The following is a 54,566-nucleotide window of genomic DNA, read 5'->3' as shown; positions in this document are numbered from 1 at the left end:
ATCCAGCAAAATCAACCATCTTGCCACCCAACTCAACATGCAATGAATACAACGGTGTGCGATTAATCTCGGTCATGTCTTAAGCCTTTCAATCAGCGGGACTGGTCACGAACGACCATGACGGTACAATGCGCGTTGCGCACGACACGGGCCAGGTTCGGGCCAATCTCATAGTTCGGAAAGTCGCCTTTGGTCGAGGCCATGACGATTAGATCGAAGCCGTCCTTGTAGGCCAGTTTCAGGACTTCGCGGTAGACGCTTCCTTCTTCGACGTGAATCGCCACGTCCGAGGCATTGCCGTGATCCAGAATGGCCTGAACCGCGTTGCGCACGTGCTCTTTGGCGCCAGCACCATAGTTGGCGGGCAGGTTCGGCAGCTGGATGATCTCGGGGATGACGGCAACCGCGTGTAGCTCGGCCCCGTAGAATTTCGCCTGTTCCACCGCAAGCGGCAGGGCTTGTTTCCACGAGCGATCGTCGGTGTGATCAATGGGCAGCAGGATTTTCGTGGCCATCACGTCTCTCCTCGAGATTTGGAATTCTGTTTCAATGGCGAGGGGCCGGAGTGGCCCCCCGTTTCTTTGAGGTACCGGATTACTCGGCAGGTGAGCCGCCCGGTTCTTCGGACTGGCCGCCCGAGGCGAAGAACTCTTTCGTCAGTTTGAAGACGACCGGGCTAAGCAGCAACAGGGCAATCAGGTTGGGCAACGCCATCATCGCGTTCAGCGTGTCTGCCAGCAGCCAGATAAAGCCCAGATCCGCGGTTGCACCGAAGTAGATCATGATGATCCACAGGATGCGGTAGGGGATCAGGGATTTTACACCCAGTAGGAACTCGACGCATTTCTCGCCATAGAACGACCAGCCGAGAATGGTGGTGAAGGCAAAGATCGACAGTGCGATTGCGATCAAGTAGCCACCGATGCCGGGCAGGGTGGTTTCGAAGGCCAGCGAGGTCAGAGCCGCGCCGGAAACGCCCAGTTCCGGGTCCTGATTGAACAGCTCGACCGACGCGTCCAGCGCACCCGACGAGATTATCGCCAGACCGGTGATTGAGCAGACGATGATGGTGTCAATGAACGTACCCAGCATCGCGATCAGGCCCTGATTGACCGGACCTTTGGTTTCGGCTGCTGCGTGCGCGATCGGGGCGGAGCCCAGACCAGCCTCGTTCGAGAATACACCACGTGCCACCCCAAAGCGGATCGCCAGCCAAACTGCCGCACCAGCTGCGCCACCTTTTGCAGCCCATGGAGTGAAGGCAAACGCAAAGACGTCTGCAATTGCCGCACCGACCGAACCGATGTTGAGCAGCAGAACCAGTAGACCGGCGATGATGTAGGCAACCGCCATGAATGGAACCAGTTTACCAGCAACTGCACCGATGCGGGTGATGCCACCCAGGATCACGGCTGCGGTCAGGATCATCAGAACTACACCGGTGACCGAAGTATTAAGACCAAAGTTCGATTCCAGAACCTGAGCTACACCGTTTGCCTGAACACCGTTGCCGATGCCAAAGGCAGCGATCCCACCGAACAGAGCAAACGCTCCGCCAAGCCAGGCCCACTTCGCGCCAAGACCATTCTTGATGTAATACATCGGTCCGCCAACGTAGTTGCCCAACTCATCCTGCTCGCGGTACTTCACGGCCAGAACAGCTTCGGCATATTTGGTGGCCATGCCCACCAGGGCGGTCATCCACATCCAGAACAATGCGCCCGGACCGCCCAGGAAGACAGCAGTGGCCACACCGGCGATATTGCCGGTACCGATGGTTGCTGACAGTGAAGTCATCAACGCGTTGAACGGGCTGATCTGACCGTCGCCCTGACCTTCACGACCCGCAAACAACAGTTTGAAGCCGGTGCCGACACGCAGGATCGGCATGAATTTCAGTCCGACTTGCAGGAAAAAGCCGGCGCCGAGGATAAGCACCAGCATTGGCACCCCCCAGACGATGCCATTTATTTCCCCTACAAAGTTAGTTAACGCTTCCATGGTTTCCCTCCCATTTGCGTTTGGATTATGCCCCGTTGGCGATAGCCCGCTGGCGGGCCTGCTTAAGGGCGGCAAAATCTTCGTCGGCGTGGAACGAGGAACGCGTCAGCGGCGTTGCCGACACGTGCAAGAAGCCCTTGGACCTTGCGATCTGTTCCAGTTGATCGAACTCTTCCGGTGACCAGAACCGGTCAATCGGGTGGTGTTTCGGGGTCGGTTGCAGGTACTGACCGACAGTCAGGAAATCGACATTGGCGGCGCGCAGATCATCCATCACCTGCCGCACATCGTTCAGCGTTTCGCCCAAGCCCACCATCAGACCGGACTTGGTGAAAATCTCGGGGTTGGCGCGCTTGGCATCGTCCAGCAAGCGCAGCGAAGTATAGTATCGCGCACCTGGGCGTACACTCGGATACAGGTGCGGAACGGTTTCCAGATTGTGATTGAAAACATCCGGGGCAGCGTCGAACACAACACCTGCTGCGTTGCCTTTGCCAAGAAAATCGGGCGTCAGAACTTCGACCGTTGTGCCAGGGTTCTGGTGGCGCACGGCGCGGATGGTCTGGGCGATATGTTCGGCCCCGCCATCGGTCAGATCATCCCGGTCCACGGATGTGATCACCACGTGGCGCAGGCCGAGCTTTTTGACCGCGACCGCAACCCGGCCCGGCTCAAAAACGTCCAGCGCGTCAGGTCGCCCAGTCGCCACATTGCAGAAGGAACATCCCCGCGTGCAGACCTCGCCCATGATCATCATCGTGGCGTGGCGCTTGGACCAGCACTCGCCGATATTGGGGCAGGCGGCCTCTTCGCACACCGTCGCCAGATCATGGTCACGCATCAGGCGGCGGGTTTCGTAATACTCGGCGCTTTCGATCTTTTTGCGGCGAATCCACTTGGGCTTGCGCGGGATGACGCTGTCGGCTTTCTTGGCCTTTTCGGGGTGGCGGGGGCGAAGCTGGATGGTCATCTGGCGGTTCCCTTATGCGTGGATCGCGCGGCCTAGGGCGTCGAGGCAGGCTTCCTTGACTGCCTCGACCATGGCCGGGTGTGCATGGCAGGTCGACGCGACTTCGGACACGGTTGCGCCCTTGGTCATCGCCAGGACCAACTCGGCGATCAGATCGCCACCGTGAGCGCCGCAAATATGCGCGCCGAGGATTTTGCCACTTGGATCAGCCAGAACCTTGACCGCACCGTCGGTTTCGCCGGTTGAGCGGGCGCGCGAGTTGGCCATGAAGGCAAACTTGCCAACCGAGTATTCGGCGCCTGTTTCTTTCAACGCTTCTTCGGTCAGGCCGACCGAGGCGACCTCGGGGTCGGTGTAAACAACACCCGGAACGGTGTTGTAGTCCACGTGTCCGGCTTGGCCTGCCAGCATCTCGACACAGGCTACACCATCCTCTTCGGCCTTGTGCGCCAGCATCGGGCCGGGGATACAGTCACCGATCGCATAGAGGCCGGGCACCGAGGTGCAGAAGGTGGCATCCACCTGAACAAATCCGCGCGGGTCACGGGCCACCCCCAGTTCTTCCAGCCCAAGCCCGCGCGTGACGGGGCGGCGTCCGACGGCGATCAGAACCTTGTCGGCCTCGATCACCTCTTCCTTGTCTTTGCCGACCCGATCCAGAGTGAGCGTCAGCCCGGCGTCAGACTTATCGACGGATTTCAGCGCGCGACCCAGCTGGAACTTCAGTCCGCGCTTGCTAAGGGCGCGCTGCGCCAGTTTCGCGATCTCGCCATCAATGCCAGGCAGAACCCGGTCGAGATACTCCACAACGGTGACCTTGGCGCCCAGCCGCGCCCAGACCTGGCCAAGCTCCAGCCCGATCACTCCGGCACCCACGACGACCAGATGTTCGGGCACCGCCTCAAGCGCAATTGCTCCGGTCGAGCTGAGGATGTCCAGCTCGTCAATCTCGATGCCGTTCAGCGGGGTCGGTTCCGATCCGGTGGCAATCAGGATGTTTCGGGCGTCATGGATATCGTCGCCCACTTTGACCTGCCCGGCGGCGGGAATGCTGGCCCAGCCTTCAATCAGGTCCACGCCGTTTTTCTTGAACAGAAACGCGATGCCCTTGGTCAGGTCCCCGACGATCTTGTCTTTGCGACCCATCATTGCAGGCACATCAATGCTGGCCCCCTCAACCGCAATGCCATGGGTGGAGAGGTGTGCAAGCTCGGCATATTTGGCCGAGGAGGTCAGCAACGCTTTGGAGGGGATGCACCCCACATTCAAACAGGTCCCGCCCAGTGCTCCGCGTCCTTCGACGCACGCCACTTTCAGTCCCAGTTGAGCCGCGCGGATGGCAGCGACATAGCCGCCCGGGCCGCCCCCGATAACTATAAGGTCGTAGGTCATTTCTGCGTCTTTCAGTAGATCGGGTGGCTTGCGCACAGGGCGCGAACTTTTTCGTGGGTCGCTTTTTCGACGGCCTCATCGCCGTTCGGGTCCTGCGCCAGCGCATCCAATACATCGCCAATCAGATGGCCAATCTGCTGGAACTCTTCGGGGCCAAAGCCCCGGCTGCAGCCAGCCGCTGTGCCCAAACGAATGCCGCTGGTAACAGTGGGTTTCTCTGGGTCGCCCGGCACGCTGTTCTTGTTGCAGGTGAAGCCTGCTCGTTCCAGCGCCGCTTCGGCGTCCTTGCCGGTCACGCCAATCGGGCGCAGGTCGACCAGCATCAGGTGATTTTCCGTACCGCCCGAAACGATGTCACAACCGCGCGAAATCATTACGTTAGCCAAGGTCGAAGCGCTGTCGATCACGCGCTGCATGTATTCCTTGAACTCGGGTTTCTGTGCCTCGCCAAATGCCACCGCCTTGCCTGCGATCACATGCATCAGCGGGCCGCCCTGCAAACCGGGGAATACGGCCGAGTTGATCTTTTTCGCCAGCGCTTCGTCATTGGTCAGAATGATCCCGCCGCGCGGACCACGCAGGGTCTTGTGCGTGGTCGAAGTCACCACATGCGCGTGACCGATGGGCGAGGGGTGCAGACCGGTTGCGACCAGCCCGGCGATATGGGCCATATCGGCCAACAACCAGGCGCCAACCTCATCCGCGATGGCGCGGAAACGGGCAAAATCGATCTTTTGCGAATAGGCCGATGCGCCAGCAATGATCAGCTTAGGCTTTTCGGCCTTGGCCAGCGCCTCTACCTGATCATAGTCGATCAGCCCGGCTTCGGTCAGGCCATACTGAACCGGACGGAACCACTTGCCGGATTGCGCGGGCTTAGCGCCGTGGGTCAGGTGGCCGCCAGCATCCAGCGACATACCAAGGATCGTGTCGCCGGGGCTGAGCAGCGCCAGCTTCACCGCACCGTTTGCCTGCGCGCCCGAATGCGGCTGTACGTTGGCGTATTCACAGCCGAATAGTTGCTTCAGCCGTTCGATCGCTTCGACTTCCACCTCATCCACATATTCGCACCCGCCATAGTAGCGGCGGCCGGGATAGCCTTCGGCGTATTTGTTGGTCAGCACCGAACCCTGCGCCTCAATCACGGCCTGAGAGACAATGTTTTCGGATGCGATCAGCTCGATCTGTTCGGCCTGACGTGTACCTTCGCGCGCAATCGATGCAGCGATCTTCGGGTCGGCCTCGGCCAGCGACGTCTTGAACATAGTCTCCTCCTCTAAATCGAATCCCCGGTTCGAGATTTTGTTTCCTATAGTGGAAATTGTTCCCGTAAAGCAACATAAATCTCATATTCGTGAAGTTGCGTGCGAATAGGGGAGCGAGTAACCTGCAGCGGAATAGGGAGATTTTCATGGGCGAAGACCAAAGGAACGAAACCTCAGCACCGGAGGAAATGGACGAAGGCGTCGCTTTGGGGCGCTCGATCCGGGATGCACGGCGGGAAAAAGGCTGGACGCTGGAAGAGGCCGGACGCGCTGCGGGAATCGGTCGTTCCACCTTGTCGAAGATCGAAAACAACCAGACAAAACCCAGCTTCGAGATCGTGCGACGCCTGACACAGGCACTGGATCTGAACCCGCCTCAGTTGTTTCTTCAGTCGGGCCAGACGGGCATTACCGGTCGACGGGATTATACGCCAAAAGGGCAGGGCGAGTTTCGAGAAACTGCAACATATCTGCACGAGCTGCTGTGCTCGGACCTGACCAGCAAGCGGATGCTGCCCTATGTCGCGACGATCCGGGCGCGGGATATTTCCGAGTTCGACCCGTGGATCCGACACTCGGGCGAAGAGTTCATGTATGTACTGAGCGGTGAACTGATCTTTATCTCGGAACACTACCGCCCGTTGCCAATGAAGGCGGGGGATTCACTCTATTACGACAGCAGCATGGGGCATGGGTGCGTATCCACCAGCAAAGAAGATGCTCAGGTTCTTTGGGTGTCGTTGGAGTGATCTGGACAGGGCCGTGTAGGCCGGGGCATGCACTGCCCCGGTTCTCAGATCACAGCATCCATCCGGATGGGGCTTGCAAAGGGCCCGATTACACCTCCCAGGTCGCGATGGGGTCGCCCAAAAGGTCACGATTGACGGCGACGCCCAGACCGGGTGCATCGGGCGGCAATACACCGCCATCTTTGATCGGCGCATCAAAAGAGCCGGTTTGAACAGTCACCATGTCCCGCTGGTCGAGTACGCAGCGTAGCAGCCGCGCGGGCACCGTGGCCCCCATGTGAAAGATCGAAGCGGCAGAAAGAGTGGAGCCGACCGTGTCCTGTACACTGATCGTCAGACCGGCGGCCCGACAGATATCGCGATGGCGGCGCGCATGGGTCAGGCCACCTGCCTTCGATATCTTCAGTCCGATCCCATCTGCCACGTCCAGCGCCACCAGTTTGGAGATGTCACCATCTTCCTGAGCCAGTTCATCAAGGATGATTGGCACATCACATCGCTGGCGCAGTGAAATGGTCTCGCGCCAGGTGGCGCAGGGGGCCTCAAGTACGAAATCCAACCCGACCGGCAAGGCGCGCAGCATCCGCAAGGCGGTCTCGGGGATCAGCCCGCCATTGGCATCGACGATAAAATACTCGCCCGGTTGACGATCAGCCAGTGAGGCCGCAATGCGCTCAGCGTCCAACTGCGGACCGCCTTCGCTGTCCAGTGCGCCGATTTTCACGGAATGGCCCATATAGCCCATTTTGCGGTGTTCCGCGACGCGCGCTCGCATGTCTTCCGGTGCGCCTGCATAGATCGAGCTGATTGTCGGCAGTCGGATTCCTGTGCTACCGCCCAACAGTTTGTAGACCGGCAGTTCCACCGATTTTCCGAAAATGTCCCAACAGGCAAGATCGATGGCATTTTTGGCGTGGTTGTGCCCCAAAAGCGCCTCGTCCATCGCGTCGTTGATCCGATCCACATCGCGGGGATCACGGCCGATCAGGTGGGGTGCGATCTCTTCGATCCCGGCGCGTGCGCCACGGGCGTGGGCGGCGATGTAATTGGGGCCGAACGGTGTGCTTTCGCCCCAGCCCTCGATACCATTATCGGCGGTCAGGCAGACCATGACACCGTCGAATCCGGTATAGATCCGGCCACCGGACAGCTCATAGCTGCCGCCGGAATAGGGCAGGTGCAGCTCGAAAAGTTCAATTTTCCTGATCTTCATGGATCATTCCTGCGGCGGGATCAGCACAAGCTGACCAGTGTGCTTTTTAGCCAGAAAGTCTTCCTGAGCGATTGCGATGTAGGACAACGGATAGGTCTTGGCCACAACGGGGCGGATTTCACCGGCCTCGATGTATTTCACCAGGTTTTCGAACACGACATCTTCCTGAAAAGTGCAGCCATACAGCGTCAGGTCTTTCAGATAGAGCGTACGTACATCGATCTCGCAGATCGGCCCAGCGATGGCCCCCGCAGTGGCATAGCGGCCACCTCGGCGTAGCACGTCCAACAGGCTGGGCCATTGCGGACCGGCTACCAGATCGACCACCACGTCGATCGACCCTGCCCCCAGTTCAGCCACCAGATCGGCATCACGATCCAGAATACGGTCAGCACCCAGTGCCCGGACGGCCTCGACCTTGGAGGGAGAGCAAAGTGCGATCACCGTGGCACCGCGCCGCTTTGCCAGTTGCACAGCAGCCGAACCCACGCCGCCCGAGGCCCCGGTTACCAAAACCGTCTCGGCTCCGACACCTGCGCGGTGCAACATGCCTTCGGCGGTGGAATAGGCGCAGGGGATCGCTGCCAGTTCAGCGTCGGACCAGTCACAGTCGACGGTGTGGGTCTCTTGCGCGGGGGCTTTGCAATATTGCGCAAACCCACCGTCGCATTCGCTGCCGATGGTCCAGCATTCATAGGGACGGTAATCCACGTAGGTTCGCAGCATATTACGCACGATCACCCGATTGCCGATACGAGCCGGGTTCACGCCCTCGCCAACAGCGACGATAAAGCCGCAAACATCTGCGCCTTGGATGCGCGGGAAGGTTAGTGGCACGCCTGACCAACTGGCATCATCGTCATCGACCGTGTCGAATCCTTCTGCCCCGCCACTTTCAGTGTCAGCAGTCACAGCCTTGGAATACCACCCGATGCGCGTGTTGATATCGGTGTTGTTGACACCCGCCGCCGTGACGCGGATCAGCACCTCGCCTGATTCAGGTTGCGGTGTGGGCACGTCGGCGCGATAGTCCAGTTTGTCTAAGCCACCATGGCCTGTAAGCAGGACGGCCTTCATTGTTTCAGGGATCATCTCAGCCTCCGAAAGACGCAACGGGTGCGCCGAAAAGCACTTCATCCGGGGTGACACCCAAACCCGGCCCGGTTGGACGTTCGATGTGACCACCCACGATTTGAATTCCGTTTTCGGTGTCGTAGTTGCGTTCGATATAGGGCGCTGCCAGCCAGACCCCTTCGCACAGCTCGGGTTTGACGGTTGCGCCGATCTGGGTGCAGGCGGCGGCGATGATATCCCCACCCCAGCTGTCGTCGCAGGTATGTGGTAGGTTGCGCGCTTCGCAGATGTCGCGGAAGGCGCGCATATGAGTCAGACCGCCGATACGCGTGACCTTCATGCCAAACCCATCAACCAGGCCAGTGCCCGCGGCCGAAATGACCGTGTTCAGATCAACACTGTTTTCATCCATATAGATACCGTGGCTGACCTGCGGGCGGATCTTCTCCAGATCCTGCACGGTGTTGCAGGGCTGCTCCATGATGAACGGCACATGTGGTAATTCCCGGCTGACGCGCAGGGCGTCACGGGTTGTCCAGCCGCGATTGCCATCCACCGCCAGACGCATACCGGAGCCTTTGATCGTCTCCCAGACTTTTGTGATTGTCTCGATGTCAATCTCGACCGGGCGACCGCCAACCTTGACCTGCAGGCGCGGATAGCCTTCGTCCAGCTTCTCTTTGGCCAGTCTTGCAATGTCGTCCGGCGCGCCGACGCCGGTTGCGTAGTAGGACGGTACACGGTCAGTCACGGCACCGCCCAGCAAGTCGGCGACATTGATGCCCAGCGACTGGCCGAAAAGGTCATAAGCAGCGATATCCAGCGCGGCCTTGGCATAGTTATGACCGTTCAGCAGAGTATCCATCTTGCGGCGCAACGTGCCAGGCGTTGCCTCGGCGCCGATCAACCCCTCGGCCATCACCTTCAGCGCGGCGCGCGCGCCTTCCGCATGGGCCTCGGCATAGGTCGGGCCGACCGGGCAGGTCTCGCCCCAGCCGACATGACCAGTGCCGGACACCAGTTTGACGAGGGTGGTGTCCAGTGCCCAGACTGCGCCGCTGGCCATCGTATAGGGACCATTCCTGACCGGCAGGTCATGGGCGTAGATGTGGATTTCCTTCAGTTTCATGCTGGGGTTTTCCGTTGGTTAGAAAAAGCTATTTGATGCCTGCTGCACTCAGGATCAGGCCTGCGGCGCAGAGTGTCTGACGGCTGGCCCGTTCCGGCCCGATCATACGGGCGGCTTCGGTCAGGCCTTCGTGCAGTAAGAACAACTGATCGGCCAACGTGTCCGCATCACAGTGCGGGGCAACATCAAGAAGCCGTCGGTGAAACTGTGCTCGTACACCGGATTTATGTGCCTCGACCGCGGCGCGTATCGGGGCGCTGTCTGGGTAGGCGGACAGGGCATTGCGAAACAGGCAACCGCAATTCGAGATCCCGAACAACCAGTCGGACAACCGCTGAAGAATGTGGACGACATGGGCTGCGCCGTCCTCGGGGCCTTCACCGATCCAGTCCGTATAGGCGCGGTCTCGGTGTTGCAACGCGCCCACCACCATGGCCTCACGGCTGGGGAAATACTTGTAGAGGGTTCTCAGCGAAACATCTGCGCCCGCGCGCAAAGCTTCGACGCCGGGCCCGGCAAACCCCATTTCCTCGAACTGGCCATGCAGGCTGGCGGCAATCTGGTGTTTCATGTCAATCATGAGGAAGTGGTAGAGTGATCGCTCTACCTTTGGCTTGAATAAAACCGACATGAATCCAGGTGGTGACGACATGACACCCAACCGACGAAAAAAATGATCGTTGGACATAAACAGACGCTGCTATCCGGTGACAAGCCGGAGAGCTATACGGTGAAACTCTGTAAGTAATTAATAATGCGCAAAAAAAATCAGGTGGTCGCCGCCAGCCACCGATACACAAGTTTGGCGCGATCAGATGCCGTATTGTGAAGCGCGACGTAAAAATCCAGCGGTGAGGTAAGTGCCTGCGGTAGCAGGCTGACCAGTCTCCCGGATGCTACAAGCTCCGAGGTTAGCCCCTCCCACCCCAGTACGGCCCCCATGTCGTCCTGTGCGGCCTGAAGCGCAATGGTATAGTTGTTGACGCGATGGCCTGAGTTCAAAGGCCCGTCGTAACCCAATTGGTTGGTCCATTCGCGCCAATCCGTCCACCCCGTTCCCGGCGCATCAAGGTGAATCAAGGGGATGCGCGCAAAGTCCCGGATATCGGTGATGTTGTTCTGTTCCAAAAACCGCGGGCTGCCGAGTGCCATGATGCGGTCACGAAACAAAACGTGGTTGTTGCCTCTCTCTTCAGAGGCATCCCCATAACAAATGCTGAGATCGCATTTCGATGTGTCAAACCCCAGATCCGTGACTACTTGTGTCACCGATATATGCCCGTGACTTTTCCAGAATTGTGCAAGCCGGGGGGTTAGCCAAAGCGAACTTACTGCGGTGCTGGACCGAATCGTCACACCAGATCGGTGATATTGCGACCGCAACTGCTGTAGAGCTTCGCTGATGCCTTCGAGCCCTCGCTGCAGGGCGACCAACAGGTAAGCCCCGCTTTCAGTCAGCTCAACCCCGCGATGGTGGCGGCGGAACAACGAGCAATTCAGTTCGTGTTCCAGTGATTTGACCTGATGGCTGATGGCTGCAGGGGTCACATTCAACTCTGTCGCTGCGTTTTTGAAGCTCACATGTCGCGCGGCGGCCTCGAAGCTGATCAATGAGCTTACAGGGGGGAGTTCATAGGGGCCTCTGGGCAAGGTGGTTTGACCTTTTGATCGTATATTATCTGCTTTTCAGCGCAAAATGCAAAGCGTGAGTTACTTCAGCTAAATCAAAGTGAATTTTTTTGCAATTGCCTGCAAGGCGGCCGCCCGCGAAATTGGTGATCAGCATTCGGGGATGTGTCTGTCTCAGACGGCAGGGGGAGCGTTCATGGTGACGTAACCGCCTGTATTCCCGGACGAACCCGGCATCAGCGTTTACCAAAATGCCCGGGTTTTTGGCCGGTTTCGGCGCATGTTAGGGAGTCGATTGAATGAAGTCGCATGCAAAAGTTGTGGTTGTCGGGGGCGGATGTGTTGGGGCATCGATCCTTTATGGCCTGACCGAACATGGGTGTTCGGACGCGGTCATGCTTGAGCGCACGACGCTGACCTCGGGGTCTACGTGGCACGCAGCGGGGCTGCTGGTGACCTTTGTGCGGTCGCACAACGTGTCCAAGATGACGATGGAAACCATCCGCATCTATTCAGAAGTCGAAGAAAAGATGGGCGCCTCGGTGGGTCTGCGTAAAGTGGGTCAACTGCGTGTTGCCAATACCGAGAAACGCTGGGATGAATTCCAGTCCTACATTTCGATTGCTGAAGCCGCAGGTGTGCCTTGCAAGCTGGTGACGCCGGAAGAGATCGAGGAAATCCATCCCTTGCTGAACCAGAGCCCCGACATCCGCGGCGGCATCCTGCACACCGAAGACGGCTATGTGAACCCGGCCGATATCACCATGGCGCTGGCCAAGCTGGCGCGGGATGCGGGCGCAAAAGTCTATCAGAACACCGAAGCGCAATCCTACGAAAAGCTGGAGAACGGTCATTGGAAAGTGACCACCAATCAAGGCGAGATCACCTGCGAGCATCTGATTTTCGCCACTGGTAACTATGCCCGCGAGAACGCGCGTCGCGTGGGGCTGGATCTGCCTTGTATCCCGATTGTTCACCAATACTGGACCACGGAAACCGTGCCGCTGCTGAAAGAGCGCCGCGCGCAAGGGCTGACAGAATTCCCTATCCTGCGCGACGAAGATTACGGTGCCTATCTGCGCGAGGACGTGGGCGGCATCCAATTCGGCCCCTATGAGTTCACCAAGGACCTCAAGCTGTTTGCCGAAGACCGCGTGCCACCCGAATTCGGTGCTGACCTACTGCCCGAAGATTTCGACGCCGTTGAAACTCAGTGGGAGCGCGCCATCGAACGTGTCCCGACGCTGGGCGAGGTCGGTATCAAGGCCAACACCCGCGGTCCCTTCCAGATGACCCCGGACGAGCTGCCTCTGGCCGGTCCCGCACCGGGGCATGACAATCTGTGGCTGGCCGAGGGTATGCCGGGCGGCATCCTGTGGGGTGGCACCGTGGGCAATCGACTGGCCAAATGGATCGTCAATGGCGATCCGGGCATGGACATGTCGGAACTCGACCCGCGCCGGTTCTCGGACTACGCGTCCAAGCGCTGGACCATGGACAAGGTGCGCGAGACGTGGGGCACCCACATGAACGCGCATGTTCCGGGCGAGGACTTCCCCGATGCGCGTCCGATGAAAACCATGGGCTCTTATGACTTGCTGACTGCCCACGGAGCGGTCTGGACCAGCTTCAACGGTTACGAATTCCCCCGCTGGTTTGCCAAATCCCCGGAAGAGGCGATCCCCGAACACTCCTTCCGCCGCACCAATCACATGGAACTGGTGCAGGAAGAGGTCCGCCGCACGCGGGAAGAGGCTGGCTTCATCGAAATGTCGCCGATGACCAAGTTCACGGTGCGCGGGCCGGGCGCTGCCAAATGGCTGGACGGCCTGATGGCGAACAAATTGCCCAAAGTGGGCCGCATGACCCTGTCGCTGATGCTGAACGACCAGGGCGGCATGGATGCGGAATATACCATCGTGCGCTATGCCGAGGATGACTTCTATCTGATCTCGACCCCGAACTGGCGGGCTTATAACTGGGATCAGTTGCAGCGCCTGCTGCCCAAGGACGGTTCGGTTGTGCTCGAGGATATCTCGGAACAGCTGGGCGTGATCGCTTTGGCCGGGCCCAAGGCGCGGGATATCCTGCAGCCGCTGACCGATAACGACCTGTCGAACGAAGCCTTCCCGTGGCTCGCGGCCCAAATGGGTGAGGTGGGCTATGCCAAGGGCGTCCACCTGCTGCGCGTGTCCTATACTGGTGAGTTGGGATGGGAACTGCACCACCCGGTCGGATACAACCGCCACCTTGTTGATCTGCTACTGAAAGCTGGAGTGAAACCCTTTGGACTTGAAGCCTTGGAATCCATGCGTCTTGAGAAATCCTACCGCGCCATCAACCGCGAGATTTGCAAGGATCTGACCCCGTTCGAGGCCGATCTGGGCCGCTTCGTGGCGATGACCGAGAAGATCGGCGGACAGGTGGCCGAGCGTGATTTTATCGGCAAAGCCGCGCTGCAAAAGCAGCAGGATGAGGGCGGATACAACACTCTGGTCACGCTGAAACTGCCGTTCTGCGATACCTCGGTGATGTTTGACGAAGGCGTCTATGCCGACGGCAAGCTGATCGGCCGGGTGACCTCGGGTGGGTTCTCGTATTACTGCAACCACGACATCGCGATGGCACTGGTGCCGCAGGATATGACTGCACCTGGCACCAAAATGCAGGTGCTGGTGCACAATGAAATGCGCGATGCCGAAGTGATCGATGTCTGCGCCGTTGATCCAAACAGCGCCCGTGCGCGCGCCTGATCCGGAGGGGTTGTAATGACACAAGCAAGAGCACGCGCGGGCCGGAGCGGTCGCGCGGCGCGGGTGCAAGCCCGCACCAACCCGCCGCCGGTTTATCTGCCGACGTTGAACCGCAAAGTCGGGCCTATCGATCTGCTTGGTCCCGAGGGGGTCGAAAAGATCCACAACGCGGCCATGACGATCTTAGAGACCACCGGTATCGAATTCCGTGACCCGGTAGCCTTGGCCGACTGGAAGAAACATGGCGCAGATGTTCAGGGCGAACGGGTTCGCATCGGCCGGGACATGCTGATGGACCTGATCTCGGCTGTTCCGTCGGAATGGGGCTATGCGGCGCGCAACCCGGACCGTTCTTTGCGGGTCGGCAACCGGAACTCGGTGTTTGCGAACGCCTACGGCGCTCCCTTTGTCTATGGCATGGATGGAGTGCGTCGCCCGTCGCTGCTGGAAGACGCGCACAACTTCTTCAAGCTAAGTCAGATGAGCCAGTCGATGATGGTTCCGGGCGTCTTGCCGGTCGAGCCGCAAGACGTGCCCGTTCCGCAGCGCCACCTTGAGCTTGTTCACGCGGCGCTGACGCTGACCGACAAGCCGATCAAGGGGTCGGTCCTGTCGGAACAGGCCGCGCGCGACTCGGTTGAGATGACGCGCATCGTGTTCGGCGAAGAGTTTGTGGACAACAACGTGGTGATGGCTGCGCTGCTGAACTGTAATACGCCGCTGGTTTGGGACGAAACCATGCTGGAAAGCTTGCGGGTTTACGCAAGTGCCAACCAGCCCTGCCTATTGTCGCCATTCGTTCTGGCGGGGGCCTCAACCCCGGCCAGCCCACAAGGTGGCGTGGCGTTACTGATCGCCGAGTCGCTGGCGGGCATGGCATATAGCCAGATCATCCGGCGTGGAGCACCCATGGTGCTGGGCGTGGCGATCATGGGCGTCTCGATGAAAACGGGTGCGCCGATGATGGGCTCACCCGAGCCGGGCCTGATGAACCTGTTGGTTGGTCAGATGGCGCGTTTTTATGGCGTTCCGTGGCGGACCTGCACAATGTGGACCGGATCGAAATCCCCGGACATGCAGGCGGCTTTTGATACGGCCAACACCATGTGGCCGGTGCTGCTGGGCGGGGCCAATTACATCGTGCATTCGGCAGGTTTCCTGGAGGGTGCGCTCGGTGTCAGCTACTCGAAATGGGTACAAGACACCCGGCAGCTTGAGAACTTTCACCGGTTCTTCAGCGGTATTGTGGACGAAAACCTGGACGCGCTTTTGGATGATATCGCCGTGATCGGCCCCGGCGGTCACTTCTTGGGGACGGACCATACCCGGGAAAACCCGCTGCACATGAACCCGCTGCAGAACAACGACAGTTTTGAGCAGTGGGAAGCGGAAGGGTCGAAATCCGCGGAAACCATTGGCAACCAAGAAGCTCAGCGTATTCTGGACAATTACGTCAAGCCGCCAATGCCTGATGATCAGCGTGGTGCACTCGACGAATTTGTTGCCAAGAAGAAACTGGAATATCAAAACGCGTAACTAAAACACGGGCGCACAAGCGTCCGCCAGCCAGACACAAGGACAGGATGAGGCAAATGACCGAAGCCCCAACGAAAACGCTCTCACTCGAAGAGGTGAAGGCATTGGCCAAATCTGTCCTTGTGTCCGCCGGCATGGACAAGCGCGGAAGTGAAGTTCTGGCAGATCTGGTGATGCGCTCAGAACGTGACGGCCCGCGCAGCCATGGTTTGCGGATGTTGCCCGTTTATGCGCAGAGCTTTGCGTCGAACTATGCAAATCCCACGGCGAAACCCACCATCGAACGTATCGCACCGGGTGTTTTGCGCGGTGACGGAGATAACGGCTACTACCAGATTGCTGCGGCGGATGCGCGGGATGAGCTGGTTGCGATGGTCCGCGAAAACGGTATCGCGTCCTTTGCCTGCGCCAATTGCCACCATCTGGGCGCGCTGCGGTTCGATACGGAACCGTTGGCGCAGGCGGGGCTGGTTGCTCTGGCGGTTGTGAATTCCTTGTCGATGGTGGTGCCTCAAGGGGGGCTGCGTCCAGTCTTTGGAACCAACCCCATGTCCTTTGCCTGCCCGCGCGAGGGGGCGGAGCCTGTGGTCTGGGATCAGGCCTCTTCGGTTGCCGCGCTGATGGACGTGCGGATGGCCGCCGCCGAGGGGCATGATCTGCCGCGACCCAGCGGGTTGAATACTGCGGGTCAGCCGACAACCGACCCGAACGCCATTCTGGAAACCCGCAGCCTGTTGCCATTTGGCGAACACAAAGGCGCGGCCATTGCTTTCCTAATCGAGGTTCTGGGTGCTGCGTTGGCTGGTGGTACCCTGTCGGTCGACAATCAGGAGCGCGAGTCCTTTGGGGCCCTCAATATCAAAGGCGGTGCAACCCTGATCGTGATCGACCCGACCCGGTTCGGCAACCCTGGCTTCAACAACTACGTCACTCGCATATGTGCCGAAATCAAGGGCAACGGAACCGCGCGTGTGCCTGGTGACGGACGCCTTAAAAATCGCGAGGCGACCGAAGCGACCGGAGTCACCGTCGCCGCAGACCTGCTGACGCAGTTGCAAGCATTTTAGGAAAGGTCGGAAGACATGCCCAAGATGGTGGTGATCGGCGGCGGCGTCGTTGGTATCTCCTGCGCGCTGGCTTTGCAGGCCGAGGGGAACTATGTCACCGTCATCGAGCCGGGCCCGGTAGGTGAGGGTGCCAGCTGGGCCTCGTGCGGATGCATCGCCGTGGGTGAGATCGTGCCGTTGTCTCAGCCTGGGATGCTGCTGAAAGTTCCCGGGCTGTTGATGCATCCCAAAGCGCCTTTGACGTTGCGCCCAAGTTCGGCCCTGCGATTGACGCCTTGGTTCAGCCGATTTGTCGCCAACGCGCGCCCCTCGAAAATGCGTGCAATTGCGGCGGATTTGGCGCGGCTCACCTTTTCTGCAACCGCGGATTTCAAGGCCCAACTGGCCGATATCGGGCGCCAGGAACTGTTGGTGGAACGCCCTGTCATCAAGCTGTTTGACGGGGATTATGATCGCACCAGCATGGCCGCAGCCTTTGATTTGGCGCGCGACCTGGGATGTTCGATCGAAGAGGTCAGCGGTAGAGAAGCGCATGACATCGAACCGGCCATTGCTCCGGATTTTAAATATGCCGCCCTGCTGCGGGATTGGAGTTTCGTGACCGAACCCAAGCGACTTGTTGAAGCGCTGCACCAAGCCTTCTTAAGTCGTGGAGGTACGGTCAATTCTGGCAGTGCTGTCGGCTTTGACCGAAGCGGCCGCGAAGTAAGGGCCGTAAAGCTGCGCGATGGTCGCGCCATTGCCGCTGACGAGTTTGTCTTGGCTGCCGGTATGCAATCCCGGGATCTGGCGGCAGAATTGGGTGTCCCACTGCAGGTGGAAGGCGTAATCGGTTATTCCACAGCCTTGAAGGACAGTGGAGTCGACCTGTCCCATACTGTGTTCTACGCAAAAGGCGGGTTCGGCATAACGCCTTACGACGACGCGCTTGCTGTCGCAGGGACGATAGAATTCGCCAGTGCCAACGCAAGTCCAAACTGGAATCGTGCGAGTATTTTGGTGGAAAAGGCACGCCGGGTTCTGCCCGGGCTTCAGACAGACAGCGTCGAACGCCGGTTTGGACGGCGGCCGCTGACGCCCGACACCCGGCCGATCATTGGCAGAAGCGGTAGGCTGGCGAATGTCACCTTTGCCACAGGCCACGGGCAACTGGGCTTGACGCTGGGTGCGACAACCGCGCGGCTGGTTGCGGATGAAATCACCGGCCGACAATCCCGGACCGACATACAGGTATTCAGTCCGGATCGTTTCTCGGGGTAAGTCACCGGTTCGCAGGTGCCGCGCTTTCATCGAATGAGTTGAGGGCACTAAGCGGCACGCCCAGCGTCGAAGAGATTCATGATTACCGGCAGGGAAGAGTTACCGCTGTCCAGGGTGCACGATTGTGCATAGGTTGTACTTGCGTTGAAAAGCCAACTGTTGAACCCCGATTGTTGCTTGAAAGTCGGTATTCGGCCGTTGCTCAACTTGGATGGGTTGCAACGCCAGTCCCTGATAATGCTGCGTTGCGAATTCCGTGGGAACTGAAACCGCAATCGGAAATCGGATTGAGACCAGTTGTGTGTCGCACCTTTCTGCTATCGATTGCTTTGGTGTTTGGCCCCCCCGTCGGCCGTACGATTTTGCGGGAACAGGCGGAATACGGTCATTTGATGTGCTGACAATGGAACGCGCATCGAGTTTTGAAAGCTGACACCGGTTCAAAGTTACCAGGACTTGGTGCTTTTAAAAGAGTCTCAAAACCTGATCCGAAAACTGGCGCCTTGTTTTGGGGTCATTACTTCGATTGTTGCGCCCGCCTGTTTCAATACCGCGGCGACAATGGAGAGGCCCAATCCAGTGCCGCCCTGAGCCCGCCTGGTCGTGAAGAACGGGTCACTGATGCGCGCACTGTTTCGCGGGGAAATGCCCGTGCCGTTGTCGGATACAATCATGCTGTTCGAAGCCGCGTCAAAATTTATGTCGACGCGCGTTGCGCCGTGCTGGAATGCGTTTTGCATCAGGTGATGAAGAACAATATGCCCCTGATCGTTGGACAACCGAGGGTACGTTTCTGGTGGCGCATGCAACTCGACTACGTATTCCGAAAACTCTGCTGACGCAGTTTGGACCATATCCGCCAGTGACGTTGGGGTCGGATCAGTTTGAACGCTGGCCCGGGCCAGTTCGCGAAGACGAGCCAGCAAAGCGTTCATGCGCAGGCCTTCTTCCTGAATGTTGTGAACCAGTTTTTGGTTGCGATCCCCGGACACTGCAGAAGGCCCGTAAGACAGCAACTCGGCCGCGCCCAAAATCGCCGTGACCGGCGATTTCAACTCATGGGTTACGTGGCTTGTGTAGGTTTCGATCGCAGTGGACCGTTCTGATAAAGTTGCAGCCATCGAAACGACGTTGTTGCCCAAATCCGCCAGTTCCTGCACGCCATAGTGCCGCACTGGATCAGGGGTAGGTTTCAATCCACTTGCGACATCCCGGCTCTGACTGCTGAGATCGCGAATTGGTTTCGAGATCAACCGCCACATCAGCCAGCCGACCCCAATCGCGGACACCAGCATGAAGACCGCGACAGACCCCAGCGTGAACCGTTCCTGAAACAGAAATTTTCTCAGGTCCATGGGCGTGCGCGACAGGTAAACGGCGCCGATGACCCTGTCATTCAACACCACCGGATGGGCGACGAACACGCGGTATAAGGTGTCTCGGCTGATCGAGTTCAGCAGGTGCCGTCTGGACGGATCATCCCGATGCCGCAGCACTGATACGGTTTCTCCCTGCAGGGCCTGAGACACTTCCGGGACGTGCAGAAAAGACCCGCCGACTGATCCGCTGCTGGCAATGACCTGACCGGAGTGATCCGTGAATACATACCCAGACAGCGTCGTCTTCTTTGCCGACCTTGCCAACTGTGACAGTGTTTGCGAGATCGCCCCATAAGGCCCATTCACAGGTTCATCAATTGCAACCGGATCGGGGCGAGGTGGCGAGACCTCACTGCGAAGCAGATCCAAACTGGGTGGGACGGGATGAAAATCCTGCTCAAGGCGTTCGATCTGCTCCGGAGGCAAGCGGTATCCGAGGTCGGGCGCGGACTGGTGTTCAGAGAAAGCCGCGGCATATACCTCGGCGAAGATAACCGCCTGAGATAACAAACTACGCTCAGTTTCACGCGCGAACTGGTTGCTGGACAGGCGGGCGCCCAGCACTCCGATGATCGGAAGAGTCACCAAGGCAATGCAGACCAGCGCAATCACCAGCGCAAGTGACGGTCGCCATTTTTTCTTGATAGTCAGCACTGACAAACGCCCAATTTCACCCCGACCCCGTGCACGGTCTGGATCAGGTCTGGATAGCCCAACGCCCGCGCCTTTTGGCGAATATTGCGAATGTGGCTGTCGACCGTGCGACCGGATAGATAGGTGTTGTGACCATAGACCAGCTCGATCAGTTGCGCGCGCGAGTAGACGCGGTTTGGCGTTTTGGCGAGGATCGACAGCACTGAAAACTCGATCCCGGTTAGCTGTATCTCGGCATCTGCAAGGGTGCAGCGATGTGCGCTGTGATCCAGTTGCAAGTCCTGAACAACCGTCACGTCGTCCGGCGATTTAGTGTCCGCCGAGCGGGCCAGGATAGCCTTGATCCGCAGCACCAGCTCACGTGGGCTGAAGGGCTTGGTGACATAGTCATCGCCGCCAAGCTGAAATCCAAGGATACGGTCGATTTCATCATCCCGTGCTGTCAGAAACAGGATCGGCACGGTTGAGCTTTTTCGCAGTTCCTTACAGGCTTCCAACCCGTCCATTTCGGGCATCCCGATATCCAAAACAACCAAGTCGGCCGGGGCTTTGTAAAACTGGTCCAATGCGTCCTGACCGGTTCCAGCTTCGGTTGTTTGAAAGCCGGAATCTTCCAGCGCAAAACGGACGACATCGCGGATACGGGCATCATCATCTACGATCAGGATGTTGTTCACGATATGCGCCCGTTATCGAAGTTTCACCGAAGTCACGATCAGAGATCATACTGCCAATGCCCGGGTCAAGTGGAGCTTGCACCCGCTGCCTGCACCAAGTGAAGTCATCCCCCAGCCACCAGGCGTCTGTGCACAGTTTGTAAGGTACATTCCTCATGCCGCGACCCTCCGACTTCTGGTCAGGCGCAACATGCCCAGCGCCGCCAATACGATCAGCCCAAAAATCGTTTGCGGTTCGGGTGTGGATGATCCGCTGAATGCGGTTTTGGGGTAGGCACCGGCCCCGACGCCAGCCACCTGAGGCAGGGTCACCGGAGTACTGCCTATTGGCGCGTTGCCTTCATTTACAACCTGTTTTGACACCGCAACAAAAGAGGTGAACTGCGTCTGAAGGTTGAACTGCAGCCCAAGATCAGTGATTTGTGCTTCAAGCTTTCGGGGATCACCTGATTGCACAGCCATGGCGCGATTGAGAGCCGCAATTTTGGTACGCGCCCAGGTCAGCGGAATCGCAGCACCCCGTTGCGCATCATCTTCCGGATCGGACTCTGTGGGCAAGACAGGCGACAGTAGCATTTGCGCTGTTTTGCCCTGCACCAGGCCATTGATCTTGATGTTGGTCGGCCCGCCTCCTTCATACCGAGCCAGCACCCGGATTGAGCTGCCGTCAAACAGGTCAGGGATATGTTGAGGTACCACTTCGCTGACATTCAACCCGCCCCAATCGACGGATATATCTGTCAGCACCGGCGATTTAAGCTCCCGGGCCAGCGTTTCAGCGACATCCGAGGCGCGCTGAGTTGGATCGACATAGCGGGCATAACCGCGGCCTTCTGCGGCCATCGCGTCCAGAAGATAACGGTTTACGGCTGTACCCACACCAAAGGCATAGATACGGGCATCGCCGATTTGCCGCCGGATTGTGCGAAGGACATCCGCTTCGCGTCCGATATAGCCATCGCTGAGAAAGACGACGATCCGCAGTGCGTTCTCAGGTTGCCGCGTCGCAAAGGCGTGACGGATTGCATTGTCTATTTCAGTTCCGCCGCCGGCGCGAAGACTACGTACATAACGTAACCCGGATTCAAGGTTTGCCCGCGTGGCCGGAACGGCTTGGGATGCGAATTCGGTCGCGTCCGATGAAAACCGGATTACGCGGAAGTAATCCTCGGGGCGCAAGCTCTGCAAAGCGGCCTCCATAAACCGTTTGCTGGCATCCATCGGCTCTCCACCCATTGAGCCCGAGGTGTCGAGCACGAAGATCAGTTCTCGTGCGGTGATCTGGTCCGTTTGCGGAACTTTAGGCGGTTCAACCAGCAAGGATACAAAGCCGCCCCGCTCATCATGATGAGCCAGCACTCCGGCTGTCGTCTCTTCACCACCAAGCTCATAGCGCAGAACAAGATCGCGGTTGTCGATCACGCGCCCATCCTGAAAGGTCGCACTTATCACTCCTTCGGACTGCTGAATTTGAAGATCATGCGTTAAACTTGTCAGATTGGAAACCGAAACAGCGCCACGCAGGTTCAGATCAAGTGAGACGCGCGCAGGTTCAATTGTATCAGGGTTTGATAGGCGCGAAACCGGTGGGTATTGCGGTAGTTCGGAAACCGTCCAGCCATCAATCTGAGGTGCGGCGGCCGGTCCCTCTTCGTTGTAATCAGCCAACACAATGTCATCGGACATTGGGTCAAAATCCACCACCCCTTGATAGCGTGGTCCAACGATCAGGGGCAGCACCAGCTCGTAAGCACCCCCGATCTTAGGGACGGTCTGCACATAGCTAAGTGTCACCGTAATAGGCTGGCCCGGCACCAGGTTGGCGACCTTCTGGGTAAACATGTTGGGACGGTGCTGGGTCAAAAGCGCTGCGGCCTTGCCCGCTTGCTTTGCATCCTCAAATGTTTGTTCGGCCTGCTGTTTTTGTTGAATCTGCGCCTCAATCACTTCGCCGCCCACCAGCATCTGCATACCGTAGACAGCGGCCTTTTGGTTGAGCGGGAACATGTACTCCGCGGAGATCGGTTCTTCTGACGGGTTTACGAACACCTGCCGCACCCGGACAGTTGCCATATCACCCTGAATATCAACCAAAAGGTCCGAATTCAGCATTGGTAGGTCCAGTTGCCCGGCGGCCCCATTGCCGACCAATCTACCAGCGATCTCGTCATCAGGCTGAGCGTACACAGACCCCGGCAGTAGCAGAAAAACAAAAGCAAAATAGCGTATCATACGTCCGTTCCTTTGATGGTTTGAATATCCAAAGCTGCAATCGTGGCAGCGTCGAGTTGGGACCGCAGTGTGGTGTCCAAGGCCCATGGGGTGATTCTTTGCACGCTGCTCCAGGTGCCGCTGGACCCGTTTAGCCAGCGCCAGATCGCTTCACCGACGCTGGGAGTGACGTGCCCGTTTTGTGAGACGTAGCTAACCGCAACCAGCCATTGATCCCCGTCAGGGCCGGTGGCCCGGTAAAAAGCGCTCGGAACACCGTCGTAGCGTGTGCCCAGAAACCGAACTTCATAGCCAAGACCCCGCAGACAGATTTCAGGGGCATGTAGATGCCGTAGCGGCGCGCGCGTGCTGACCACATTCAACCCCAACGGGCCAAACTGAGCTTTCTGTGCCTGCCCGCCATAGGCTTCGAAGTAATGCGCCTCCATCGCAGTGAGAGGTACGTTTTGCGCCAGATGTCCGTGGATCTGCGTGGGCAGGTTCGGAGTCACAACGCTGCCCGAAACATCCACCGGTTTTGCCTTGAGCGACACAATGGCAATGCTGCCTATCAGGCAAACAATCCCCGCAAACGCCTTGAGGGGTTTTGGCAGGATGATCCGGTTGGTCTGTGAGCGGCTTTTACGCAGGCTCGTGTTGCGGGGCCTATAGAACAGGACAAAGGGCGCCACTGTCAGGACAAGCGTCACCAACCCAATAAGGCTGTGCCAGGGCTCGGCCATGACATCCAGATCACGCGCAAGGCCAATCGCCAAAATCGAAATGCGCAGGCTGTTGCCCAAGGCCGCACACCAGGTCACGGCCAACAGGCTGAAGCCGCCGACAAACCACCTTGGCCGCAAAACCGCGTTTTGGGTGACCACAAAAGCCAGCGACAACAAAAGCCCAGACGCGCCGGAACAGGGTAAGTCTACCAGAATGTCCCTTTGTTCCAAGGTGATACGCACGCCGTCGCACACGACATTCGAGAACAATGCGCTCAGCATGTGACAGGACAATTCCGCCGAAACCATCTGCAACGGAAATCCAAGCGTACGCTGCAAGATCATTTCGGTCGGCAAGGAAAACAGGAACAATGCAGCCATCCAGAACGGCGACAGCGCGAAGGGGCGCCGCTGCATCTGCAACAACCCAACCAGCGCGAAAACATCCAATGCAAGGGCGAGAGCGCTCAGAATATTGATCGCCAAAACCTGCCCCAAAAAACGGATCAATGCCGCCAATAGCAGCAAGGCAACTGCAGGTGTCTGAGGGCGCGCGCCTTTCGGACGGCCGCTCAACAAACTCTTCCCGGCGAGGCCAATGATCAGCAGAACATAGACATAACCATACGACCCGTAAGCTGGGCTAAGCCAGCTTCGAACAAGCCATTGCAAGGGCTGCGCTGCAAGAATCGCGGAAGCAATCGCAAAGGCGCACCATACCAAGGTATCTGTGGTCAAATGTTTCATACCGCCAGATGTGACTGGCGAATACGCATTTCCCCTGCCCAAGATGTGCAGATTTTGATGAGATCCTCGTAGCTACTCTCGGTTCTCTGTTAACCGCGCATAGCGATGGGGCCGTTCAGGTGGGGAGGTTCAGTGACCTTCGAGCCGTATTGCGTTAAGTCTCTATGATACGTTTAAGTTTCGCGCGATCGACTTTGGAAGCATGACGCTTGTCCATAGGCATATTATCTATCGAAATCACATTTGGGACGCCAAAACCAAGCGCAGATTTCCTCCAATCCTCGAGATGATCCGGGGATCCTTGGACGCAAAGTGTGGGGCCTGCTTTCGTGTTGATAAACGCGCATCGATCTACGCCCGGCCATTGCTGTGCCGCGACTTCGATAGCAAAGGGGAAGAGCATACCTGAAGCGACTTCAATTTCGGACCCGACCCGCCCCCACAACCATAAACGTCCGTCATCATCCAGCGTGCCAGCGTCACCGGTCCGGTGCCATATGACGCCACCTTCCTTGATTTTGTTTTTCTTTGAGTGGGTCGGCTCCAAATACCTGTTATTCACATGCGCGCCGGCCACCTGAATCTCATTGTCACGAATGCGGAGCGTGACTTCGGGAACTGGGTATCCCACGAGAAGACCCCTTCCAACAGCCATGTCGCGGTGATCCTCCTCCGAGATGTCCATGGCGTGGAGATGGGCAATCGGTTCAGCCTCGGTCGACCCGTAGACGCACACAACCGAAAGTCTGTGCCGGGTTCTCAATGCCTCGACCAGGTCCGGAAACACCGGACCACCACCGGTGAACACTGTGTGCAACGGCCCGGTGTCGCCGGATTGAACCAATTTCTCACACAGCGATGGCGGGATCAGAGCCCGGGTGATCTGTTGCGTCTGAAGCCAGCTTTCCAACTGCGCGGGCGACAGGCGGTCCAACATGCTGAGCCTCCAGTTGGGTAAAACACTTGTCCGCCCGGCCGCCAGATTGATCAGGGTGAACACCGGAAAGGCTACCAGATCGCGCTCGGCCCTGCTGCTGTCGAGGAGGGGCGCGATTGCGTCGTGCTGCGCCATCAGAAACGTGTGCGTGCGAGGAATGGCTTTTGGTTGGCCAGTTGTCCCGGAGGTAAAGGAAATAAGGGCGACATCGTCCGGTTGCACCTTTTGCATTGTCGGGTTGCTGCGACTTTCTCCGGGCGTCAGCAGGGGAAGGGGCCAAAGGTCCGGAACCAAAAACTTTAGCAAAGAAAACGCGCCGGCCGAACAGAACGCTTTTGGCTTCGTGGTTCGGGCGGCGTGTCGCAGACCGGCCAGCCCCATGGCCGGTTCCGGCAAGACAACGGTGGCGCCAAGGGACCAAAGGGCGGCCAGACTTGCATAAAGGTCCGCGTTGACGGGCTTGGCCAACAGCACACGATCACCTGGCCGGATACCCTTTTCCTGCCACCGACCTGCCAAGTGCTGAACGCGCGTGTGCAGGGTCTGAAAGGTGGTCTCGCGACCCTTGCCGTCCACAATGGCGGTCCGATCCGGAACCCGCTCAACCGCAGCGGCGAAATGGGACAGCAGGTCAGCCATTCAGCTTCCGCCCAAGCAGGGAATAGCGCCGGAATATCGTCGCGCCTTCCGCTGCACTGCGGTCGGCGGAAGTGTTGTCATCATGGATCAGCGCATGGATGGCGGTGTCGTACCCCATCCTGAACGCTGCCTTGTGAAACCTGTGGGCCAGATGCCGCCCGGCGCCAGGTTCGAGACTTGCATAGGTCTTGAGGATTGTAGATGTCGGATTGGGGCCTTCGGCATAGTTGGGAATGCCAAACAGAAACCCGGCCAATGTCCCGTCATGGCGGCGCGCAAAAAGGATCAGGTCGCGCTTCATCATCGGAACAACCGGCATATACATGGCCAGGAAATCCGCCTCGGAAATCGGCTTGTAGAACGCGTTGTTTGCGAATGCCCGGGTTGAAAGTTCAAAGACCTGACGGAACAGGGCCTCGGGGTCTGTTCCATCCCACTTTTCCACCACGAACCCATCAGTTTCCGGCGGTGCCGACCCGGCGGCGGTCTGCAGCGGCACGCGGGCCGAGAAGTATCGGCTGATCTCTGAAAAGCCTGCCGCCCGGAACACCTCGGGTTCATGAGGTTTGTTGCTGGGCTCCATCAGGAACGGAGCGGACCCGTCGCTGTATGAGACGAACCGGTAACTGTGCCAGGTATCACCCGACATCGGCCCAATGATGCGGTCGAGGCCCGCGTCTCGGACCCGCTCTATCCCTTCGAGCAGGATTTCGGCACCAGCTTCGGGCGTTTTGCAGGAAAAATCACCGATGGTTGCGGCTGGAACACCATTCCAGTTTGGGCCGTTCAGATATACGGTCAGCTTTGCATCCACTGTTTTGATGGTCTCTTTGGTCATGAAGCGACTCCGGCAAAGAACCCCGCACCAAGCGACCCGGCAACGACCCAAACGTAATAAAGCAAGGGCAGGGCGACGGCCAACAGTGTAAGCCTCAGAACCCGGTCTTTTTCGAACCAGTGTGGCCGGGCCAGCGGCGCCGCGACTGCACAGAGCAGTGACAGCAAGGCCAGAGCCGTCAGTGGCTCAGCCCAGCGGGATGGGGCAGGGTTAAGGGCAACGACAAGGTGCCTGATTACGAAAAGTGTTGCGGCCACCGCCAGGATCGCAGGCAGTTTTCCCCGCAACGCAAGAACACTGAAACCCATCGCAAGCCCCATCGCAGACAGACCATAAAAGGATACGGCATTCCACCCGGTGGCATTGCCGAGCGCCAGCCAGCCGAAACTGAACAGCCCCAGAGAGGCAACGATATCCAGATCCGGGTATTTGGCGTCGCACGGGCTGGTGACGCGCGCCCAAAGATGTGTAGCCAGCACCAAAATGGGCAGGACGGCATTCTGAAGCGCGGTGACCGACAACAGTAGAAACGCGGTAATCACATAAACGCGGGTGGCATGTTTGGTCAGGCTCAGGTTTGCGCCGAGGGTGCTGAAACTGGCAATGGATGCCAGAAAGACAACCGAGATAATTGCCAGTTCAATTAGCGTGCTGCTGGAATGCACGCTCAGAAAAATGAGCAGACCAAGGGGCAGGAACAGGTTGTCAAATCCGCGCCAGCTTTGCGCCTCGACCAGTGTTCCGAAGGCCGCAACCATAACGCAGAGCATAAGGATGTTTGCCGGCGGCAGATCTGACATGAACAGAAAACAGATGATCGCGATCAACAGCGTCATCACGAAGAAAACGACCGAGCCTTCAACGCTTTTTTCACCGTCTTCGACTATGAAACGTCGTGTGCCATAGGCGGTCCCGGCAAGGGCGGCGGCTGCATCCGCCAGTGTCAGAACGGCGATCGGCAGTATATAGACCAACTTGTTTTCTCCGGCGAGCAGGAAGCATAACCCTACCGACAGGGCGAGCAGAAAATCACCGTATGACGTACGGTCCACGCCATGCAGAGTCGCGCCCAGACCCGAGGAAAAACGCGGCAGGCGTAGCACCAGCATCACAAGCATTGTGGCGGTGATCAGCATGTAGACCGGCCAGCGATCAGGAAAGAGCCAGGGCAGCAGCAACGCAAAGAGGCCCGTGCTGACATGCATAAGCTTGCGTTGCACTTCTGCACTCAGGCCCGCCGTATTGGCCAGATTGCGGATGACCATCATTACGCCGACCAGAGCCAACACGGCCCCCGCCGCCAGCAGGACCTGCCCAACAACGGTCACGGTTGAACCTCTTCAACAACGAAATCCGAATAGAAGAAGGCCATGTCGCAGGCTTTCTGCTGCGTTTCGATGTCGGTCAGGGTGTCTATCTGACCCCAGTATTCCGGTGGAACCCGCCGGGGTGCCATCATGTTCCAATAGACCAGTCGGGCGTGTGGCTCTGCGGCGGTTAGGATGGCACCGTAAACCTGTCGGAAGGTTTCGGGCGACATGTACTCGAAAATGTCGGAAAGGTTGAACCCGCTGGCTTTCTCACCGGTCGACACAAAAGCCTCCAGCGATCCGAGGCGAATGTCCAGACGATCCAGCCGGGATCGGATCGTCTCATAATGTTCGGGACGCCATGCCAATGGCAGCGCGTCGCCGTGGTTGCCCTTGAGAATCCAATGCAGATAAGGATTTTGCGAGGGATCGGTGGCGACCCCCGCATGACGGATGCGGCGGGCGACATGTTGGGCCGGGCTGCCTTCGACATGATCGAAAAATGCGCTGTCCCGGCCCATGCGCCCCATGACGAAGCGAGAAAAGAAGATGTTCAGCAGAAGACGCCAACGGAATGTGTTGAACCGCGTGTCGAAAAAGGTTTTCCGTGCTTCTGGGCTGCGTGGAGTGAACACTTCGTCGATGGTTCGGCGTGAATGCACCAGCGGTAAAAGCCGGGTCCGAAAGACGCGAAAATAGCGTTCAAATTTTCCGACGCCCCCAATACCGTGTTTTTCGACCTCCGGAGTCAGAGCCTCCCAGAAGGCGCGTGTGTCGGTATCTGTGGCATCCAAAACCCGGCCCAGCAATGCACCCCGTCGGGTACTTGGGCGCGAGCCAGTAAGTTCGATGAATTCGGAATGAGTCAGCCGCTGATAGGCCGCGATTCTGAGTTTGAGGCAGGCGACCTGCGCCGGTGACAGGTCCAGAACCACGACGCGCACGGGATCGAGTGTCAGCATAGCCAGCGCATTGTCTCCGGCCGAGCAGATGGACACCAATGTTTTGCCCGCGCAATCGCCCAATGCAGAAGTCAGGACATCTGCGTCCTCCCACAGTTGGGCATAGCGGATATAGTCGAAATCCGCTTTATTCTCAATCTCACTGCTACCCATCGCACCGCTCCACCGCGCCGCTTGCCCCGTCGACCGAGATCATCTCTCCATCTTCGATCCAGTTGGTGGCCCCCTTCAGGCCAACCACGCAGGGGATACCCAGTTCGCGGGCAACAATCGCCGAATGTGACAACAGAGACCCCCGCTCGACGACGATGGCCGATGCGTTTGAGAATACGGCGATCCAGCCCGGGTCGGTGTGGCGCGCCACCAGAATGTCTCCGGGGTCCAGTGCCTCGGTGCGTGGATCACGGATCACACGCGCACGCGCCTTGACCTGTCCTGCAGAACAGCCCGTGCCGTGCTTCACCCGTGCTGTGTCCACTTCGAGTTCCGCGCATTCGGACCAGATCGGCGCGATGGCAGGACCACGGATTTCGATGCGTTCCGGCGGGTCAGGGCGTCGGGATGAGGCTTCATCCTCTTGTTTGCGCCGCGCAACGATGCCTTTCAGATCAGGTGACAGGCTATAGCCTTCGACTGCTCCGAGAACCTCATATGTTGTCAGGAAAAATACATCCTTTGGTGATGAAAGCAGATCGTGGGCGGCGAATTCCCGGCCGATGCCCAAAAACACACGCCGTGCATAACCAAAGATTCGCGTGCGTTCAAAACGCAGGTTTTCGCGGTCACGCACACGCGCTTTGGTCCAGCCCAAGATCCATTTGGCCAAGTGCCGTTTAAAGGGATTTGAGGGAAACAGAGCTTGCCAGTCCGGTTCAGCGCCTTCCTGACGCCCAGTCGGGGGACGCTCGGCGCTGGCTGCAATGGCCAGCAAAAGGCTGGTCGGGTCGTCGCGCAGCGGAACGCTTTCCAGCTTGAGCTCTTCGGTGCACCTGTCGCCGAATTTCTCGAGATACGCATCAACCTCGGCTTCGATTTGCCGGCGCCCAGACAAAACCGACAGCTGCGCACTCTCCTTCAATGGCACGGCAAGACCTGCCTGCCGCACTAACTCTCCCATCCGGGCAATGCGTTGTGCGGGTTCTGCCGAAACGATATCGCCTTGCCCGATCATGAGGTCATTGTGCAGGGTCAACCCGTCCTCGCCCAGCCACTTTTGCAGCAGGTTGCGCGAGCCGCCAAAGGCAATCATGCATAGAAAATCGTTGATTAGCGGGGCGTCCCAACGATCCAGCAAGGTGCTTTCGATGCGCCGGTACTCGGCCGCCAGTTCGGTCGCGTTGGAGGTGTTCACATCGAGGCCCGCCTGCAATATGTCGTTCAGCCTGTGATAAAAATTGCGCCGGGTTTGCGGCAGCCGGATAGCGTGCCAGATCAGACCGCTCGCAACCTTGGCGAGTTTCGCGTATTCCACGACCCTGCGCCAGCCGGTGGTGGGGGGCGGAGCAAGAGCATCTGTGACCTCACGCGGCATCGGTTCAGAAACGCCCATCATCGTTTCCATATAGTCGCGGTTCAGCGAAAAACCGGGCAACAGCGCCAGCGCGCGATACCAGTTGATCAGATTGTAGTAGGCACGCCCGTCCACCCGCCCCAGCAAATTGTCAAACACAGTCGGGTTCCGGGCAACCGTGTGCCGGGACACGCCCAACAGCCTGACGAAAGCGCGATACACCTGAGAATACACATGCAGGGCAAAGGAATAGGTCAGCGGGCTGACGATGCCTGGGTAGCTTTCGACGATATTGGAATTGTCGAAAATAGTAAGCCTCTGGTCTGCGAGCGGCGTAGGACGCAGGGCCGTGGTAATTGGTCGGGCCTGAAGAATATGTAGCCCTTGAGCATCAATGGCCCATTCGATGTCCTGAGGTGATCCGAACAGCGCTTCGGCCTTTCGGGCAAGGGCCGCAACGGATTGCGCCTCATACGCGGTCAAATGCGCTGGGGTGTCTGGAGCGCTTTCCGGTGCGCCATCCGCACCGATGACCCAGTCCTCTCCATCCGCTTCACCTGACACAAGCTGTTCTGCAAGGCCATCAATGGCCGATATCACGACCACATTGCGCCGGCCGCTGACCGGATCGGCGGAAAAGCCGACACCGGCCGCTTTTGCGTCGACCATGCGCTGTACGATGATCGCAGGGGCCTCGGCCTCGCCGCCGGATTTGACCGCGCGGTAGGTTTCGACCGTTGCCGAGAAACCGGATTTCCAAACCTGCTTGGCCGCCGCGATCACGCTTTTGCCCGGAACGTTCAGAACCGACTCGAACTGTCCCGCATGGCTATGGTCCACGCCGTCTTCGGACCGGCCAGAGCTGCGCACCGCGTAAGGCCCGGGCCCGAGTGAATCAAGCGCGGCGGTCACAGCCGATCGCAGGCCATTTTGAGCGATGGGGCCGGATTGCCCCATGCGAAACGCGTCATTGGTGATGACAAAGAACGCGGGCGTGGAAAAGCCATGTTGCGTCAGATGCGACAGGGCTGCCGCTTTACCTCCGACAACCGAGACATCGTTGGCATCCGTTTGGGCGACGATGATAGTCATACAACGGCTCCGATCAAGAAGGGCAGGAAACCAGCCGTGGCATAGCAGAAGAAAACCCATAGGCCGGAAACAGTGTCCATCTGGTTCTGGGCTTTCTCGGTTGGTGACTGACTGTAGCGGAATGCGGCAACCCCACAGGGAACCAACGCAAACGCGCCGATCAGGGCGCTTGGCCAGCCAACCCCTGTGGCGCTGCCGGTGCCGACCAGAAGCGCGAAGGAAAGCAAGACGCAGCCAATCCAGATACGCCCCGCTTGACGCGGTCCCCATAGGCCGGAATAGGTGTCGACCCCGGTGATTTCGTTTTCTGGTGCCCACAATTTTCGCCCGATCTCAAGGACGCAGCCATTCACAAAGGACAACGCCAGGAACAGCCATAGTGAGAGCGCTGCTCCACCCGCCGGCAGCCACTCGAGTCCGGTTAGCAACAGATCAATCAATGGCATGATTGCCATATGGCTTAACAGGTACAGAACCGGCCGGGCTTTCAGCCAGGCTGGGACTCCGAATTCGACCGTCATCGCCGCGAGCCAGACCCAGACCGTGCCCAACAGCCACAAAACCGACGGGTGCCGGAGCCAGGCAGCGGCAAGTGCCAGTGGGATGGTCAGCAAACCCAGGCTCAGAACTTCGCCCGGTGAGACCAATCCGCGTGGGATCGGCCTTTCGGGCCGGTACCGCCTGTCGTCCTCGGCGTCCTTGAACTCGTCACAGACCCGCATCTGGAAGAATAACGCCATGGCCAGCACAAAGCCGGCGGCAAAGGCGGGCCAGTCAGGCAGTGGGCGGTCTGCCAGTCGGGCGGACACGCAGATACTGGCTGAGGAAAACACCAGCAGCAGAGGGACGGTTTTCTTCAGTGGAAATCGCTCGGATTGATAAACCCAGAATCGGTTCTGAATGCTCATCTGCGGCGGGCCAGACTTTCATGGGCGCGGGTGAAATGACCCGCCGCAATCGCTGCAACGATGGAGATTTCTCCGCATAGGCATGTGGCTGCGGCAACCTCAGCTAACGCTGTGCCACACCCGTTGCCCCTGAGACCAAGTATGTTCAGCGCTGCTGTCTGGCTTGGCAAACCGGTTCCGCCACCGACCGAGCCGACAAGGATGTTGGGAAGCGTTACCGAACAGAAAAGGTCTTCCCCCCTCGGTTCCATCCGCGTAACACCCATTGCACTTTCAGCGACGCAAGCCGCGTCCTGGCCCGTCGCAATGTAGAATGCCGCCAGCCCGTTGGCATAATGCGCCTGCGCGCCAAACTGGCCCGAAAGATGCGCCCCCAAATTGGCAACGCGCCCATAGTCCAGCATCGCGTCAACCGTTGTGCCCAGTGTCTTTTCGACAATATCAGCGGGAAGCGTGACCGAGGCGCTGACCTTGCGCCCACGTCCTGTCACCAACCCCAACGCCGAGGCCTTCTTGTCACCCGAAAAATTGCCTTCAACATACCAATTCTCAATAGCCACAGGGCAGTTTTCGGATACCGCATGACATAAAGCGTCGGTGGCGATGGTCACCATATTCTGACCCGCTGCATCGCCGGTAGTGTAGCGGCAAATCAAAAAGACGACGTTGGTGTCTATGAATGGCTCCAGCGATACTAGTTTGCCATGACGTGTGGTGGCTTCGGCTGCGGTTTTGAGCATGTCGATATTTGTCACCACCCAATCGACGAATTGCCCGGCCTTCAGCAAGCTATCGAATACAAACGCCGGGGTCCTCAGCACGCCTTCGTATAGAACAGCTGTGCTTATTCCGCCGGACCGGGTCGCGGCGTATGCGCCCCGAGCGTAAGAGGCGACCAGTGCGGCCTCGGTCGTTGCGAGGGGAACATGAAAATCGCCGTTCGCATTCATTCCGTTCAATCGCAGGGGACCAATGACCCCGACTGGCAGCTTAACCGTTCCGATGAAGTTCTCGATATTGGTGCCGTAGGTTGCGGCAGCTTCTACCGTTTTCGGATCCGCGATCTGCGCTTGATCCTCGTCGCTAGCCGTGGGTTTCAGCTGCTCCCAAAACCGTGCGACCATTTCTTTAGTGGGCTTGCGGGACGGGCGTAGTTTTGAAAACTCGGCATCATTTGGTGCCATCTGCTTCGGTATCTGATCAGTGTCAAATCGTGCCTTGATGCGTTGAAGCATTTCCCGAACGTGAAACGGAATTATCAAAAGTGCGCTCCGATAGATTTTCCGCAAACAACGGTTGCAACCACAATCTGATGTGTGTGCAAGTTACCAATAGTCCGGCTGATGGCCAGCCCAATTTTCTTCTTACAAGTATTTGATCCGAAAAGGTCTCGTATTTGCCGCAGTTGATACTTCATCCTGTTTGGTAAGCGTGACTTTTACCGCGCGTGGTACTGAGCAGGAAAACTGAACCTGCTTACAATCTAGTCGGCGAGAGCCCAGGTTTCGGGCACGTTCCAATCAAAAACATAGCCGCGAAACGTGCTGATACAGCGAATTTTGATATGCCGCTGCTCGGCATTCTTGAGGAAATGATCAAACGTTCGATATGGGCCGTCTTGGCACGAAGTTCATGGAAAAATAATGGCTGAACTGGCGACTTTTCTGATAGTCTTATCTTTTTCTTTCACATGCGCATCGGTTCGCAGTGACCGGCAAATAAAAAGGCTTGGGACTTAGTTTGATAGTTTTTTGGCAGGCGTTCTCGAAAACAGATAATGCGACCGCGGCGTATGAGGAAGGGGTCCGCGCGGTAGCGGGGTTTGCGCGATCGTGTGCCGAGTCGATTTTGGGCTGCCTGCGGTCGTTGCCACCCACGGCGCAAGCGGCGACTCTGTCCGCAGACTGTGAGTTCGACACCCGCTGGATTTTGCACTCGCGGCTAAAGTCCGGTTCGGTGAAGATGCATCGCCGCGTAGCCCGACCCGATTAATGTCTCTTATGGGCCGCAACTGCGGGAATCGAACCCGTGTCTCTCCTATCACGCCTAAAGCCCAAGATGTCGCAGCACTATGATCTAGTAAGTCATATCACTCCACTGCGAAGTGGCTCGCGGTTAGGTTTCTCCAATCGATCTACCCCAAACTCAAGCTCGAGTTAGCGCCCAGAACCGCAGGGGCAGGGCGATCGCCGCTGCCACCAGGCCCAGAGTATAGCCGATCCAGACGCCGACCGCTCCGAGATCGAAAAGGAACCCCATTGCATAGCTGGCCGGCAAAGCAAGTGGCCAATAGGCCGTCAGGGTAATTATCGTCGGCAGGTTCATGTCCGACATTCCCCTTAGCGCGCCCAGCGCAGTGCCTTGAACGCCATCCGCAATCTGCAGCAGTGCTACGATGAAAAACAATGTGACCGCGAGGTCAATGACGGCCGGGTCATCCGACATCGTTTCCGCCAGCATTCGGCCAGCGGTAATGAAGACGATTGCGGCAACCGCCTGCCAGAGCGTGACCATCACAAAGGACGCCTTCAGAATTGGTCTTAACCTTTCCTGATCACCTGCGCCGACTGCAAGACCGACACGGATCGAGGCTGCACCCGCCATGCCAAGTGGGATCATATAGGCCAACCCCGCAAGCGCGTTGACGATCTGATGGGCAGCCAGCGCCTCGGCCCCCAGCCAGCCCATCATCAGACCCACCACTGCGTAAGCCCCGCCCTCACCTGCGTATCCAAGACAGAGCGGCAGGGCGTCTTTGGCTTGTGACCAGATATCCGCCCATGCAACGGTCACCCGCTGGCGAAAGGCGGCCAGCCCGGGCGCGCGTATCAGCACATAAATCCCGGCAACTAACGACGTACATTGTGAGAGTATGCTGGCCAGACCCGCGCCCAGAATTCCAAGATCAAGAATGTGAATAAAGGCATAGTTTGCGGGTACGTTGAACAGGACGCCCAGATAAGACAGCGCCACGGCTGTCCAGGGCCGCCCAACGGCGTCGAACAGTGCTTTCAGGCCGAAAAAAAGTGTAAAAGGTACGATCCAGATCGCCATCGACATCCAGTACGGCAGCAGGATCGCCAGAACGTCTTTGGGTTGTCCCAGAGGCTCCAGCAGCGGATAGAGTGCCATCATCACCAATGCCGCAGCGCCGCCGCCCAGAAAACACAACAACAGCCCGCTGCGCAACGCCAGAGCAACCCGCGCAGAATCGCGTGCGCCCTCGGCTTGGCTGATCTGGACGGAAATTGCGGTGATTACACCCCAAAGAGCGGAGATAAGGATGATCAGAACGGCCGTGGTCACACCTGCTGCCGCCAGCGGGACCGTGCCAAGCGGAGAAATCATCGCCGTATCTACGACACCGATCAAAAGTGCGGCGGCCAGCCCGACCATCAGCGGCACGGCAAGCCGGATCAACGGCGTGAATTCGGCGCGGGTGGGCGCCTGCGAAATCAGGATTTGGTCTGTCATGGGGCACCTGCCGGAGAATGTCCGGCGAAAGAGTCGCGATAAGGAGCTTTATGCTCTGAATGAAGAGGGGCTACTCAGCCTTGCGACGGGAACACCATGAAATTGGTCCTTTTAGGGACAAGTTAACAGCTAAGGTTCTAGGGGAATAACTGCTCGGCGTCCAGATCGCTTTTGCAGAGCTGTTTGCCGAACCCTACCAAGGTCAGGAATGAGCGGGGTTCACCGGGACGTGGTGGGGCTCTGGTCAAACTATCATCTAATTGGCAGCCACGTGGGCAATGTCACGCAGAAATTTGGCACTTTGGTCGTCGGCCGGAAAAAACAGCTCAATCTTCATATCGTCTAGCGTGACGTCCATGACTGTGCTGAATTGCGCAATGGTTCCAAACAGGGAAAGCCGCTGACCACCAAAGCGGTAGATCGTAGAAATTGTCGGCCCGATCACCGCGTCACTGCGGGCGTGCCCCTGTTGCGACAACGTGCGCGCCGCGGCGTCCAGTGCGGGTATGCCGCCTGCGTTGGCGCTTTCAGCGCGCAGCCGCAACATCGTGTGATGCGCGACCTCGGGCCAGTTTTCGACAAGCTCAGGCATCAGCGGGCTGGTCAGCAGTTCCAGCAGGCTTTGCCCCTCGCCGATCCCCAGTGGCTTGAACAGCCTTTGCGCTCCGCTGTTGAGCATTACAACCGTCCAGAGCCGGTCCAACACCATTCCAGGGTAAGGGGCATGTTGCTGCAGAGTCCATTCGACCGCATTCCGGATGGGCGACATCGCCGCGTCATCAATCGGCGTTGCGGCAAAACGCGGCGCGAACCCTTCGGCGCGCATCATCTGATTTCGGGTTTCGACCGGAAGGTTCATGACCTCGGACAGATGAAGGATCATGTCCCGGCTGGGCCGGGACCGCCCGGTTTCAAGAAATGAGATATGGCGCGCGCTGACCTCGGCTTCGACCGCAAGGTCCAGCTGGCTCATCCTGCGTCGCTTTCGCCACTCTTTCAGTATGCCGGGATAGGGTGTCATGACCTGAGTTTAACAAGGGTTCGAACAGAATTCACTTACCTCTGAGGTAATTGATTTGCGTCCGCCGCAAGCCGCATGAAGAGCACATATCGAAAGGAGAAGTTCATGACCCAACAACAGTCATCAATGCGAATTTCAGGCGGTGTTCTTGTCGCAACCGGGGTACTCTTCGCTCTGGCCGCGCAGCCGTTTCTGCACCCTGTCGCGTATATTTTTTTGCAAATCGCGTATTGGCCAATGCACGCCGTTCCCGCAGAGCTGATGGTTCCGTCGCCTTTGCTGCTGGTGATCACCGGTGGCCTGACGGTTGGCTTGGGGGGAATGCAGTGGGCGCTGGGAACCTATGTTGCTCCGGTATCGGCGGCAGCCGCGACCAAGACCGCTCAGATTGCGGCATGGTCCTGGTTTTGCGCCGACAGTTTAGGCTCTATTCTAGTAGGGGCGCCCTTCAACGTCGTACTAAACCTGTCCTTTCTGGTCCTGATCCTGTTGTCTTGCCGCCCCGACACGGCAAGCAAACACGCAACATCCTGACGTGAAGTGGAATTCACTGGGTTTAAAAAGAAGGACTGGCTATTCTATAAAACCTTCAATGGTCGAGGCGACTTCAACGGCAGTTTTTACATCGGACATGCTGGCGCTATCAAAGGCGCTGCCGCTTTCGACACTTGGCCTGAGTCGTTCATGAATGGACAGGACTTCTTCTTCCAGTTTGGCCGGCTTTTCTTAGGACCAGCCGACCTTGGTCTTCGCAGGTTGCAGGACGAGTGCGAAACGATCTCTCCGGCGGCCTTGAACAATCGTCTAAAGGAACTGCAAGCCGCAGGGTTCGTTTATCGCGCGGAAGGAGGATACGCATCACTCTGGACACGGAGCGATTGTTAAGAGCAAGGGCAGCAAGCTGCCCTTGCTTGGTCGGTTCCTTAAAAGGGGAACCGATAATGCGAAGGAGGTGGGTGTACAACCTCCGGCGGAAGGCCGACGTCCTTCCTCAGATGAGCCGGTAACTCGGCTCTCTTTCGCAGAATAGGCCGTTCCACACTCGGTCGCCGGGCGAAGATAGCCGCTAGCTGCAGTAAGAGGCCACGCGACCGGCTGATTGGTATATAAAGTGATAAGCTTGGCATTGTTCTCTCCATGAAATGATGGAAAGCCGCCACATGAGGAAAACACAGAAAAGGCCGCTCACGGGGCGGCCTTCAGATCGGAAACCTGTCAGACCGCTTTAACGGGCTACTGCGCCTACCGCGCGAAGCATTGAGGTCTGACAATTCAGCATATCTGATATCTCCTGTATCAGGGTTTCCGGTTCGTCCAGTTACCAGACGAGTGGTCTCAATTCAACAACCCACACATGTATTGGTCGAGTTCCCCCGGATAGCCAGTTCACAAGCGTTGGGAATAAACCAACGTATTGTTCTATTTGCAACTAATGGCGACCGCAGCGACATTTGTCATTTCTCAAACTCTGCGTTCGCAGCGAACGGCAGCTGTGCGGGCTGCAAGCGTAGCATATTAACTAATCAGTGATGGGCAGGTTTGGGCCGTTGGTCATTTGCAATAAGCTATGAAGTGGATATCCGAAAATTCAGTTTTTTGAACTTGGATGCCAAGCGAGGCCTCCTTGAAAAATGGTAGAACCCGGTTCGTTTGGTTCGCGCGTTGAAAAATCAACCTAAACCCATACAAGCATTGCAGCAAAAAATCGAACACAAACTCCAACAGTTATGTAACGTAAGCGGGGAAGCAACGTTTAGAGACCGATCGGAAAATCGAACTTATGGCAGTGCAATCTAACCGAGGTTCGGAAGCATCGGAAGGAGTTGTTCAGCCGACATCTGCTCCCAAGAGGCTTGGTCTGTTCGCCATGACTCTGCTGGTCGTCAGCGCGATGTTTGGTGGCGGAGTTTTCAACATTCCGCAAAACATGGCCGAACAGGCCGCGCTGGGTGCGGTTCTCATTGCTTGGCTCATCAGCGGCCTGGGTATCTTCTTTGTCGCGCGAAGCTTTCAGGTTCTGGCCGATATCCACCCGGAGATGACCTCGGGTATCTACATGTACGCCCGCGCCGGCTTCGGCAGGCTCGCCGGTTTCCTGATTGCCTGGGGTTATTGGTTGTCCGTCGCATTCGGAAATGTCAGCTATGCTGTTCTGCTGATGGACGCCCTGAATTACTTTTTCCCGCCTTACTTTCAGGACGGGAATACCTGGCAGGCCACGCTGGGTTCATCCCTGATCATCTGGGGCCTGTGTTTTCTCGTCATGCGTGGCGTGAAGGGTGCATCGCTTATGAACAGTATCGGGACCGTGGCCAAGTTCCTGCCGGTTCTTGTGTTCTTGGCGGTGGTGGTTTTCGTCTCGTTTGGAAAGGGACTTATCACGGCGGATTTCTGGGGGAATATTCTGGACACTCAACATGCCGACAAACCCTTGGGCAGTCTTCTCGACCAGATCAAAAGCACGATGCTGGTTACACTCTGGATGTATATCGGCATCGAATGCGCCGTTGTGATGTCCGATCAGTCTGACGCCAAAACCGTCAGCCGAGCAACGATCCTTGGTTACTTCATCGTGACCGTCATCTTTGTTCTCATCTCCGTGGTGCCATTTGGCGTGCTGTCCCAGGGTGAGCTTGCAGCGCTGGCCCCACCCTCCACTGCGGGCATCATGATGTCGCTTGTCGGCTATTGGGGCGAGGTGTTTATCAATGTCGGCGTAATCATCGCCTTGCTCAGCTCCTGGCTGGTCTGGACGCTGCTTGTGGCGCAGCTGCCGTGGGTCTGTGCAAAGGACGGGACTTTTCCGAAGTTCTTTGCCAAAACCAATCAGGCCGGTATCGCGTCGAATTCGCTGATAATTTCAACCGTGATCATGCAAGCAGCCGTCATCGTTGTTTATTTCGCCGACAACGCATGGAACTTGATGCTCTCGATCACAGGCGTGGTTATCCTGCCGGCATACATAGGCTCTGCCGTTTTTCTTTGGAAAGTGATCTGGTCGGGCGATTACCCGCGTACCGCAAAGTTCAGCAGGAATACGGCCCTGATCACCAGCTTACTCGCGACAGGCTTCGGTCTGTGGCTGGTCTACGCGGCGGGCATCCAGTTCATGCTGGCGGGCGCCATTATCTATGCGGCCGGATTGCCCGTATTCTACTGGGCGCGCCGGACTGCCGCGGATTCTGCCACCACGTTTGACCGGGCCGAGGCATTGGTTGCCGCAGGTCTGATGCTGCTGGCAGGCGTAGCTTTGTGGATGTTGGTTGACGGGCGGCTGCCTCAGGTGTTTTCGGGTTGAACGATCAGGATAGTTTGCGCGGCCCAACCGTTGCAATCCGTTGATTGACCAGGATGTTGGTGCTGTCCAGTCCCGGTTCCTGCCCATACAGATCAAATTCGATATCAACGTCTGACTGAAAGACCAGGCAATGCGTTGAACCACCAAAATGGAACATGCCAATCTCGTCACCTTTAGTAACGTGTTGGCCTTCGCAAACGGTGATGTCACAGGTTGAAACTTCGGCCATGCCGATGCCGACAAAACACATGAGGCCGATATCCGGATTGTCCGCCTCAATGAATATCAACGCGCGTGTGGCAACCTCGGCAATATAACCCTGCGAGGCATTCGGACCAGCAGGGTCCAGTCCTTCCGGCATGATTTCCGAGTAATAGGTTCCTTCGATCCGACGGGTTTTGACGACCCGGCCCGAAACCGGCGCATGCCAGCGATGATAGCTGAGCGCGCTCAGGAATGCCTGGTACACTGTGGCCGAGTCAAAGTGACTAACCAGCGGATCGTTATCCAGCATGAATTGCAACGCGTAAGGTTGCGCTTTGATCCAGAACTGATCGCGCAGCTTTACCTCTCGGGCGACCCGATAGGGCGCGGACTCGCAGGCGTTAACGACAACCGCATCGTCGTTGGGCGCAGCAATGGGTCGGACCCCGTCGCGAAACCGGCGCGTGAAGAAATCGTCCCAGGAGTTAAACCCGAAGTGAGGGAGCGACGGGTCGCAAATGAAATCTTCTTTGAAGGTGGGCATCGCTTTTTGCGCATCTGCCCCAAACCACCCAGTTTTGGGATCATCAGTCAAAACCGATTTGCTTTCCGGTGATTGCAAGTAGACGGCCCATTCATTCAGCATGTCGCGCAGGCACGAATCGATCTTGTCATCTAGAAACCCGGCCCAGCCGCCCACATTGGCCATTGACCAGTCTAGGATCGCATTGAACGGAAATCCGACCAGTCCGCTTTCATTAAACTCGGGTGCGTGCGTCATGATCGTGTTGAACAGCCGAAGCATATGTTCATAGTCGCGCACCTGCGTCTTGCCCGAAGGTGTGGTTTTCTTGCTCTCAGGCACTTCCTGAAACATCTGAGAAAAGAACATAAAAGCCTTCGCATCCGTCTCGATCAGAGTCTTGAGCCGTTGCACAGATGGCAAAAGCGGGCCGGTGTCCTGCTCGGCCTTGTCGGCGATTTTCGCAGACCAAGCGTCCAGCACATCCTGATCCGAAGGCAACCATTTGCCGACTTTGTAATGAACGTTTACAGAAGTTTCTTTCAAAGTCATCGTAAGCACCTTATCCAGCTGCGTTCTAGTCAATTTCAACCCTGACGATACTACGTGTCCAGACGCTACGGAGTCCATTTAGATGCAGACAACTTGAGATTTGCAGTGTCCGCGGTCCAGACGTTTATCACGACATAAACTGTGCACTTACAGTGAATGGCCGTAATGCGGGCTGCTGTCGCAGCATACGGTGAACCTTCCGAAGGCCGGCTCTGACCCGCATCTAACTTGGAAAAGCTTGGGTGTAGGCCTGACGCAGCATTGGACTGCGCCGGCCGAAAAGCGAAGCGGACACCGCTGAGCCAGGCAATTCCCATACACCATAATCCGGTCCAAGCCGGTAGTCGCCAAGACGGGTCATTCCCAGGTTCTGACAGACCTGCGCTCCGCCTGGCGAACAGCTAATTGAGCCCAGTCCATGCAGAACAATATCGCGACGAGCCAATTGTTCTAGGTAGGTTACAAAGGACGACAACAACAAAGGCGCAGCACTTTCGTGACCACGGCTAACAATTAAGGCTGGGCAATAGCCGAAGTAAGTGCCCGGTAGGATAGGCTGTCGTACTCGCTCGACGGATAGATTTGATTCACGCAGTCTACACGCGCGAAATTCGGCTTCATCTTCAGGGAAGAGCAATAGCAGAGCCCATTTTGCGACCATCCGACCATCCCTGATAACCATTTGCCAATGATCGCCGTGGGTTTGGTAGATCGGCAGGAAAACTCTCCTATCAGCGGCGAGCTCATCGGGTAATCGACCCAATTCCGTGTCCGCGGTCGAGATCATGTGGCAGATCGCCTCCCGGTAAGAACCACTAAAATGCCTGTCCACCAGTACATCGTCCAGCAATTGGTACTTTGAATCGACAAAATTACCCTTTCGCGCCTCCCAATCCAGCCGACAAGCTAGTACCTCGTCGATGCTCCACCCCAGCCTTTCCGACAACCTGCTCTCTAGGTCGCCTCGAATGAACGACAGCGAGCGTTCGTATTTGCCGATTGCATCTACACTTACATCTAACAACGCTGCCAATGCCTCTTGTGTGATGCGACCGTGGGTGACGTTGTCGGACCGCCAGCGGCGTAGCTTTTCAGCAAACAAAGAAGGTTGAATTGGCATACAGACCCACAAAAGTTAGAGGACTTCGTGATTTAGCATGCCTGTTGAGGTCTAATGGGCCAAGGGACTTGCGGATGACTTGCGGGTAGTCCGGATCATGTCAGCGGTTGGTTAGAGATGAGGTGTGCAGGGTCGATCCATATCAACTACAAATGGAACCCTGCCAATGTCTCGACGTATCTCCTCGCTTCCAGGTGCAACAGAGCTTCTGTTTCCCTGGTTCTGGCCAAGAAAAGACAATCGTAAACCCGAACCGCATTTCGACAATGGCCAACACAATCGTTACGGCTGTGAACCTGGTCCCGCAGCCAGGCCCCGCCGATGGTTTTCATTCAACCGTACAAATCGGCACTGAACCAGTAGCGAACTCAAACTTTATTGCGCAGTCTATGAGTTCGATGAGTCCTTGGCTTTGCGCCCGCGGCGAATGTCTGGAATGACGAGCCGCAACGCGGCATAAAAAGTAATCGTTGGACGGCAGCTCTGGGCCGTGCGCATCCGAGCCTTTCAGCCGTTGAGTCGCATAGACGTATCTTCTTCCCTATTACCTGCAGCCATTTTGCTAAAGGCCTTTCGCCAGCCTTCGGCGAGCTCAGGCAAATTAGCCAGAACGACAGCATCCTCTGAGGAGACACGCCGCGTCAAACGTGCCGCTGTGACACGGCTGACAGACCAATTTGGCTGTGGTCTTTCCAAAAGGCGAACCTCATCGCCAACCCCTGCCGTTCCATTCTCAAGAACGCGATAGTACCAGCCTGTTCTGCCCGTCTTTTGGAACAGGTATGCCATGCGCGGGTTAGCCGTGTGTGCGGACACTTTCCAGCAAGGTTGCCGACCCTGACTGATTTGTACGACGGCGGAGCCCAGTCGCAGAATATCACCAATGCACAGTGTTTCTTCGGTCAAACCTCGCGTCGAAACATTCTCGCCAAATGCTGCTGGAACTGTTCCCTCGGGGATTGCTACCTCGGTGATCCAGCTCGGGTAATGATCCGAAGCATAATGATGTATCGCCTTGTCTCGCCCGCCATGATGTTTGAGGTCAGCCTGCGCGTCCTCAACAAAGCCAGTTTCGTTGATTTCGCGCGCGCCAGACACTGCGGTCTTGCCAATTGCGGACGGCGCGCGGCTGTCCCAAAGATGTTCGATCTTTCCAAAAAAGAGACCGTCGATCCGAGCGACTAGGTCATGATCCATTATATGCTCACCTGCTCATGGCAAATCTGCTCGGCTTCGCCGGGCGTGAGTACGACTTTCAGCAAATCACAGTAAGGTGCACCATCACGGTCTTGATGGTGTGAGCAATCCCGACATAATCCAAATTCGCGACCTGTGTTTTGCGCGACGATGTCCAGTAGCAAGTTCTTTAGAATGCACTGTAAGACTTGTCTTTCCGCATCGCCAATCGTAGCGAGAGCGGTTTGAAGTGGCGCAGGCACGCACGCCATTTCCCGCCCTGTATCCGTCAAATTGTAACTGATAACGCGTTTGTCGACCTCTGAACGATGCTCTGTCACATAGCCCTTTTGAAGAAGGGACTTCAGAGACTGGGTAGCAGTGCCGCGGGTCGTGCCGAGGTATTCAGCAACATGGGATGGGCTTCTTGAGAACCTGTTCGCCTGCGCCAGATAGCCGAGCATAGCACGTTGCGTGGGGTTCAGATCCTCCATCCAGCCTTGTGCCGAGTCCAGCCTTGCCAGTCGATTGATCAAGTCGCGAATATGGGGTCCTTCTGTCATGATATTATTGTATCGACTCGAAATTATTATTGCAATAGTTTCGAGTCGATACTAATAGTGAGTCGAAACCACGTGAAAGGACATGATATGAAACGCTCACTTCTCACGTTCTCTGCTGCTGCCTGCTTTCTCGGAACCGCCACGATGGCGGATGGCACCCACAATCACGCCATCCACCAGGAGGGCGCCATTCGGTCCAGGGCGGATAGTGCAAAACTCGCGTCATTCGACATTCTGGCCGCACACGCGCACAGAAAAGGCAATGTCGTCTCCTTCCATATGACCACAAACGGCACTGCAGGCGCGGACACTCCCGAAGCCATTGGCGAGGTCGGTGGATCGAATGTGCTGTCCTATGTCTGGCCGACGTCTCTTGATCCCTCTGCCGTTGGCTTTGAGGGCGGAACGGGCATTCTGGCAATGGCCGCGACCAGCCACCCGGATTTCGATGACACGCCACTCTATGACGAAAACAATGATGGGGACCCTTCAAACGACGGCGTCGTCTGGCACAGTCACTGGGTTGTCCTGACCCCAACCGAGGCCTGCGGCCCTGGCGCCTTGGCGGTGCGCGACATTCCCGAAGGCGAGACACCGCAACTTCCCGCGACCTGGCCGGGCTTCCCCATCTTCCTCGACAGCCCGGGCTTTACGCCGCTATTCGACGGCCCTGAAATAACAGTTAATGTTGGGTTCCGCAGTGATGTGGAACTTACGGGTGTGGCCTATGACGGGGTAACATCCGCCCTTCGAGTGAACGCGAACATCCACTCACCTTTGCTCTGTGTCGTCGATGTCTTTGATGTGGCGTCAGGCGATCTCTCGCTGCCAGGCGAGATAAATTGATCCATTCGAGGGCCTGTTTTTGCAGCCCCTCCATCGTCTGCGGGCGGCGGTTCGCTTTGAGACCGCATTTCACGACATCTGAAAACGGCCTTTGTCATCGGTAACCACGATGGCCGTTTCACCCAGCGCATACGCCTTTGGGTTTTACTAATAGCTGCGCTGTGCATAAACGGCGGCTTTTGAGAAGCCATAGTTTGATTTTTGATGTGACCGGATGTCGGCTTAGGGCCGCCAGCGATGGCGACCCATTGGCGCTATATCTCAATGGCTTCGGCGATGACCAAGGCATCCTCAAGTTCGACGCCGAGATACCGGACTGTACTGTCCATCTTGGTATAGCCAAGCAAGAGCTGGACCGCTCTGAGGTTGCCAGTTTTCTTGTGGATTTGGGTGACTTTCGTGCGCCTCACTGAATGGGTTCCGTAGGCGCTTGCTTCAAGGCCGATAGATGTGACCCATTCTCAAACAATCCGGGCGTATTGACGCGTCGAGATGTGCAATCGCTCGTGGGATCGGCGGGCCAAAAGGCATTCTGAACCGACCATGAGTTCGTCTTCCATCCATTTCCCAACAGAGGCACGGGTGCCTTCGGAAATTTCGAAGCGCACAGGCTTCTGCGTTTTGTTTTGCAGTACTGAAGCGCGTTCCTTGATCTGACCCGATGACATGATATCGACAACCTTCATTTTCACCAGATCACAGCCGCGAAGCTTGCTGTCGATTGCCAAGTTGAAGAGAGCAAGATCCCGATGGTTTTCAGCAAGCTCGAGGCGAACTCGGATTGCCCAGACATGTTTTGGTTTCAGCGGGTGCTTTTGACCCACGATACGGCCTTTGTTCCAGGCTGGTCGAAGTGCGCGAATGGCAGGTAAGTTTAGGGTTCCCATGACTGACCCTCCAATCCGCCATGCCCGCCCACAACGACAACCCGACGTTGACGCAATACAATACCACAGGATGCTGCGATTGCTCCGAGGTCCTCTTAGAGCCCTTAGCGACCGACACCGTGAATCGAACTACTGTTGTGGCGAGTACCAAATTGGCGAAGTGTACGCGCGTTCCTGTGCCGTCATTGGGACGTTATCTGGCATTTGTATTCCAAATTTGACAGCATCATACGCCGTCCAGCGAGGGGTTGGAATTTCTATGACCCGGGCATAATAGAATGCGCTTTCCGAAGGATCGAAATCCGGGTCTTCCCACACGGTTCCCAGCTCAGAGGCTCCAATTGTATTGGTCCACGAGGGGATCGAAAGGTCCACTGTGGTGCCTACGGATGACAACCTACCAGCGGCATCTGGTTCGCGGGTACCAGACCAGGCCACGTCGTAGACTTTTTCCCGTTGCTCTCCATCTGCATCTAACCAGCCCTTTATGATCTGGATTCGATCCAGGTTTGCTCCCATCGGATCACGGAGCGCATATACCAGAAAGGAAGGTGCGCCTTCCCCGCGGGCAAGATCACCACCCATCGGCACACCTTTGGTGTATCCCACAAGCGCCAAGTCGCGCCGCAAGGCATCTTCTTCGGTAAAAGAATATCCTCCAAACATACGGACGCGCATTCTGGGCCCTGTTGTTGCGTAGGTTTCACGCCGATGCATCGCATCCCAAATGGCTTCTCGGGAATTCTCCTGCGCCCATACTGCTGTCAGACCGCCAGTAATGTATTGCGATGAAAGCAGCGCAACAGTCCCGTCAGCATAGGTCTTGCTGACATGTTGGCTGCGCTCTTCGCTGGGCTCATACCCGGTAAATTTCCCGAAGAAATTGTCGTTGTCTGGAGCCGTCAAACCTGTGTGTGTGTCACTGGCCCCACTCAAGCCAAACTTGAAAGGATTCACCCCCAAAGTCTTTTGTAGGGACAGGCCTCGAAGCAACCCGGATCGAGCGTATTCACCGGGCAACATTTCTGGCTCTTTCGGAACCGAAGCATCCAGATTGCCGTAATCCCACGTTTCGAAGTTGGCAAATTCATCGTCAGGTGACAGGAACGGATGGGCCTCACCATCTCCCTTAATCTGCGTTGGTTCGTATAGTCTTTCCCATTTGTTTCGCGCTTCTGCGTATGCGGGATCTAACGGCACACTATCCGCGAAATCATCGACTAACGGGAACATCCAGCCGTTAGACAAGTTCCCATTATGTGGAATAGCAAGCACACGCCCGCCTGTCGTTTGCTCATAGTTCTCCAACCACTTCCAAAGATCACGAGGGTTGGGTGAGCCCACCGGTGGCGTTGTTGTGTAAGGCAGTACCTGTCTTGTGAGCTCAGGGCCGTCGCGAAAGATCACATTTCGGTGCAAATTGTTCCCTGCAACAAGAGATGTCCATTCATAGGCGATAAAGGTGCTGAACACGCCGGGATCATTATACTCTTCCGCGGCATCGATAATTTCGTCCCAAACACGGGCATACGCGGGGTTGCCCGGTTGATAGTTAAGCGCAGGGGAAACCTGTCCTTGAGCAAACGCCGCTGTCAGCTCGAGCGCAGCCGCCAGAGCGGCTTCTCCACCTTTGTTGAATTCTTCATGGAAATATCTGCCTTGCTCATCTGCTAAGATGTTGGGAGCACCTCCGATGATGTCGGTGATAGCACCCATTGCATCCGAATGATCTGTAATCATGAAGAAATCGAGAGGCATCGACAATTTTACAGGTTGCCCCGTGTTCGACACAACTTCTTCGCCACGCGCAAACCGATAGGCATCACGCGGCATGAGGCGCGTACCGCCTCCACCAGCATCCCCGGAAAGACCAGTATGAACGTGGGTGTCACCAAAATAGACTTGAGTTGGATATGCGCGTTCAGCGTAAGGTGAATAGGGCCGACCGGAAGGACCGGAAAGGCCTGACGGATTTACTGCATCCTGAGCTAAGACTGGGCTCCCCAGAATTAGAGCTGCTGGCAAAACATAGCGAAACAATTTTTCCTCCCTAATTGAAGACACCATAGCACAGCTCTGCTCCGGAATTTATTTTCGACTTAGTTCGAAGGTTTGCTAGTTCCGCAGACTGTTAGTCGACCACCTCCAGATTTTGCGCTCGCGGTGAAAGTCCGGTTTGCGGGCTGCGGTCGCAGCATCTGAGAGAGGTGTTAGAGTCCGGAAAGCGAATCTTTAATCAGTGCGTCCATGTGTGCTTTCTCAATCTGCTCGAGGACGGTGAGCAGCGCGGCTGCGCGCTTCACGGCGTCGAGCGGGAGGTCGGTTCGCAGCGACAGGCAAAGAAAACGGTTTGGGACCTGTTTTGAAAGTTTTTTTGGCAGGCGATTTCGAAAACAGAAAATGCGGCCGCGGCGTATGAGGTAGGGGGCCGCGTGGCAGTGGGGTTTGCGCGATCGTTTGCCGGGTCGATTTCTGATCGTCGGTGTCACATCGGATTTTCAAGAGGCTCTGTCGCCCTTTTTTTCCTATATTTTTTGAAACAGGTAGCTGTGCGGGCAGTTTGTAGCTAGCCAGTCTCACCCAAAATTCCCTGAAAACAGGGACTTTTGCAGGGAATTGGTAGCGATTCGGGGTTGTTTCATGACAGCAGGCCTGAAATGTGAAACCATATCAGTGACTTGTGGGCGAGACCCCTGATCATCCAAACAGGGAAATTCTGGCGTACTTTCAGTGAAGACTCGCGAGCTTTCAGGGAAAAGGTATTGCGTGCAGTTTTCTGTATCGGTGACCTTCTTCGACGGTAGATAGCATTCGAACAAGTGCAGTCCGGAGAAAAGCTAGCTCCAATGAATAGTAAACTTTGCTTCGGCAACACATGGCCGCAACAGTTCCTGCGACCTCGTCTGAATGCTGCATAAGTTCGATCAGCGAGGGATGCCTGAGCCGAGACTCCTATTGGTTGGATAAGCGCCATTATGTGAAGTTTGAGGGGCCTACTGTGAATAACCATAGGTGAGGCCAGGGCCTTAGGGTCAGGACCCATTGATTTCCGCGAAGGGGCGTGATTCACGGTTCGAAAAACGAGCGGTGAACATGTCTGATTTTATCTGGCTGACGGATGCGCAGATGGCGTGTCTTGAGTCCTTCTTCCCCAAGTCCCACGGCAAGCCACGCGTTGATGATCGACGTGTGTTGAGTGGTATAAAATTCATTAATCGCAATGGTTGAGGTGGCGCGATGCCCCTTCAGTCTATGGCCCACACAAGACGCTCTACAACCGTTGGAAGCGGTGGAGCGACAAAGGCATCTTCGCCCGGATGATGGCCGGTCTGGCTGCCGAACACGGCGAAGAGAAGACTGTGATGATCGACGCCACCTACCTGAAGGCCCACCGTACCGCGACCAGTTTGGGCGTCAAAAAAAGGGGCGTGGACGCCTGATCGGTCGCACCAAGGGTGGCATGGACACAAAGCTGCACGCCATCTGCGACAGCCAAGGGCGTCCTCTGAACCTGTTCGTCACCGCCGGTCAGGTCAGCGACTACACTAGCGCACGGGCATTGTTGAGCAGCCTGCCGGACGTCGATTGGCTGTTTGGGGATCTCGGCTACGACGCCGATTGGTTCCGAGAAGCGTTGAAAGACAAAGGCATACGCGCCTGCATCCCTGGCCGGCAGCAGCGGAAGAAACCGATAAAGTACGACAAGCGTCGCTACAAACGGCGCAACCGGATAGAGATCATGTTCGGCAGGTTGAAGGATTGGCGGCGTGTAGCCACCCGATACGACAGATGTCCGAAGGTCTTCCTGTCTGCCATCGCTCTCGCCGCAACCGTCATCTATTGGCTATGAGTCCTGACCCTAAAAAGCCGAACAAGGGGGCAAGGACGGTGATGTCAGTATTCAGATTGAAGACAAACCCGGCAAAGGCCCAAAGACTATCCCACCTGGTCAGATCAAACGCTACACGCGCGGTGCCAAGCTCCCATCTGATCTGGAGTTCGAGGATATTGGGGACCTTTCCAAATGGAAGCTGAAGGAGCCGGGCAAAGGAAACCGCTACATTCAGGTCGATGGCGAAGTCCTCGAAGTTACGAATGACCTGTCTACCGTTGTTGATGCCGTCGGCGTCGTCGGTGATCTTCTCAACTAGATGAAAGTACGATGTTTCACAGCAAGAATAACCTCGCTTGTGCTGACGCTGGCCGGGGCGATCTTTCTGTGAACCCCGGCCCAAGTTGAAAACCCGGACACCGGACCTGGCGATGAAAAAAGCCCTTCTTGTACATTTTGCGCTTAGTACCTTTTCAGCAACGCGCGTCCAATAGGTCGATGACGTTCAGACTTTTGGACCAATCCAGACTTCCAAAGAGGCTACAACCAATAGGGCAAATGTACTTATGGGAAGAACAAAAGCGACTGGCGGGGCTATCAAAGACGAATAGTGACACGGCCCAATCGACCTGAATATGGTTCAGAAGGGGCGTTCAGTTAGGTGGGCCGAATATCTGCTTGTCAGAGACTTAAGGGCGAAAGCGGCGATGGGGGAGCGCATGAGGGTTTGGCTATTTAGGATAATTGGGCTTGTCGCACTTCTCGCATTCGCAGCAGTCGCGTTTATTTGGTTGTTGTTTGCTGCTCCGATGTTCTCGGACATGCGCCGCAACCTTGTGGAAGGAGTTCTTTCGGAACAAATTGGTCGGCCCCTTTTGGTGAACGATGATGTAAGCGTCGCGCTTGGCCGCATTAGTCACATCTACGTCGGTGGAGTGGTCATCCCGAGCCTGACAATGCCGGAGTCACCTCTTGTAGAATTGAACCTGTTGGAATTGGAGTTGGACATTGTCGCCTTGACCAACGGTCGTCTGCATTTTGACAATCTCGTCGTGGAAGGGCTCCAAGCAAATCTTCTTACAGCCGCAGACGGAACAACTAGCTGGCGAAAAGGCAGGCCAACACCCAAGCCAGCTTCCGAGGAAACAATATCAGCGGATGATCAAAAAGACGCCGCTAGCGCTGACAGTACCGATGAGATCGACACCGAAAGCAGTGGAATCCTGAACTTTCTGCGCGACAAGAACGTCAGTTTTAGGTCAATCGGGCTAAACATCGACGACAAGGTCTCAGGCTTCTCGTTTGTGTTTGACCTGAAGTCACTCGCTCTTGAACAAGCGGATAATGAAAAAAGAACGAATGTCTCTGGTTCCGGCTCCGTCAACGGTCAGGTTTTCCAAATCGAAGGCGACTACCCACACGCCGCACCGTTTACGACACGCGCCAGTTTTGGCGAATTGACCGTAAGTTACGATGGTGAGCCTTTCTCGGAGGACGAAGGTGGTGGCTATCGAGCTGTATTGAAGATGGACACCGGTGAATTCGGTGATTTTCTAGATGTCATTGGATTGGAACGCGTTTTGGAAGGCAATGGCCAGTTGCAGGCTGAACTCGTGTCTCAGGATGCCCTGAAGATCGAGGCGTTTACAACCACGGTAAGCCTGGAGGATGGACAGAGACTCGAAGCTGAAGGTTCAATAGATGACCTCTACACCGCTCAGGGCGTCGATCTGCTTTTCAACGCGCGACTTCATCCGGAAGGAGAGGCGCCGCCAGCAGCCAAAAGTATCCAGGATCTGAAGTTCACGGGCTTTGAAATGCATATGGTCGGATCCCTGGCTTCCTTCGAGTTTGAGCAGCTGCTTTTTCAAACCAATGCATTCGAACAGGGGCTGGACGTAATTGGTCCAGCATCCATCGAAAGCATTCGCCGCATGCCAGATGGCCGACTCGCCATGCTGGGCATTGCCTTGCAAGCCGGTCCAATTGAAGAGCCTGTCCTGAAAGCTGAAGGTGAAATCCTCGATCTGCTTCAGCTTCAGGACGTAATATTCGATGGTGTGCTGAACGGGCCCGCCAAGTTGATTTTGCCGAACCTAGATGAGGGTTACGTTGATCAGTTCGGCGGCATCAAAGCCGATTTCAACATATCCAATGCGGGCGGTCCGGTTTCTCTCAATAGGTTTAACGCGACCACCTACGGGACCGATCTCTGGGCGCTCGATCTCGCACTATCTGTCAACGAGCTAAAAGGGCTTGCCGGTCTCGATTTCGACGTGAAATTGGACGTCGACGACAGCGCCGAGTTTCTAACCGCAGTGAATCTGCAACCTGTCGAGATCGGAGCACTAGCTATCGATGCTGAAACCTCCAAACAGGGCGAGGACTTTGATGCCGCAATCCAGTTTGAAGCCGGGTCTTCGCATCTTCTTGCGGCTTTAGACGCTGATTTCCCCGAGGGCGCTACTGTTGTTCGGGGCAACATCGCGAGCGAAAGGCTCGATCTCAACGACCTGAAGAACCTGACTGCCGTGCTGGACCAACTGAAAAGCTTGGTAGGCGAGACCACAAAGGAACCTGAAGCCGAAGTTCAACCTTTGGTTTTACCGAAGGAGACAGACGTCCAGCCCTTAGTGTTGCCAAAGGAAAAAGGGAAACCTGCCGATCTTCTGGATGTGCAGCGCGTGCTGCGAGAAGCTGACGTCGAGGTACAGATAGAATTCAAAGAGATTGTAGGCCAGCAAGGCGTAACATCAGTTTCCAGCCAATTGTCTGCCAAAGAAGGAACCGTGGATTTCGGACCTCTTCAAATGGCCTATGGCGGCGGAAACTTCAGCCTGCGGGCGGTGATGGATTTGATTGACTCACCTGATTGGCTTTCATTGTCGGGATCGACCTCAGGATGGGAATTCGGCGAAATCTTGGATGAGTTGGGCATTGGTATTGAGGCCTATGGACGTTTAAGCGGTGAGTTCAACGTTTCGGGTAATACCACCTCGGGCAAGGCCTTCATCAACTCGATGCGCGGCAAAGCGTCTATGTCGATGTCGCAGGGCTATATCAGCACCAGCCTCTTGGAGCTGGCGGGACTGGGCATATTCCCTTGGCTGTTTTCAGAAGAGTTTCGGCAGGGTTACACCGACATCACTTGCGTGGTCGCCCCGGTCGATATCCAGGCTGGGCGGGTCAGTTCAAACTCGATCGTTATCGAAACAGGATCGGTTCAATTGGTGGCCAGGGGGCAAGTAGACTGGCTGAACGATCGCATCGCATTAAGAGCAGAGCCTCGTCGCGTAGGTAAACCCCTATCCAGAAGCGCCTGGCCCTTTGATGTGACGGGCCAGCTTTCGTCGCCAAAGTTCAAGCTGGATGTGGGTGGGTCGAGAAACCAGGCCCCGGAAGGCGCTGATGCAATGCCTGCCGACAGGCAACCGTGCGTGCCGGACATTAATCAATTGCAGTAGCCGGTCGCGACCTAATTCTTCAGCGGTTCCGGCTGTTCGGCCTGACACGCCAGAACGGCCTCAATGGCTTTTGCAGATCCGCTGAGATCGAGTTCAACCTCGGCCCCGCTTTCGCCAATAATCGTGACGCTTTGGCGTTCTCCAAACTCGGTTACAAATGCCGGGTTGTCGAAAAAGGCGTAGCCACCGGGCACGCCATTCTTGAAGACACCCACCGCTTCGCCTTCGAATCTCGCATCACCAAAATCGAACTGTACAATCCCGGTCGCCCCGTCCTCGATTTGAACCCAAGCCGGATTAAAAGCGGCAAAAAAGCCGCTGGCCTGATTGGGTGCTGCGCCGATTTCAACGGTCATTTCATTTTCAAAGAGTTTCCACGCGAGACAGCCGCTGCCCTTTTCGGGATCAATCAGGATTGTCCAGTCCCCGGAGTCACCCCATCGCTCCATACCGGCACCCCACACCGCGCCAGTGGAGATCAATGCCATTGCTGTCAGCGCCAACTTGTTCATTCGATGCCCCACACTTGTTCCGTATAAAGCTGCATTCAGAGTATCGCGCTGGATTAATCAAATACAACCATTCGATTTATGGAATGTTGAGCCAACGCCGACGGCATCCAGAGAACTTGTCCAACGACAGTTGTGGGCTGCACGCCAAACTTTGCAAAGTCCGCTTTCTGCGCATCGTCGCCATTCACGCCTAGCACACTACCGATCGCTTTGGGCTCGCAGCCGTCATTTTCCGCAGGATGCAAGAAATGGTGAAAAAGAGCCCTAACCTGTCATTGGTGTGCGAACTGGCCGCTGCGGTTGCATTCGACAGATCTCTGCCCATTTCTGTCAATCTCGAATTATCAGAGTTTTGCGAAGATGTTTGGCGCTTGTCAGCCTGAAGCAATATGTCTGACGTCAGCGCCAATGGGACAGTTTAGGTCGATTTGATAAGAGAGGGTTTCTGGCTCATCGTAACCGCCAAG

The 54,566-nt window shown here is 56.8% G+C and carries 41 protein-coding genes and 2 pseudogenes; 11 read left to right on the top strand and 32 right to left on the bottom strand.

Annotation, left to right across the window (positions count from 1 at the left end):
* Positions 1 to 92 precede the first annotated feature (92 nt).
* The 5 genes from AC2FEE_RS23085 to glyA form a co-directional block, all read right to left on the bottom strand.
* Positions 93 to 515: a universal stress protein gene (locus tag AC2FEE_RS23085; protein WP_496867797.1), complete on the bottom strand. Its 423-nt coding sequence runs from the start codon at positions 513 to 515 to the stop codon at positions 93 to 95.
* A 79-nt stretch (positions 516 to 594) separates the two neighbouring features.
* A complete protein-coding gene (locus tag AC2FEE_RS23080; protein ID WP_496867796.1) occupies positions 595 to 2,001 on the bottom strand; it encodes an alanine/glycine:cation symporter family protein in 1,407 nt (468 codons plus the stop codon).
* Positions 2,002 to 2,026: 25 nt separating this feature from the next.
* The gene (gene lipA / locus AC2FEE_RS23075) at positions 2,027 to 2,971 is read right to left on the bottom strand and encodes a lipoyl synthase (RefSeq protein WP_496867795.1); all 945 of its coding nucleotides are present in this window, start codon (positions 2,969 to 2,971) and stop codon (positions 2,027 to 2,029) included.
* 12 nt (positions 2,972 to 2,983) lie between these two features.
* Positions 2,984 to 4,363, bottom strand: a complete 1,380-nt coding sequence (gene lpdA / locus AC2FEE_RS23070) for a dihydrolipoyl dehydrogenase (protein ID WP_496867794.1) — start codon at positions 4,361 to 4,363, stop codon at positions 2,984 to 2,986.
* An 11-nt stretch (positions 4,364 to 4,374) separates the two neighbouring features.
* On the bottom strand, positions 4,375 to 5,628 hold the full coding sequence (glyA, locus tag AC2FEE_RS23065) for a serine hydroxymethyltransferase (RefSeq protein WP_496867793.1): 1,254 nt from the start codon (positions 5,626 to 5,628) through the stop codon (positions 4,375 to 4,377).
* A 146-nt stretch (positions 5,629 to 5,774) separates the two neighbouring features.
* On the opposite strand from glyA, the gene AC2FEE_RS23060 reads away from it, so the two are divergent.
* Complete coding sequence (locus tag AC2FEE_RS23060) at positions 5,775 to 6,377, top strand: helix-turn-helix domain-containing protein (RefSeq protein ID WP_496867792.1); 603 nt, start codon at positions 5,775 to 5,777, stop codon at positions 6,375 to 6,377.
* 88 nt (positions 6,378 to 6,465) lie between these two features.
* On the opposite strand, the gene AC2FEE_RS23055 is transcribed toward AC2FEE_RS23060, so the two are convergent.
* The 5 genes from AC2FEE_RS23055 to AC2FEE_RS23035 form a co-directional block, all read right to left on the bottom strand.
* A complete protein-coding gene (locus tag AC2FEE_RS23055) occupies positions 6,466 to 7,590 on the bottom strand; it encodes a mandelate racemase/muconate lactonizing enzyme family protein (RefSeq protein ID WP_496867791.1) in 1,125 nt (374 codons plus the stop codon).
* Positions 7,591 to 7,593: 3 nt separating this feature from the next.
* Positions 7,594 to 8,682, bottom strand: a complete 1,089-nt coding sequence (locus AC2FEE_RS23050) for an alcohol dehydrogenase family protein (protein ID WP_496867790.1) — start codon at positions 8,680 to 8,682, stop codon at positions 7,594 to 7,596.
* Between the two features lies 1 nt (position 8,683).
* Positions 8,684 to 9,793 carry a mandelate racemase/muconate lactonizing enzyme family protein gene (locus AC2FEE_RS23045; protein ID WP_496867789.1) on the bottom strand — a complete coding sequence of 370 codons (1,110 nt, stop codon included), beginning with the start codon at positions 9,791 to 9,793 and terminating at the stop codon, positions 8,684 to 8,686.
* Between the two features lie 28 nt (positions 9,794 to 9,821).
* On the bottom strand, positions 9,822 to 10,373 hold the full coding sequence (locus AC2FEE_RS23040) for a TetR/AcrR family transcriptional regulator (protein WP_496867788.1): 552 nt from the start codon (positions 10,371 to 10,373) through the stop codon (positions 9,822 to 9,824).
* A gap of 188 nt (positions 10,374 to 10,561) precedes the next feature.
* Complete coding sequence (locus AC2FEE_RS23035; protein ID WP_496867787.1) at positions 10,562 to 11,404, bottom strand: LysR substrate-binding domain-containing protein; 843 nt, start codon at positions 11,402 to 11,404, stop codon at positions 10,562 to 10,564.
* Between the two features lie 317 nt (positions 11,405 to 11,721).
* On the opposite strand from AC2FEE_RS23035, the gene AC2FEE_RS23030 reads away from it, so the two are divergent.
* The 4 genes from AC2FEE_RS23030 to AC2FEE_RS23015 are packed head-to-tail and all read left to right on the top strand — an operon-like array spanning position 11,722 to position 18,038.
* Entirely contained in the window at positions 11,722 to 14,175 is a 2,454-nt protein-coding gene (locus AC2FEE_RS23030) for a GcvT family protein (protein ID WP_496867786.1), read from the top strand.
* A gap of 15 nt (positions 14,176 to 14,190) precedes the next feature.
* Positions 14,191 to 15,711, top strand: coding sequence for a trimethylamine methyltransferase family protein (locus tag AC2FEE_RS23025; protein WP_496867785.1), 1,521 nt, complete (start codon positions 14,191 to 14,193; stop codon positions 15,709 to 15,711).
* Between the two features lie 56 nt (positions 15,712 to 15,767).
* Positions 15,768 to 16,778, top strand: a complete 1,011-nt coding sequence (locus AC2FEE_RS23020) for an Ldh family oxidoreductase (RefSeq protein ID WP_496867784.1) — start codon at positions 15,768 to 15,770, stop codon at positions 16,776 to 16,778.
* Between the two features lie 15 nt (positions 16,779 to 16,793).
* A complete protein-coding gene (locus AC2FEE_RS23015; RefSeq protein ID WP_496867783.1) occupies positions 16,794 to 18,038 on the top strand; it encodes an NAD(P)/FAD-dependent oxidoreductase in 1,245 nt (414 codons plus the stop codon).
* 476 nt (positions 18,039 to 18,514) lie between these two features.
* Here AC2FEE_RS23015 and AC2FEE_RS23010 read toward each other — a convergent pair whose 3' ends face one another.
* From AC2FEE_RS23010 to AC2FEE_RS22950, 13 genes are all read right to left on the bottom strand, one after another.
* On the bottom strand, positions 18,515 to 20,071 hold the full coding sequence (locus tag AC2FEE_RS23010) for an ATP-binding protein (RefSeq protein ID WP_496867782.1): 1,557 nt from the start codon (positions 20,069 to 20,071) through the stop codon (positions 18,515 to 18,517).
* The gene (locus tag AC2FEE_RS23005) at positions 20,065 to 20,748 is read right to left on the bottom strand and encodes a response regulator transcription factor (RefSeq protein WP_496867780.1); all 684 of its coding nucleotides are present in this window, start codon (positions 20,746 to 20,748) and stop codon (positions 20,065 to 20,067) included. The genes AC2FEE_RS23010 and AC2FEE_RS23005 overlap by 7 nt, the downstream gene beginning before the upstream one ends.
* A gap of 153 nt (positions 20,749 to 20,901) precedes the next feature.
* Positions 20,902 to 22,980, bottom strand: a complete 2,079-nt coding sequence (locus tag AC2FEE_RS23000; RefSeq protein ID WP_496867778.1) for a VIT and vWA domain-containing protein — start codon at positions 22,978 to 22,980, stop codon at positions 20,902 to 20,904.
* On the bottom strand, positions 22,977 to 24,431 hold the full coding sequence (gene xrtT / locus AC2FEE_RS22995; protein WP_496867776.1) for an exosortase T: 1,455 nt from the start codon (positions 24,429 to 24,431) through the stop codon (positions 22,977 to 22,979). Before xrtT ends, AC2FEE_RS23000 begins: the two co-directional genes overlap by 4 nt.
* Before the next feature lie 154 nt (positions 24,432 to 24,585).
* Positions 24,586 to 26,007: an AMP-binding protein gene (locus AC2FEE_RS22990; protein ID WP_496867774.1), complete on the bottom strand. Its 1,422-nt coding sequence runs from the start codon at positions 26,005 to 26,007 to the stop codon at positions 24,586 to 24,588.
* Complete coding sequence (locus tag AC2FEE_RS22985; protein WP_496867772.1) at positions 26,000 to 26,845, bottom strand: hypothetical protein; 846 nt, start codon at positions 26,843 to 26,845, stop codon at positions 26,000 to 26,002. Before AC2FEE_RS22985 ends, AC2FEE_RS22990 begins: the two co-directional genes overlap by 8 nt.
* The gene (locus tag AC2FEE_RS22980; RefSeq protein ID WP_496867770.1) at positions 26,842 to 28,173 is read right to left on the bottom strand and encodes a hypothetical protein; all 1,332 of its coding nucleotides are present in this window, start codon (positions 28,171 to 28,173) and stop codon (positions 26,842 to 26,844) included. The genes AC2FEE_RS22985 and AC2FEE_RS22980 overlap by 4 nt, the downstream gene beginning before the upstream one ends.
* Positions 28,170 to 29,270, bottom strand: coding sequence for a BtaA family protein (locus AC2FEE_RS22975; RefSeq protein ID WP_496867768.1), 1,101 nt, complete (start codon positions 29,268 to 29,270; stop codon positions 28,170 to 28,172). Before AC2FEE_RS22975 ends, AC2FEE_RS22980 begins: the two co-directional genes overlap by 4 nt.
* Positions 29,263 to 31,719: a PEP/pyruvate-binding domain-containing protein gene (locus AC2FEE_RS22970; RefSeq protein WP_496867767.1), complete on the bottom strand. Its 2,457-nt coding sequence runs from the start codon at positions 31,717 to 31,719 to the stop codon at positions 29,263 to 29,265. Before AC2FEE_RS22970 ends, AC2FEE_RS22975 begins: the two co-directional genes overlap by 8 nt.
* Positions 31,716 to 32,627, bottom strand: coding sequence for a UbiA family prenyltransferase (locus AC2FEE_RS22965; protein ID WP_496867765.1), 912 nt, complete (start codon positions 32,625 to 32,627; stop codon positions 31,716 to 31,718). Before AC2FEE_RS22965 ends, AC2FEE_RS22970 begins: the two co-directional genes overlap by 4 nt.
* Positions 32,624 to 33,811 carry a hydroxymethylglutaryl-CoA reductase gene (locus AC2FEE_RS22960; RefSeq protein ID WP_496867763.1) on the bottom strand — a complete coding sequence of 396 codons (1,188 nt, stop codon included), beginning with the start codon at positions 33,809 to 33,811 and terminating at the stop codon, positions 32,624 to 32,626. Before AC2FEE_RS22960 ends, AC2FEE_RS22965 begins: the two co-directional genes overlap by 4 nt.
* 961 nt (positions 33,812 to 34,772) lie before the next feature.
* On the bottom strand, positions 34,773 to 36,101 hold the full coding sequence (locus tag AC2FEE_RS22955; RefSeq protein ID WP_496867761.1) for an MATE family efflux transporter: 1,329 nt from the start codon (positions 36,099 to 36,101) through the stop codon (positions 34,773 to 34,775).
* 256 nt (positions 36,102 to 36,357) lie between these two features.
* A complete protein-coding gene (locus AC2FEE_RS22950) occupies positions 36,358 to 37,122 on the bottom strand; it encodes a helix-turn-helix transcriptional regulator (protein ID WP_496867760.1) in 765 nt (254 codons plus the stop codon).
* A 105-nt stretch (positions 37,123 to 37,227) separates the two neighbouring features.
* Here AC2FEE_RS22950 and AC2FEE_RS22945 point away from each other — a divergent pair, with 105 nt between their 5' ends.
* The 3 genes from AC2FEE_RS22945 to AC2FEE_RS22935 all read left to right on the top strand — a co-directional run bounded on the left by AC2FEE_RS22945 (position 37,228) and on the right by AC2FEE_RS22935 (position 40,420).
* Positions 37,228 to 37,656 (top strand): hypothetical protein, encoded by a 429-nt coding sequence (locus AC2FEE_RS22945; protein ID WP_496867758.1) that lies wholly within the window; start codon positions 37,228 to 37,230, stop codon positions 37,654 to 37,656.
* A 6-nt stretch (positions 37,657 to 37,662) separates the two neighbouring features.
* On the top strand, positions 37,663 to 38,007 hold the full coding sequence (locus AC2FEE_RS22940) for a hypothetical protein (RefSeq protein ID WP_496867756.1): 345 nt from the start codon (positions 37,663 to 37,665) through the stop codon (positions 38,005 to 38,007).
* Between the two features lie 895 nt (positions 38,008 to 38,902).
* The gene (locus AC2FEE_RS22935) at positions 38,903 to 40,420 is read left to right on the top strand and encodes a basic amino acid/polyamine antiporter (RefSeq protein WP_496867754.1); all 1,518 of its coding nucleotides are present in this window, start codon (positions 38,903 to 38,905) and stop codon (positions 40,418 to 40,420) included.
* Between the two features lie 4 nt (positions 40,421 to 40,424).
* On the opposite strand, the gene AC2FEE_RS22930 is transcribed toward AC2FEE_RS22935, so the two are convergent.
* The 4 genes from AC2FEE_RS22930 to AC2FEE_RS22915 form a co-directional block, all read right to left on the bottom strand.
* Positions 40,425 to 41,699, bottom strand: coding sequence for a phosphatidylserine decarboxylase family protein (locus AC2FEE_RS22930; protein ID WP_496867752.1), 1,275 nt, complete (start codon positions 41,697 to 41,699; stop codon positions 40,425 to 40,427).
* A gap of 223 nt (positions 41,700 to 41,922) precedes the next feature.
* Positions 41,923 to 42,819 carry a helix-turn-helix domain-containing protein gene (locus AC2FEE_RS22925; protein ID WP_496867750.1) on the bottom strand — a complete coding sequence of 299 codons (897 nt, stop codon included), beginning with the start codon at positions 42,817 to 42,819 and terminating at the stop codon, positions 41,923 to 41,925.
* A 507-nt stretch (positions 42,820 to 43,326) separates the two neighbouring features.
* Positions 43,327 to 44,016, bottom strand: a complete 690-nt coding sequence (locus AC2FEE_RS22920; RefSeq protein ID WP_496867748.1) for an MOSC domain-containing protein — start codon at positions 44,014 to 44,016, stop codon at positions 43,327 to 43,329.
* Positions 44,016 to 44,558 carry a MarR family winged helix-turn-helix transcriptional regulator gene (locus tag AC2FEE_RS22915; protein WP_496867746.1) on the bottom strand — a complete coding sequence of 181 codons (543 nt, stop codon included), beginning with the start codon at positions 44,556 to 44,558 and terminating at the stop codon, positions 44,016 to 44,018. Before AC2FEE_RS22915 ends, AC2FEE_RS22920 begins: the two co-directional genes overlap by 1 nt.
* 87 nt (positions 44,559 to 44,645) lie before the next feature.
* On the opposite strand from AC2FEE_RS22915, the gene AC2FEE_RS22910 reads away from it, so the two are divergent.
* Positions 44,646 to 45,404, top strand: coding sequence for a hypothetical protein (locus AC2FEE_RS22910; protein ID WP_496867744.1), 759 nt, complete (start codon positions 44,646 to 44,648; stop codon positions 45,402 to 45,404).
* A 254-nt stretch (positions 45,405 to 45,658) separates the two neighbouring features.
* Here AC2FEE_RS22910 and AC2FEE_RS22905 read toward each other — a convergent pair.
* The 3 genes and pseudogenes from AC2FEE_RS22905 to AC2FEE_RS22895 all read right to left on the bottom strand — a co-directional run bounded on the left by AC2FEE_RS22905 (position 45,659) and on the right by AC2FEE_RS22895 (position 48,780).
* Positions 45,659 to 46,291, bottom strand: a pseudogene (locus AC2FEE_RS22905) (tyrosine-type recombinase/integrase).
* A 129-nt stretch (positions 46,292 to 46,420) separates the two neighbouring features.
* Positions 46,421 to 48,331, bottom strand: a complete 1,911-nt coding sequence (locus AC2FEE_RS22900) for a DUF3604 domain-containing protein (RefSeq protein WP_496867742.1) — start codon at positions 48,329 to 48,331, stop codon at positions 46,421 to 46,423.
* 170 nt (positions 48,332 to 48,501) lie between these two features.
* Positions 48,502 to 48,780: a DUF6538 domain-containing protein gene (locus AC2FEE_RS22895; RefSeq protein WP_496867740.1), complete on the bottom strand. Its 279-nt coding sequence runs from the start codon at positions 48,778 to 48,780 to the stop codon at positions 48,502 to 48,504.
* Positions 48,781 to 49,384: 604 nt separating this feature from the next.
* On the opposite strand from AC2FEE_RS22895, the pseudogene AC2FEE_RS22890 reads away from it, so the two are divergent.
* Positions 49,385 to 50,141, top strand: a pseudogene (locus AC2FEE_RS22890) (IS5 family transposase).
* On the opposite strand, the gene AC2FEE_RS22885 reads toward AC2FEE_RS22890, so the two are convergent.
* Positions 50,125 to 50,526 (bottom strand): hypothetical protein, encoded by a 402-nt coding sequence (locus tag AC2FEE_RS22885; RefSeq protein ID WP_496867738.1) that lies wholly within the window; start codon positions 50,524 to 50,526, stop codon positions 50,125 to 50,127. The pseudogene AC2FEE_RS22890 and the gene AC2FEE_RS22885 sit on opposite strands and share 17 nt — an antisense overlap.
* A 418-nt stretch (positions 50,527 to 50,944) precedes the next feature.
* Here AC2FEE_RS22885 and AC2FEE_RS22880 point away from each other — a divergent pair, with 418 nt between their 5' ends.
* The gene (locus AC2FEE_RS22880; protein ID WP_496867736.1) at positions 50,945 to 53,587 is read left to right on the top strand and encodes an AsmA family protein; all 2,643 of its coding nucleotides are present in this window, start codon (positions 50,945 to 50,947) and stop codon (positions 53,585 to 53,587) included.
* An 11-nt stretch (positions 53,588 to 53,598) separates the two neighbouring features.
* Here the strand turns inward: AC2FEE_RS22880 and AC2FEE_RS22875 are convergent, their stop codons facing one another.
* On the bottom strand, positions 53,599 to 54,099 hold the full coding sequence (locus AC2FEE_RS22875) for a hypothetical protein (RefSeq protein ID WP_496867734.1): 501 nt from the start codon (positions 54,097 to 54,099) through the stop codon (positions 53,599 to 53,601).
* Positions 54,100 to 54,566 lie beyond the last annotated feature (467 nt).

The sequence above is a fragment of the Ruegeria sp. YTSC199 genome, assembly GCF_059609725.1.
This window is presented reverse-complemented; position numbering and strand designations above follow the sequence as displayed.

Bases quoted from the DNA above. Each gene is read 5' to 3' on its own strand.
- AC2FEE_RS23085 (WP_496867797.1), bottom strand. From the start codon at position 515: ATGGCCACGAAAATCCTGCTGCCCATTGATCACACCGACGATCGCTCG.
- AC2FEE_RS23080 (WP_496867796.1), bottom strand. From the start codon at position 2,001: ATGGAAGCGTTAACTAACTTTGTAGGGGAAATAAATGGCATCGTCTGG.
- lipA (WP_496867795.1), bottom strand. From the start codon at position 2,971: ATGACCATCCAGCTTCGCCCCCGCCACCCCGAAAAGGCCAAGAAAGCC.
- lpdA (WP_496867794.1), bottom strand. From the start codon at position 4,363: ATGACCTACGACCTTATAGTTATCGGGGGCGGCCCGGGCGGCTATGTC.
- glyA (WP_496867793.1), bottom strand. From the start codon at position 5,628: ATGTTCAAGACGTCGCTGGCCGAGGCCGACCCGAAGATCGCTGCATCG.
- AC2FEE_RS23060 (WP_496867792.1), top strand. From the start codon at position 5,775: ATGGGCGAAGACCAAAGGAACGAAACCTCAGCACCGGAGGAAATGGAC.
- AC2FEE_RS23055 (WP_496867791.1), bottom strand. From the start codon at position 7,590: ATGAAGATCAGGAAAATTGAACTTTTCGAGCTGCACCTGCCCTATTCC.
- AC2FEE_RS23050 (WP_496867790.1), bottom strand. From the start codon at position 8,682: ATGATCCCTGAAACAATGAAGGCCGTCCTGCTTACAGGCCATGGTGGC.
- AC2FEE_RS23045 (WP_496867789.1), bottom strand. From the start codon at position 9,793: ATGAAACTGAAGGAAATCCACATCTACGCCCATGACCTGCCGGTCAGG.
- AC2FEE_RS23040 (WP_496867788.1), bottom strand. From the start codon at position 10,373: ATGATTGACATGAAACACCAGATTGCCGCCAGCCTGCATGGCCAGTTC.
- AC2FEE_RS23030 (WP_496867786.1), top strand. From the start codon at position 11,722: ATGAAGTCGCATGCAAAAGTTGTGGTTGTCGGGGGCGGATGTGTTGGG.
- AC2FEE_RS23025 (WP_496867785.1), top strand. From the start codon at position 14,191: ATGACACAAGCAAGAGCACGCGCGGGCCGGAGCGGTCGCGCGGCGCGG.
- AC2FEE_RS23020 (WP_496867784.1), top strand. From the start codon at position 15,768: ATGACCGAAGCCCCAACGAAAACGCTCTCACTCGAAGAGGTGAAGGCA.
- AC2FEE_RS23015 (WP_496867783.1), top strand. From the start codon at position 16,794: ATGCCCAAGATGGTGGTGATCGGCGGCGGCGTCGTTGGTATCTCCTGC.
- AC2FEE_RS23000 (WP_496867778.1), bottom strand. From the start codon at position 22,980: ATGATACGCTATTTTGCTTTTGTTTTTCTGCTACTGCCGGGGTCTGTG.
- xrtT (WP_496867776.1), bottom strand. From the start codon at position 24,431: ATGAAACATTTGACCACAGATACCTTGGTATGGTGCGCCTTTGCGATT.
- AC2FEE_RS22990 (WP_496867774.1), bottom strand. From the start codon at position 26,007: ATGGCTGACCTGCTGTCCCATTTCGCCGCTGCGGTTGAGCGGGTTCCG.
- AC2FEE_RS22985 (WP_496867772.1), bottom strand. From the start codon at position 26,845: ATGACCAAAGAGACCATCAAAACAGTGGATGCAAAGCTGACCGTATAT.
- AC2FEE_RS22975 (WP_496867768.1), bottom strand. From the start codon at position 29,270: ATGGGTAGCAGTGAGATTGAGAATAAAGCGGATTTCGACTATATCCGC.
- AC2FEE_RS22970 (WP_496867767.1), bottom strand. From the start codon at position 31,719: ATGACTATCATCGTCGCCCAAACGGATGCCAACGATGTCTCGGTTGTC.
- AC2FEE_RS22965 (WP_496867765.1), bottom strand. From the start codon at position 32,627: ATGAGCATTCAGAACCGATTCTGGGTTTATCAATCCGAGCGATTTCCA.
- AC2FEE_RS22960 (WP_496867763.1), bottom strand. From the start codon at position 33,811: ATGGCACCAAATGATGCCGAGTTTTCAAAACTACGCCCGTCCCGCAAG.
- AC2FEE_RS22955 (WP_496867761.1), bottom strand. From the start codon at position 36,101: ATGACAGACCAAATCCTGATTTCGCAGGCGCCCACCCGCGCCGAATTC.
- AC2FEE_RS22950 (WP_496867760.1), bottom strand. From the start codon at position 37,122: ATGACACCCTATCCCGGCATACTGAAAGAGTGGCGAAAGCGACGCAGG.
- AC2FEE_RS22945 (WP_496867758.1), top strand. From the start codon at position 37,228: ATGACCCAACAACAGTCATCAATGCGAATTTCAGGCGGTGTTCTTGTC.
- AC2FEE_RS22935 (WP_496867754.1), top strand. From the start codon at position 38,903: ATGGCAGTGCAATCTAACCGAGGTTCGGAAGCATCGGAAGGAGTTGTT.
- AC2FEE_RS22930 (WP_496867752.1), bottom strand. From the start codon at position 41,699: ATGACTTTGAAAGAAACTTCTGTAAACGTTCATTACAAAGTCGGCAAA.
- AC2FEE_RS22925 (WP_496867750.1), bottom strand. From the start codon at position 42,819: ATGCCAATTCAACCTTCTTTGTTTGCTGAAAAGCTACGCCGCTGGCGG.
- AC2FEE_RS22920 (WP_496867748.1), bottom strand. From the start codon at position 44,016: ATGGATCATGACCTAGTCGCTCGGATCGACGGTCTCTTTTTTGGAAAG.
- AC2FEE_RS22915 (WP_496867746.1), bottom strand. From the start codon at position 44,558: ATGACAGAAGGACCCCATATTCGCGACTTGATCAATCGACTGGCAAGG.
- AC2FEE_RS22910 (WP_496867744.1), top strand. From the start codon at position 44,646: ATGAAACGCTCACTTCTCACGTTCTCTGCTGCTGCCTGCTTTCTCGGA.
- AC2FEE_RS22880 (WP_496867736.1), top strand. From the start codon at position 50,945: ATGCGCCGCAACCTTGTGGAAGGAGTTCTTTCGGAACAAATTGGTCGG.
- AC2FEE_RS22875 (WP_496867734.1), bottom strand. From the start codon at position 54,099: ATGAACAAGTTGGCGCTGACAGCAATGGCATTGATCTCCACTGGCGCG.